Source organism: Vibrio sp. 10N.239.312.C11, assembly GCF_041466065.1.
GTDB lineage: Bacteria > Pseudomonadota > Gammaproteobacteria > Enterobacterales > Vibrionaceae > Vibrio > Vibrio tasmaniensis_A.
In genome coordinates this window covers 1-57,671 of record NZ_JBFSRZ010000023.1, presented here as the reverse complement: position 1 = coordinate 57,671, position 57,671 = coordinate 1, and the positions used below count along the sequence as shown (strand labels likewise).

The window sequence follows — 57,671 nt, the reverse complement described above, 5'->3', positions numbered from 1 at the left end:
ACATTTTTCGATATATTTTCACTCTGACAATATAAAAACACACAAACTTGTTCATAAAAAAAGCAGTCAGTTAATAAGGGTATTTACAAGCGAATCACACCACTATATTATTCGCGGCACTGGAGGGATGGCTGAGTGGTCGAAAGCACCGGTCTTGAAAACCGGCAACCGTTAATAGCGGTTCTAGGGTTCAAATCCCTATCCCTCCACCACATTAAAGAAAGCCGCTGAGAAATCAGCGGCTTTTTTGTATCTGATGATCACGGAGCTCAACGGTTCAGCTATTCACAACCAATGCAGCGTTTAGTAACTGCATGTGAATCGGCACCAGATCTTTGTGTTCCGACCGATAACCGCCACCTACAACACACGCCATTGGAATCGCTTTACTCTTTGCTAAGTTGAGCATCAAACAATCGCGTTCAAATATCCCTTTTGTCGAAACATTCAAATACCCCAATTCGTCATCTTGATGAATATCGACACCCGCATCATAGATAATCAGATCCGGTTGATGGTGAGCAATAGCCATGTTAGTGACTTGTTCAAAGCAACGCAGAAACTCTTCATCTTCTGTTTCACGGCTTAACGGCACATCCAAGTCAGACACAGGTTTACGCGCAGGGAAGTTCTTATCGCAGTGGAACGACAAAGTGATAATCTCATCGCTCTCTTGGCAAAGTGTCGCTGTACCATCGCCATGGTGAACATCACTGTCGACGATAAGCACTTTATCTATATGCTCAAACGTTAGCGCATGCTTAGCCGCCAAAACCAGATCATTCAACAAACAGAAGCCACTGCCAAAATCTCGGTGCGCATGATGATAGCCACCGCTAAGATGAATCGCTAAACCACTCTCGATGGCCATTTCAGCGGCCAAGCAGGTGCCACCACTTGAATAGAGTGTCCTTTCTATAAGCTGTTCACTCCACGGAAAGCCGATACGTCTCATTTTTGCTGCTGGCAAATTTCCAGAAACCAGCAAATCGACATATTCACCATCATGTACCTGCTTTACTTGTTCTACCGAAACAGGCATTGGCTGGAACATTTCGAATGCATTACCCCATTTTGGATCACTATCCATGTGGTGCTTCACAGCACTGTGCAACAGTTGGTATTTATGGATTGGATAACGATGCCCTTCTGGTAAAGGCAACTGAGAATAAATTGGATGGTAAATTAAAGGAGTCATAGATCGGGCGTATTACGTATCAATCTCAAAATCATAACAGTCTCAGACTTGGCGACAACCTTAATTAATGATAATAGTTATCATTACCTTTAATTAATTCCAGAGACAACAATGAAAAATGTAATACTCATCTGTGGTGTGATCTGCGGCTCTATCGCAGCAGTAATGATTTTCGTGAGCATGCTGATGGTCAGTTGGTGGAGCGTTGATTTTCTCGCGTTAACCCATCACACTTAACTGATTGAACTAACAAGGAATCATTATGAGCGTTATTTTTATCACTGGTGCGAACCGAGGTATTGGTCTGAGCCTAGCTCGGCACTACGTCAATGATAGCCACACCGTGTATGCCACCTATCGCGATGCTTCCACAGCACAAGAGTTACTTGCTCTCGCAAACGAAAACAACAACCTTTCGTGCATACAGCTCGACATCACGGACTATCAATCCGTCAATGAACTTCCTTCAAAACTTGAATCCATCGATATTCTCATCAACAACGCTGGCTACTATGGCCCTAAAGGTTACGGGTTAGGTAATACCGATGTAGAAGAGTGGCGTCGTGTTTTTGAAATCAACACCATCGCTCCTCTCAAGCTCGTTGAATCCTTACTGCCTCTGCTAGCAAAGAGCCCAATAAAAAAGATCGCGTGCCTTTCATCAAGAGTGGGCAGTATGTCTGAAAACACATCTGGCGGAGGCTACATCTATCGTTCCTCTAAAGCGGCTCTAAACTCGGTTGTGAAGAGTTTAAGCAACGACTTAACCGATAATGGCTTTACAGTGCTGGCGTTACATCCTGGTTGGGTACAGACGGAAATGGGCGGACCTAATGCTCTTATTGATACAGAGACTTCGGCTCAAGGCCTTGTGACTGTAATAGAGTCATCGAATACTGAAGTGAGTGGTCACTTCTTTAATTTCGATGGTAGCGAAATAGACTGGTAGCGGTCACATGGATCGTCGCGTTATCTCAAGCTTAATCGTACGTTCACCACTGTTGTGTCTAACAATGGTGCTCACTGGATGTTTCGATGACAGCCCACAGAACTATTTCGACGACTATCAGACCAAAATCGCCAACGTGCAAGATGCTGACGAGATACAACAAGACTGGGAGCTCGAAAGCTTACCGAGAAAGCGAGAACTGTTTATTGAAGTTCCTTCGCTCTCTATCGGGCTCATAGACAGTTATCAACTTCGGCAATGTGGATTATTCAACCTGATTGCAGAAAGAAACTCTGTACTTGGGAAAGTCGCCGACGAGTTCAGAAATTACGATTATCAAGTCGCTTTACTGGAAGGTGTTGGTCATTGTTTATCTAATAACGAATTAGAACCAGAGATCGTAGAATTACTCAGAGAAATCGAGCAACAGAAACTCGCACAATTTCCACTGCACCAATGGAATCTCATCTATGCCAGTGAAGCTATGCAGTCGCAAATGCGTGGTAGCCAGTGGTTACGTGCTGATATTGGCGATCAAGTTCGACAGACAAGTGACGCGCTAGAGCACATAAATCAAGCGTTAAACACACCGCTCGTTTCCGGCAAGACTACTGAGGTTCAAGAAGGATTAGAGAAGAGTTCGACGCTTGGGGATTTGTACTACTCACTATCTAGTGCTTCGGCAGAGCTTGATACCATCACCCAGCAGCTGACTACTTTTGACGCCAACATTATCTGTGGGAAGCAACGAGACACGACTAAGTTTCGCTATCTCAACAATGTGTTCGAACAACAGTATATTGACAAGGTTCAGCCTTACATGGCCCAATTGGATGGCTACTATCAGCACCTAGCCCCCCAACTTGCTATGTTTGACGCACAGCCTGAGCTACACAGTTATCACTTTCCCATCAAAGATGCGCATCAAGCCTTTCGATCATCCACTCGGCGCCATGTCGACTATTGGCAACAGCTGTTTAAGCGCTGCGGACGCAAGGTTGGGCGTTAAGTCTAATATCGCCAATAAGCAGCGGTTTGCTCTCAGTTCCTAGCTTTTAGTGCCTTTCTTAGCATACGTCCCTTTTTTGGCATACGTACCTTTGTTGGCATAAGACTTCGCACCACCACCTTTGCGGCGTTTAAAGGCAGGTCTTTCGACTTTAGGAAGATGACGCAGAGATTCAGGGACTTCACCTGTTTTTACCTTACCCATTAAGCCATCGATCTTACTTTCTAGCGCTTGCATGAAGGGTTGATACGCTTGGTTTCGTTCAGCCATGCCTTGCAACTGATGTTCCCAGTGAGCAGTCATGTCGGGAAAGGTCGAGTCCTCAGGTAAAGCATTAATCAAACCTCTGCCGGCAGGGCTACTATGGATGCTTTTACCTTGTCGCGTTAACAGTTGTCTCTTGAACAAAGTATCTAGAATACCCGCTCGGGTTGCTTCCGTTCCAAGGCCATCGGTCTCTTTCAAAATGGCTTTAAGGTCTTTGTTCGCGACAAAGCGCGCGATACCTGTCATCGCTTGTAGCAAGGTCGCTTCCGTGAAGTGCTTTGGTGGTTCGGTTTTCTTATCACCAATAATACCTTCACGACACGTCAACACCGTTCCTTTATCCAATGGAGGAACCGTATCTGTACCATCGCCTTTCTCTTCGGTGTCCGTTTTCCCCATCAACACCTTCCAACCTGGGCTAATAAGTTGTCGCCCTTTTGCTATGAACACACCACCAGCGATATCAAAAACCAACTTAGCATCCGCAAAAACAGCCGGTGGGTAGAACTGCATCAGATATTGGCGGGCGATTTGCTGATAGATTTTCATCTCATTAGCAGATAGGCCATTCACCGCTGATTTCTTCGGCGTTGGGATTATCGCGTGGTGAGCATCGACCTTACTGTCGTTCCATGCTTTGGATTTAAGAGAAAGATCCGCGCCTTGCGCACCACTTTGCAGCTCTTTCGCATTATTGGCGATAGCATCGACTACCGACTCTCGTTGCGAATAATGATCTTTAGGTAGATAGCGGCTATCAGAACGTGGGTAAGTGATGAGTTTGTGTTTCTCATACAATGACTGACAAGTGTCGAGTACCTGTTGAGCGCTCATACCAAAACGCTTAGACGCATCAATCTGCAGAGCTGACAGCGAATAAGGGAGTGGTGCCGCTTGTTTGCTTTGCTTTTGCTCTGATTCCGTCACCGTTGCAGGCTGATTAGCAATTCGGTTAGCGACATTCTCAACCAGCTTTCGATTGAGTACGCGGCCTTCTTCATCTTGCCAAGGTTTACATGCTTCGCTTGGTTTCCAACGTGCTCGAATATCAAAGCTCTGGCCGTTGTTTTGATAAGGGATCAGCGCATGCAGAGTAAAATAATCTTTCGGAATGAAGTTTTCGATCTCTTCATCACGCCTTACGACCAAACCAAGTACAGGCGTTTGCACTCGCCCTACCGACAACACGCCTTGGTAACCCGCCTTTTGACCTAACAAGGTATACGCGCGAGTCATGTTCATGCCATACAGCCAATCGGCTCTAGAGCGCGCCAATGCAGAAATAGAAAGTGGAATAAAATCTCGGTTACTGCGCATTTGAGAGAGCGCACGCTTTACCGCTGGCAAGTTCAAGTCACTAATAAGTAACCTGTCCATCGACTCTTTCTTAGTCTTAGACACCTTGCAATAATCAATCACTTCATCCACCAGCAGCTGCCCTTCTCTATCCGGGTCACCCGCATGGACAATTTGGGTCGCGTCCTTCAATAGCTTTCGGATCACCGTCAGCTGTTTGCTTGACGTCTTGCGTGGTCTCAACTGCCATTGCTCCGGTACGATGGGAAGATCGGCTAAGTTCCACTTCTTATAACGGTCGTCATAAGCATCCGGCTCAACCTGCTCCAATAAGTGTCCAATACACCAAGTCACCACATCCCCATTGCCACATTTGATAAACCCTTGGTCTTTCTTTTGTGGATTCGGTAGTGCGGCGGCAATCGCGCGGCCTAGGCTTGGTTTTTCAGCAATAATAAGGCGAGACATGTTTTTCCAGATGCTACAAACAATTAGAGCCACATTATCTAATGTGGCTCCTAGAAATCAAGAAAAACTGGTTGTTTATACAGTTAACATTCAACAATTCGTTGTGTGGCTATTTTCCTGACGAGATCTACAAGAACTCAACGAACTTTGAGAAGTCACGCTCTGGCGCTTTCATTGGCGTACAGCCCGGAGTACCTAGGTATAGGAAGCCAACAATTTCATCGTCGCCTTCTAGGCCGAAAGCTTGGTGCACTTCAGGGTGGAACATCCATTTACCTGAACGCCAAAAACCTTGGAAGCCTTGTGCAACTGCGGCCATTTGCATTGCTTGCGCAGCACAACCCGCAGACAGGTGTTGTTCGAACGCAGGCACTTTCTCGTGCTCAGTTACCTTTGCGATGATAGTGATCACCATTGGAGCTCGGAACGGCGCTTTCTTTACTTTCTCGATAACCGCTTCTTCGCTTTCATCCGCTTCAGCGGCACGCACCAAGATGTCTGAAAGTTTCTGTAACCCTGAACCTTGTGCGATAACAAAGCGCCATGGTGTCAGTGCGCCGTGGTCTGGAGCTCGTAAACCTGCTTTGATGATATTTTCTAACGCGACACCTTCAGGTGCTGGATCAGAGAGTTTTGCGATAGAGCGTCTGTTGAGCAATAGATCCAAAGCATCCATTTGAAGTCCTTAATAATTTTTATTGTTTGTATAGCTGAACTGTAGCACAGAATACAAACGATAATAAATCTCAACGGCTGTCCAATTGACACAATAGTTCAAACAATACTGGAAACAATAAAGGCTCCTAAATCTATGACTTAGGAGCCTTATTTACAGGTTTCGTTCAGGTTTATGAACGAGTGCATTCTGTTTGTTGTTAGAGCTTAATGGCTAACTCAACACCTTGGCGAATTGCGCGCACGGCATCCAGTTCACCTGCGTAATCGGCACCGCCTATCACGTGTAGTTTGCCACCAAACTCTTGCCACATGTCTTCGAATGGACGAACTGAAACTTGGCCCGCACACACGATAACGGAATCGGCATCGAGTACCTGATCTTTCTTACCAACGCTGATATGCAGACCTTGGTCGTCAATCTTGTTGTAGCTCACGCCACCAAGTAAGTTCACACCACGTTTTTCTAGAGTACGTTTATGAATCCAGCCAGTAGTTTTACCTGGGCCTTTACCCACTCGACCGGCTTTACGCTGCATCACCCAAACCGTTTTATCACTGAACGAATCAGGGTAAGGATAAAGTCCACCTGGGTGCTCCATATTCTTATCAATGCCCCACTCATGCAGCCAGTCGTCCAAGCTATGAGAAGTCGGCTCTGTCAGCATAGTTGCCACATCAATACCAATACCACCGGCACCAACAATCGCGACTTTTTCGCCTACTGGTGTCTTTTCACGAATCAAGGTTTGATAATCGATTACGTTTTCTTGGTCAATTCCTTCAATATCAAGCTTTCTTGGTTCAACACCAGCAGCCATCACGACTTCATCGTACTTCAACAACATCTCAAACGTCGCTTCAGTATCTAGTTTTAAGTTCACGCCTGATGCATCTATTTGGTTAGCAAAGTAACGAATCGTTTCTCTAAACTCTTCTTTACCCGGGATTTGCATTGCCAATCTAAATTGTCCACCGATGCGGTCATTTTTCTCAATCAGATCAACCTTATGCCCACGCTGTGCCAACGTTGTTGCACAAGCTAAACCTGCTGGCCCAGCACCGACGACGGCAATGGTTTTGGTTGCTTGAGCGGGTTGCACAACAATTTCAGTTTCATAACAAGCGCGAGGGTTCACCAAGCAGCTCGCTCGTTTGCCTTTGAATACGTTATCAAGACACGCTTGGTTACAACCGATACAGGTGTTAATGAACTGCGCTTGGTCTTGAGCGGCTTTATTAACAAAGTCAGGGTCTGCCAAGAATGGACGAGCCATTGATACCATGTCGGCCTGTCCTGAACTGAGGATACGTTCGGCCTCTTCTGGCGTGTTGATTCGGTTACACGTCACCACTGGGATCGACACGTATGGTTTTACTTTTTCTGTCACCCAAGAGAATGCCCCTCTTGGAACTTGTGTCGCAATAGTTGGGACACGAGCTTCATGCCAACCAATACCAGTATTAATAATGGTCACGCCCGCTTCTTCTAGCTTCTGAGCCAGAAGGACAACATCTTCAAACGTGCTGCCTTGCTCAACCAGATCCAACATCGATAAGCGGAAAATAATGATGAAATCTTTACCCACCGCTTCGCGAATCGATTTAACGATCTCTAATGGGAAACGCATGCGCTTCTCATAAGAACCGCCCCATTCGTCATAACGCATGTTGGTACGTTTACAGATAAATTGGTTAATCAAGTAGCCTTCCGAGCCCATGATCTCGATGCCGTCATAGCCAGCAACCTGAGCTAATTCTGCACTGTTGGCAAAGGCACCTATGGTCTTTTTAATTTGACGAGGGCTCATCTCACTCGGTGCAAACTTAGCGATTGGCGCTTTGATGCCCGAAGCACTTTGCGCGAATGGGTGCATGGCATAGCGGCCAGCATGTAGCAACTGAAGGGCAATTTTACCGCCATGCTTATGCACGGCCTCGGTAACAACTTGGTGAGCTTTAGCGTGCTTAACTTTACTGAACTCAGCACTAAATGGGGTCAATCTGCCACGTAAATTAGGAGAGAAACCACCGGTAACAATAAGGCCAACGCCTCCTTTTGCTCGCTCTTCATAAAACGCGGCAAGCTTGTGGAGGCCTTCTTTATTTTCTTCTAAACCCGTGTGCATTGATCCCATCAATACACGGTTACGTAATTGAGTAAATCCAAGATCGAGTGGTTCGAGTAAATGTGGGTACATGGCAGACATCACTTCTATTATTATATCCTTGTGGTCAGACCACAATATAACTCAATCACCAAAAGTTCAAACAACCGTTTACATTTTTGTAACACCGATCATAATGCAGGACGTATTAATCGTTCAGAAACCCCTAATATGACTACACTTAATGAGAATATATATCGATTAGCAATTCTTGGTGTAGTTTGAGCTAGGGAATTATCGTAGGATATCAAGCAGTTCATATTATTGAGATTAATGGTACTACAGCTTGTTAAAGCGACGTGATCTCACTGCGGAGACAGAATGAAAAAAATATTCAAATTTATAGGCATGATCTTTAAAGGGATTTGGAAGCTCATCACGTTTGTGCGTCTTGCGCTGGTTAACCTTTTCTTTTTACTCAGTATCGCCATCATCTACTTTGTATACTTCCACTCAGACACAACTCAACCCACTGTTCCACAGGAATCGGCTTTAGTGCTTAACCTGTCTGGTCCTATCGTGGAGCAAAGTCGCTATATCAATCCGATGGATTCAGTCACGGGCTCACTGCTTGGCAAAGACCTTCCAAAAGAGAACGTCCTGTTTGATATTGTTGAAACGATTCGCTACGCCAAAGACGATGACAAGGTAACAGGTATCGTTTTAGCACTCAAAGAACTGCCAGAAACCAATCTGACCAAGCTTCGCTACATTGCTAAAGCGCTCAACGAGTTCAAAGCAACTGGCAAACCAATTTATGCGGTGGGTGACTTTTACAACCAAAGCCAATACTACCTAGCCAGCTACGCAACTAAAGTCTTCCTATCACCAGATGGTGGGGTTCTTCTTAAAGGCTACAGTGCTTACTCGCTATTCTACAAAACTCTATTACAGAAGCTTGACGTAAATACACATGTATTCCGCGTCGGTACTTATAAGTCTGCAATCGAACCTTTCATTCGCGACGATATGTCAGACGCAGCGAAAGAGTCAGCTTCTCGTTGGTTGGGTCAACTGTGGGGAGCATACGTTGATGACGTAAGCAACAACCGCCAGATCGATGCTAAAACCTTGAACCCAAGCATGGACTCTTTCTTAAAAGACCTTGAGTCGGTTGATGGCGATATCGCAAAACTGGCAGAGAAGCTTGGTTTAGTTGACGAACTGGCAACTCGCCAACAAGTTCGTCTAGAGCTCGCAGACGTCTTCGGCAGTGACGGTCAAGACAGCTATAACGCGTTGGGGTACTACGAGTACCGTGCAACCATGCTTCCAGACATGACCAGTGAATCTCACGACGTTGCCGTGATTGTAGCGAGCGGCGCAATTATGGATGGCAAGCAACCGCGTGGCACAGTTGGCGGAGACACCACAGCAGCCCTACTGCGCCAAGCACGTAACGACGATAAAGTGAAAGCCGTTGTGCTTCGTGTCGATAGTCCAGGTGGCAGTGCCTTTGCTTCAGAAGTCATTCGCAATGAAATAGAAGCGATCAAGCAAGCGGGTAAGCCGGTTGTTGTGTCGATGTCGAGCCTTGCTGCTTCAGGCGGTTACTGGATCTCGATGGGTGCGGATAAGATCCTAGCTCAGCCAACCACACTAACGGGTTCAATTGGTATCTTCAGTGTTATCACCACCTTCGAAAAAGGGTTGAACGATATTGGTGTTTACACTGATGGCGTTGGTACGTCGCCTTTCTCTGGCCTTGGTATTACAACAGGGCTTAGCGACGGCGCGAAAGATGCGTTCCAAATGGGCATTGAAAACGGTTACCGCCGATTCATCAGCCTAGTTGGAGAAAACCGTGGCATGGAAGTCGATGCTGTCGACAAGATTGCTCAAGGCCGAGTATGGACAGGCCAAGATGCAATCGAGAAAGGTCTAGTCGATGAAATTGGTGATTTTGATGATGCGATTACAGCTGCGGCTTCACTTGCAGAGCTTGAAACCTACAACATTTACTGGGTAGAAGAGCCTCTTTCAGCCACTGAACTATTTATTCAAGAATTTATGAACCAAGTTCAGATGTCGATAGGCCTTGATATTCAGTCAATGATTCCAAGCAGTTTACAGCCTGTTACTCAACAGTTAGCTCAAGATAGCCAACTGTTAGGTAACTTTAACGACCCACAAGGTCGATATGCTTTTTGCTTAAACTGCCAAGTTCAATAAGATAAGCTCAACGCTTTGTTATCAAGAGGCGCCTCTGTGTGAGGCGCCTCTTTTTATTGCATGATAATTCGCTATAATCGCCCCCCTGTTCCCTATATCACACTAAGTATTAATCGCCATGGAAAGAAAACACATCTATATCGCGTATACCGGCGGCACAATTGGCATGCAGAAGTCTTTGGACCACGGCTATGTCCCAGTCGCAGGTTTTATGGATAAGCAGCTAGCTGGCATGCCTGAATTCCATCGCCCAGAAATGCCTGAGTACACCATTCATGAATACTCTCCATTAATGGACTCTTCAGATATGACGCCACTTGATTGGCAGACTATCGCTGATGATATTCGCGCGAACTACGATAAGTACGATGGTTTCGTTATCCTGCACGGTACAGACACTATGGCTTACACCGCCTCAGCTCTGTCATTCATGTTAGAAAACCTCGGCAAACCTGTGATTGTTACGGGCTCTCAGATCCCATTAGCAGAATTACGTTCAGACGGACAAGCAAACCTGCTTAATGCTCTGCACATTGCAGCGAACTATCCGATCAACGAAGTGACACTGTTCTTCAACAACAAGTTGATGCGCGGTAACCGCAGTACAAAATCACACGCTGATGGCTTCAATGCGTTTACCTCTCCAAACCTAACTCCATTGCTAGAAGCGGGTATCAATATCCAGATCAGCAATAACGTTAAGGTAAACGAACAACCTGAAGGTGCTTTCAAGGTTCATAACATTACTCCGCAACCCATCGGTGTAATTACAATGTACCCAGGAATCTCGCATGAGGTGATTCGCAACACGCTACTACAGCCTGTAAATGCAATGATTCTGCTTACTTTTGGTGTTGGTAACGCACCGCAAAATCAAGAACTACTTCAACACTTAAAAGATGCCTCAGAGCGAGGTGTGATTGTGGTGAACCTAACTCAGTGTTTGGCAGGTAAAGTTAACATGGGTGGTTACGCGACGGGTTGTGCACTAGCAGAATCGGGCGTTATCAGTGGTTACGATATGACACCAGAAGCAGCACTGGCGAAATTACATTATCTATTGAGCCAAGATTTAAGCTACGAAGAAGTGAAGGCTCAAATGCAACAAGTGTTACGCGGTGAGATGAGCTTATAAGCCTATCCTGCGATTCATTTAGCCGAGGGCTTACCTTTAATCAAGCCCCTCACGTAAACCTGAACTAAATCGTATTATTGTTTATAAATAAACAGCTTAACAGTCAAAAAGGGGTGGCACAGTGCCACCCCTTTGTTGTAATTTAAGCCCAATGATTAGGATTAACTCTAACAATATCTTCTTGGTCGGACTTAAACTGCTTCTTTAGTTCAGACTTTGATTTAAAGCTAATTTCTCCGCCGGCTGCAATTGTCATATGTTGAGCTTCAGAGTTATGTTTCGATTGATACAACATAACCGCCTGCATACACGAGTCGCGCTGCTCTTTAGAGAGCGCCGTTCCTTCTGGCCATTTCCCCGTTTCAACTGCATAGTTTAAACGTTCGTAGACCTCGGGGGTCATTGCGCTAAGAAGTTGTTCTGCATCCATGGTAAGGCCTTAGTTTTAACAATTTTCACCAGAAAATAACCCGTATCAGAATTGAGTCAAGAACCTGACTGAAAATAAGTGTATTTGATCACAAGTGAAGGAATATGAAAATTATGAAATGGTTGGTACTAAGCCTATTGCCTTTCACTCTGGTTGGGTGTTTTGACGGGAACAAAAATACCGCTCAATTGTGCGAAAGCAACCCGTGGCTTCAGTGTGAAAAGTTAAATATGAACGACGGACAGTGCCGTGTCGCACGTACCGACCTCGTCTGGCATCGATTTGAAGCAAAAGAAAACCCCAGCGATACCAATAAGATTAAAGAATTCGAATTAGCCTCTGCTTACAAAAAGTGTCTAGAGCTTGCTGCACAGATCGAAACGATTGATCAATCCAAACTTCAAGAACGTCGCTTCATCTCCTTAATGAATAGTATCGAAGAGTCTGAACGTATTGTTAACGAACTCTCGCGATCAAATACCCCGGAAACGCTTTATTTTATGTGGTCACAAACTGGGGATACCAACGCAAGACGCAGTTTCCTGCAATTAGAAGGGACAGAAGCATTAAACACAGCAGAGATGCAATATGCGCTAGCCACTTTTTATACTACCCGTGACCATGAAAAGACGCTTAAGCTACTCAACAATGCGTTAACGCTTTCTAATGGTTCGAAGGTCAACACCGAGATCTTCAAATCGATGGCGAGTATCAACCACAGCCTTGGGCATATGGAAAAGGCGTACGTGTGGGCCATGGTAGCGAAAGAGTTTGATGTACCTATTGCTTCGGAAGCAGAACTTAACGTGTTGTACCGTTTCGATGAGTCAACATACGAACAACTGAATCAAGACGCGGACAATATAGTAGAAGCTATTGAAGATGAGGTTTACAGCTCTTCAATCGTCCCTCGTTACTGATCGCACTGTTCTCGTTTTCTAGTCCAAACGTTCTATTCACGAGCTTTCAAAAAAACAGCTACCATGATGGTAGCTGTTTTCGTTTGTGCTAGAAATAACTCTGAAATACTGAGCTACTGGGCAGTTCAGTACCACTCAATCAACAAATACGCCTGTAAGGATTAGACAATTATGACAAGTTATTTGGTAGTTTCGTCATTTTTGTTGAAAATTAACGACACAGAATTAACACAGAACCGTTCACCGGTTGTCTTCGGACCATCAGGAAAAACGTGACCTAAATGGCTATCACAAGCGGTACAACGGATCTCTACACGCTTCATTCCGTGACTTAGATCTTCTATATAGCGTACTGCTTCATCATTCACTGGGGCATCAAAGCTTGGCCAACCGCACCCTGAATCATATTTGTTATCCGACAGAAACAAAGGGCTTTCACAGCATGTGCAGCTATAGACACCCGTCTTATGGTTGTGCAGTAACTTACCGCTATATGGGGCTTCGGTACCACGTTGACGACACACAGAAAATTCATCGTCCGTTAGGCGTTCACGCCAGTATTCATCAGGCTTTATCATATTTCCTCCCTTTTGAATCACGTTAATATCTCTCCACATTATCAGTTATTATATTTACTTTTTTCTATAAAGGCTTGCATATGAGTCGTTTTGTAGCACATACTTTCTCACCAAGAAACATTGTACATATACACTCATAAGTGAATCATCATTTAGAGGTATTTTACCCAACTGGAAGGGTACAGAGCCACTCGCAATGGTCAATTTTCAACCACTTACACCCAATTGTTAAGAAAAGCGTCGCTTTTTTTTGACATTAAACAAGTTAAGTCGGATTATCTATTGCAGATGTATACTGGATTCTGTAATTTTACTACCAGTTATCTTTAATCAGAAATTAAGTTGTGGAGCAACTACAATGACTATCAAAGTAGGTATTAACGGTTTTGGCCGTATCGGCCGTTTCGTATTCCGCGCAGCTCAAGAGCGTGCAGACATCGAAGTAGTAGGTATTAACGATCTAATCGACGTAGAGTACATGGCATACATGCTTAAGTACGACTCAACTCACGGCCGTTTCAACGGTACTGTTGAAGTTGAAGGCGGTAACCTAATCGTTAACGGTAAAACTGTACGTGTTACAGCTGAGCGTAACCCAGAAGACCTTAAGTGGGATGCTATCGAAGTAGACGTAGTTGCTGAAGCAACTGGTCTTTTCCTAACTGACGAGACTGCACGTAAGCACATCACTGCTGGCGCTAAGAAAGTAGTTCTTACTGGTCCTTCTAAAGATGCAACTCCAATGTTCGTAATGGGCGTTAACCAAGCATCTTACGCTGGTCAAGACATCGTTTCTAACGCTTCTTGTACTACTAACTGTCTTGCACCTATCGCTAAAGTACTTAACGATAAGTGGGGCATTGAGTCTGGTCTTATGACTACAGTTCACGCTACTACAGCAACTCAAAAAACTGTAGATGGCCCTTCTGCTAAAGACTGGCGCGGTGGCCGTGGTGCTTCTCAAAACATCATCCCATCTTCAACTGGTGCTGCTAAAGCTGTAGGCGTTGTTCTTCCAGAACTAAACGGCCTTCTAACTGGTATGGCTTTCCGTGTACCAACTGCTAACGTATCTGTAGTTGACCTAACTGTTAACCTAAAAGAAGCTGCATCTTACGAAGAAATTTGTGCTGCAATGAAAGAAGCTTCTGAAGGCGAAATGGCTGGCGTTCTTGGTTACACTGAAGACCAAGTAGTATCACAAGATTTCATCGGTGAAGTTCAAACTTCAGTATTCGATGCTAAAGCTGGTGTTGCTCTAACTGACAAATTCGTTAAAGTTGTATCTTGGTACGACAACGAAATCGGTTACTCAAACAAAGTTCTAGACCTAATCGCTCACATCTCTAAGTAATTTCTTTTTAGAAATAGCTTTAGATAAGCATTAGCGAAGACTGTTTTGAGCAGACTTTGAAAAAGGCGACCTTAGTGTCGCCTTTTTAATACCTGCTATCTTTTAAACCGCGCCTGTCTAAGCTCATCAAGATAGCCCACACGTAAAATTCAATTCTAATACTGACTCTGCTTGTCACTCATAAAATCACAAGCACCCTAGTTCTAGTCAGCATTTGAATTCAATTTCCTTAGAAGGATCATGTAATGGATTTATCTACTCTACCTGCACTGTCGGTACTTTCTAACAACGTCACTATCGTTGAGCACGAAGGTGTAAAACTAGTTCGTGTTATCCACGATAAAGCAAACGCAGCGATTTCGTTGTTTGGCGGTCATGTGGTGTCATTTCAACCACAAGGTCAAGAAGACCTAATTTGGATGAGCCAACAAGCTAAATTCGACGGCAAAACGGCTCTGCGTGGTGGTATTCCAGTATGTTGGCCTTGGTTTGGTCGCATTGCAGCCCCAGCGCATGGTTTTGCACGTTCAAGCGAATGGCAATTAGTTGAGCACCGTGAAAGCGAAGCTGGCGTGATTGTTAGCTTAGCTCTGAAGCCAAGCGAAGAGACGCTAGCAGTATGGCCTCATCAGTTTGATGCACGTTTGAATGTTGAGATCGGCGAGCAGCTAAAAGTAACGCTGGACGTGAAGAACACTGATTCTCAGCCATGGACTTTCTCTGGTGCACTGCACACTTACCTAAACGTTGGCGATATTCACAACACAACCACAACGGGTATGGGTGCTGAGTACATTGATAGCCTACAAGGTGGCAAGATCGGCCAAGGTGGTGCTGAACTGGTACTGACTGACACGATTGACCGCGTTTACACACAACCAGAAGCGCAAATCTTTGTTGCTGACAAAAAGCTGGATCGCACACTAACGGTTGAAAACCACGGCCATAACTCTGCGGTACTGTGGAACCCGTGGGCGGAAGGGGCTGCAGGTATGGGCGACATGCAAGACGACGGTTATCTAACCATGATGTGTGTCGAGTCAACACTGCACGCACCAAGCCTAGAAGCAGGAAAAACGTTACAGCCTGGTGAAAGCCACCAGCTGATTACAGTGATTGCTTCGAAATAAGCTTAAAGCTACGCCAATTAGATACGAAAATGCAGCCCATGAGCTGCATTTTTATTGCCCCTAACCCTCTCTATCTCTATCTCTATCTCTATCTCTATTCCCATGACCAGTTTGTAAGTTAACGCAGACAAAATTTATCTACTCAGATTCAAATACATTCCAAATTACATTTCATATCTCATACGCCATAATTTATAAATATAACTATCAATTCATTAATTCTTATCAATTACTGCCTATGAATAAGTTCTTATGATAGGAGGCTCAATAACAAACTTATCTAAAACCACTTAACAACACCTCAATGAAGACAGGATAATGAATTCATGTTCGAGAAATACAAAAATCAAAGTGTTGGCTTCCAACTTAAGTTGGTCATTTTGCTGTGCTTACTTATCGCCTTTGGCTCTATCGCAACGCTCGTGTATCGCAATGCCTCACAAGTATTATTAGACAACACGTTAAGGGAACACCAATCCAAAGTAGAAGCGATGGCCAAAACCATATCTGGCCAATTCGATGCCTACCTGCATACCGCCAAAGTTTTAGAATCCACCTTTCGTAACGGTTACCTAGCAGGTGTTTATGTTGAGAATTACGACGTTGAGTTCAACGGTCATTCCATTCCTAACCTGACTCAATATGGTGAGAGCCTAATCAACGACACTAAACTCGTTGATAGCTTTACTCGCGACACCGGCGCTGTAGCAACCCTATTTGCCCCATTTGGCGATGACTTTATTCGCGTGTCTACTTCTCTAAAAAAACCGTCAGGGGAACGTGTTGTTGCCACAACGTTAGGCAAGGATCATCCTGGCTATAACAAACTCAAAAATGGCGAAGCTTATTACGCGCAAGTGAAGCTCTTCGGCCAACGCTACATTACCTACTACGCACCTTTAACGAATGCACAAGGCAAAGTTAACGGTGTCTCTTTCATTGGTCTACCCGTAGAAGAGGCGACACAAAACCTGTTCGAGTCATTGCGTTCTGTCTCATGGGGCGATACTGGCTATACCATCATCGTTGACAATGAAGAAGAGCATCAAGGCCAGTACTTACTGCACCCTACTAATGCTGGAGGTGATAAATCTATTGTGGATGTTGCCGACTACGACGGTAACAAACCTTTCTATCAGCTCTTTGAGCAGCCATCCGGCTTGATTCTCTACCCTTTTGAGTATCAAGGAACAGTGGGCGAAAAATACCTCGTCTATACCGAAGTCCCGGGGTGGAATTGGAAACTACTTGGCGGCACATTTATTAATGAAGTCACTAAAGGCAGCGACGAACTGCTGAAACTTATCGCGATAATCGCGACCTTGATTGCCGCCGCTACCATCGTCGTGTTAACGCTCGTATTGAACCGCACGTTGACGCCGTTAACGACTTTAAACGAATACATGATGCGCTTAGGAAAAGGCGAAGTCAGCTTACATATTCCAAACAACGGCAAACAGACTAAGAATGAAATCAGCAACCTAAATACCGGCGTTGCGAATATGGCTGCTCAATTGAATACACTCGTTGGAGAAATTCGTACGACCAGTGATCAAGTACAAAACAGCTCTAGCAGTGTGTCACAGGATGCTAGCCACAATCTGAGCCAATCTGACCGCCAGCAAGCACAGGTTGAGCAAGTCGTTACCGCTATTGAAGAGATGGCTACCTCGGCAGAATCTGTAGCGCAGCAAGTGAATAGCATTGCTGAAAATGTTCGCCTTGCAAATGAAGACAGCCAGAAAGGTTTAGAAGTCGTTGAAGGTGTGTGTATTGATGTTGCCCAGCTAAATGATCAATTAGACAAATCAGCATCGGCCATCGAGCAAGTGAGTTCTGATAGCGAAAGCATTCAAACCGTCACCAAGATGATTGATGACATCGCAGAACAAACCAACTTACTTGCGTTGAACGCTGCAATAGAAGCCGCGCGAGCGGGGGATCAGGGTCGTGGTTTTGCCGTGGTCGCTGACGAAGTAAGAACATTGGCTCATCGTACACAAACGTCAGTACAAGACGTAGTGAGCATCATCGAGAAGTTGAAATCTTCAACTAACAATGCCGTGAACCTGATGACACAAAGCCAATCAAATGCCAACCAAGTACTTGATAAAGCGCAAGAAGCAGGCACAGCCCTAGAGTCGATTGCCTCTCAAGTTGAATCTATTGCCTCTCAAGCTGAAACCATTGCTGCGACATCAGAAGAGCAAGCTCAGGTTTCTCAAGAAATAGCAGCGAACGCGCATGCGATCAGCGATTTGAACCAGCAAAGCCGTGAAACCAGCGCTAAGACTTCTCACAGTGCTGATGAACTTCAAAAACAAGCTGAGTCGTTAAAGAACCAAGTTAACTTCTTTAGCTAAAAACCGAGTTCACTGTTTCTATCAGTGACTTGCTCATAACCAATAGAGCCAACCATACGTTGGCTCTATCTCTTCACTGACAGCCTCTGTATCTTCACTAATTGCCGTAAACCAGACAGCTGCGTTTATTCTAGCGCCCCACTATGCTTCCTGTTAAAATTTTGGACTTGAAATTTCTACCTCGAGTTCGCAATGACTTACCAATGCCCTTTGTGTCACCAACCTTTATCTCAAAACGATCGTACGTTTAAGTGTGAAAAGAACCATCAGTTCGACCTAGCGAAAGAAGGCTATGTTAATTTGATGCCAGCACACCACAAACGATCAAAAGATCCAGGTGACAACAAAGAGATGATGCAGGCTCGTCGCCGCTTCCTTGAAGGCAACCACTACGATCCAATGCGTCAAGCTGTTGTTGGTTTATGCGCTAGCTATCTGCCAGCAACCGCCCCTAGCCTATTAGATATCGGTTGTGGTGAAGGTTATTACACCAATGAAATTGCGGTAAACCTTCAAGAAAAGAATGGTGCGACTTTTGGCCTAGACATTTCTAAGATTGCTATCAAATACGCAGCTAAACGCTACCCTGCTGTCGACTTCTCAGTCGCTTCGAGCCATCGTCTGCCCTTTGCGGAAAACAGCTTAGACGGCATTCTACGCATTTATGCGCCTTGCAAGGCTGAAGAACTGCAGCGCACCATCAAAGACAATGGCGTGGTGATCACCGTGACCCCTGCTAGCCGACACCTGTATCAGCTGCGTGATGCAATTTATGATGGTGTTCGCTTGCACGACGAAGATCCAGAAATGATTGAAGGTTTTACTCTTGAGCATCAAGAGCAACTAAACTATATGATGGAACTATCGGGGTCAGACGCATTCGACCTGCTACAGATGACGCCATTTGCTTGGAAAGCGAGTGAAGAGTTTAAACAACAACTCATTGATGCTGAGCAATTCAACTGTGAAGCGGACTTTATGCTGCGAGTGTACCGCAAACAGGTTTAATTGATATTGATTATCGCTTGCATTGAAATGTCATCTTGCCTCCTTTAGTATGCGTGTTCTTCAAGGAGGCATTTCATGCAACGTATTATTCTTATCGGATTAGCGACCCTGCTTACAGCTTGTGCTAATCAACCTTCAAACAGCACTTCTCAACAAGTGGCTAACACGCAAACGGATACCGTTTCCACATTCTATGACTACCAGTTCGCTTCTCCACAAGGCGAAACACTTTCTCTCGATGCATTACCCGAGCAGCTGATTGACGCTGATGTGGTTCTTATTGGCGAATGGCACACGCATTCTGCTATTCACCGCTTCCAAACCGACTTCTTAAAAGCGCGCCGCAGCGCAACATCCAACATTGCGCTTTCAATGGAACAGTTCACTCGAGAGCACCAAGCCACGCTCGACCAATACTTAAACGGCGAAATTGGCGAACAGATTCTCATGTCTCAAGCGGCAGCTTGGCCAAATTACGAAAGTGATTACCGCGCGATAGTTGAGTTCGCAAAAGCCAACGACGTCGATGTTATTGCGGCAAATGCACCAAAGCCATTCGTGCAGTGTATTGGCCGTAAAGGATTGCCTTACCTAGACCAATTATCGACCGAGCAACGCCAATGGATTGCTGCCGAAGTGAATACTGGCGATAGCCCTTACAAAGAAAAGTTCATGGCTTCTATGCACCACGGTACGCCAGAGCAAACAGAAAAACAGTTTGCCGCTCAGGTAACCTGGGATGAAACCATGGCTGAGTCGATTATGGATTACCTAGCATCAAACCCTGATAAACAAGTAATTCATGTGGCTGGCAAGTTCCACACCGAGGGTGGTTTAGGGACGGCGGCATCAATTCTACATCGTAACCCTGATTTGAGAATTGCCATCATCAGTCCAGTTGAAGAAATCTCATCGGATAGCAGTGACTACCAACTAAAAGTGCTTTCTCCACCGGCTCGCTTTGTTAAGAAAGAGAACCGAATGACGGCATACAAGCACCTGTCAAAACGCAGCGCTAGCCTAGAGTGTGAGTAAGGTCTGTTGATCCACTCTTCTAAGCTAAAGAGTCGATGGGCTAATCCTAGATAATTAGCCCATCGTCAAAACTTGATCACGTTCCCATCATTCATCCTAACTCTATCTAAATCAAACATTCTTATCGGCACAAGACTTGCTTAGTAAATAGACGATTTAACCAAGCAGACGAAAATGTAATGTGCGAATAAAAAACATCACTATCGATGATTAATTGCACAAGTTTTTCACACCTCTGCCGATACTATATTTAAGGATAGGTAAGGAGAGCGATATGACGCCAGTAGGAACGAGTAATACTCAGCTGTATTCACCTTCGCAAATGAATGCACAAGCTAAAAGCACTGAAGCTGAAAAGCCTGCGCCGCTTAAGGTTGAGCAAAATACCGTGAAGCTTTCTGATGAAGGCAAAGCCCTATTATCTGCCCTTAAACAAATCGATAAAGAAGCTAAGAAAGTCGAAGCTGAAAACGCGACCGTTACCGATAAGGTTGAGTCATTTGCTCATGGCGCTCTAGGTATGGATCACCCAGATAAGATTGAAGAAGAAGACGATGGTTCTTATTCAGCAGGGCAATACTTATCCGCAGCGGCAACCGTTGGTGGCATTCTACTTGCCTTAATCTAACTTTCCCCTCTGTTACTGCACTTTCCTCTCTGCATTAAAGCGATTTGTCGTCACGACAACAGACCCGATTTGGTCTAAAAAACGAGTTCATTCCATAATTCCGCTCTCATTTTAATGGAATAATACTCGTGAAAAACACTTTTGAGCTTATTGATAAGCCTACTTTCTTTGGTGCGATTGCACTCCTACTCACGATAGTTTTCCCGCTCATTTTGTTCCCTGCACAGGGCGCAGACTGGATTGCGGTTGCGAAAACATTCATGACGGACCAACTTGGATTTTTATATCTTGCGCTAGGCCTCGCTGCCTGTGCATTTATGGTTTACGTTGTGTTCAGTGATATGGGACAAATTAAACTGGGTGAAGCTGATGAAGAACCTGAGTTCAAAACTGCATCATGGGCAGCAATGCTGTTCTGTGGTGGTATCGGCGCAAGTATCTTGTACTGGGGCTGTATTGAGTGGGCTTACTACTACCAATCACCGCCTTTCCAACTAGAACCCGGAAGTGAAGAAGCGGTTCGTTGGGCGGCAACTTATGGTTTGTTTCACTGGGGACCAATCGCTTGGTCTATCTACCTGATCCCAGCGATTCCTATCGCTTACTTCTTTTATGTGCGTAAACAGCCTGTTCTAAAGATCTCTAGTGCGTTAATGCCTGTTCTTGGTGAACACCGCAGTAAAGGCGTACCTGGAAAAATCGTCGATATCCTATTCATTTTCGGTCTACTGGGTGGCGCCGCGACAACACTAGGTTTAGCAGCACCTCTCATCACTGAAGGCCTGAACCACCTATTCGGCTTACCTAAAAATAACCTTACGCAAGCAATGGTACTTTTAGTTTGTACGGCAATTTTTGCTTACTCTTCTTATGCTGGCTTGGAAAAAGGCATCAAGATCCTGAGTAACATCAATTTCTGGGGTGCAATGGGTTTACTGACTTTCGTTCTGATCGCCGGTCCAACAATCTTCATGCTAGAAACAGGCTTAGACTCTATTGGTCGTCTACTGTCTAACTTCTTCGTGATGGCAACGTGGGCTGAACCATTTGGTGGTTACGGTACCTTTGAGAACACGCACTTCCCACAAGACTGGACCATTTTCTACTGGGCATGGTGGCTAGTATTTGCACCAAGTATGGGCCTGTTTGTTGCGCGTATCTCTCGCGGAAGAACCATCAAACAAATGGTGTCAGGTTCAATTTTCTTTGGCTCTCTAGGTTGTTTCTTGTTTTTCATGATCTTAGGTAACTATGGCCTATCACTGCAACTTTCTGGTGAACTGGATGTAGTAGCGATTTTGAATGCAGAAGGCGCTACCAAAGCTATCTTCTCGATGCTTGCGCAACTGCCAATGAGTACACTAGTTATCGCGGTATTTACGCTGCTGTGCATTATTTTCACTGCAACGACATTTGACTCAATCTCATACATCCTAGCGTCTGTTGTGCAAAACAACGTGACCGAAGAGCCAATGCGTTGGAACCGTATGTTCTGGGCATTCACACTGTCGTTCTTGCCAACGATTCTGATGTTCTTGGGTGGTCTAAGTACGCTACAAACGGCAGCAATAGTTGGTGGCTTACCGCTACTGGTGATCTCTGTGATGCTGATGATTTCAGCGGTTCGTGCAACTAGCCTCGACCTACGCCATCAAGACGCGTACATCGAGCCAACGATCAATATCGAAGAACTACCAGATATGGACCCTTGGTCTGCAGAAGGTATGGCACTGGCTCAATTTGAGAAAGAAAGAGATGCAGCACAAGAAGCTGCAGAACTTGAGCGTGTTGCTTACACAGAACTTGCCGCAGTGAAGAAAGAAATTCGCGCTTATGTGCTAGAACAAGGTGCACAAATGGAAACTCACGAGTTACCAGAGAACCTACAACAAGCACTTGAGCAGGCCGAGAGTAATCTTAGTGCCGCACAAGCGAAAAAAATCGAGTTATCTGAGCAAGCTCAGAATGCTCGTATCACGTTCAACCAGGTGGTTGCAGACTTACCGCTTGCTTGACATTAGCCATGACGCAGTCCATTGATTTGGACCCTCCTAAATACGACAAAGGCTCACAGAAATGTGAGCCTTTTTTTATGCTTTTCAAAAAATTGGAGTTATTGCTCAATTTCACATTGATGAAATAAATATGAAACGACTTTGACACAAATCGATGTTCTAATCATCCCGCTTATATAAAAAGGGATAACCAATGAAGCACATTATAAAACCAATCATTGCCGCAGTGGCAACCTCAACACTTTCATTCAACGTACTTTCAGCAGAAATCAAAAACGTCATTCTGATGATTGGCGATGGAATGGGACCTCAACAAGTTGGCCTGTTAGAAACCTACGCAAACCAAGCACCAAACTCGATCTATAAAGGGAACAAAACCGCCCTTTATCAACTTGCTCAAGAAGGGGTTATTGGTTCATCCCTGACTCACCCAGAAGATGCAATTGTGGTCGATTCTGCTTGTTCAGCCACCATGCTTGCAACCGGTATCTACAGTGGTTCAGAAGTGATTGGCATTGATTCTCAGGGCAATCATGTTGAGACGGTTCTTGAGAAAGCTAAAAAGGCAGGTAAAGCAACGGGACTCGTGTCCGATACACGCTTAACTCACGCCACGCCTGCTGCATTTGCTGCTCACCAACCTCACCGTTCGCTAGAAAACCAAATTGCTAACGACATGCTAGAAACTGGTGTTGATGTAATGCTTTCGGGAGGGCTACGTCATTGGATCCCTAAATCGACCAACGACAAAGGTGAAACCTATAAGCAACTTGAAAAACTGACTCAAGGTGATGTTTACCTAAAATCAAAACGTAAAGACGACCGTAACCTTCTTGCAGAGGCAGAGAAAGACGGCTACCAACTGGCATTTAACCGCAGCATGTTAGAAGATGCTAAAAGCGATAAGCTACTTGGCCTGTTCGCCTACTCAGGCATGGATGACGGCATCGCTTACAGCAACAAGGAAAAAAGTGACGAACGAACTCAGCCAAGCCTGAAAGAGATGACACAAAAAGCACTCAACATCTTATCCAAAGATGAAGACGGCTTTTTCCTAATGGTCGAGGGTGGCCAAATCGACTGGGCGGGACACAGTAACGATGCCGGCACTATGCTGCATGAACTGCTCAAGTTTGATGAAGCGATCCAAACTGTGTATGAATGGGCAAAAAATCGTGAAGACACGATCGTGATTGTGACCGCAGACCACGAAACAGGATCTTTTGGATTCAGCTACTCTTCTAACGACCTACCAAAACCACAAAAACGTTCTGGTGAAGCCTTCGCCGACCGCGACTATGCACCTAACTTCAACTTTGGCGCATTCGATATTCTTGATGGTTTATATAATCAAAAGCAAAGCTACTACGGCATGATCAGCGAATTTCAGAAGCTGGATAAAGCGCAGCAAACACCTGAAAAACTGGCTGAGATCGTCAACAAGAATAGTGAGTTCCCTATTACAGCTGAACAAGCGAAAAACGTATTAGCGAGTAAGCCGAACCCATACCGATTGGCTCAACACAAATACTTATCGGCAGAAGAAGTGCCTGCTATCAACGATTTCGATGCATTCTTCCCTTATAACGACCGCGGTAACTTGCTTGCTCGTGAACAGGCAACAAGTCAAAACATCGTTTGGGGTACAGGTACACATACTCACACACCAGTGAACGTGTTTGCTTGGGGCCCAGCAGAGAAAATACTGCCCGTTTCAAAAATCATGCACCACTCAGAGCTAGGTGAGTACATTAAACAACAAGTAAACTAGCCTGAATCTTTTTTACTCGTTTTACTTAGCGCCCTTCGGGGCGTTTTTTGTTTTAATTTTTTAAGCCTTTAAACCTTTAAACTAATTAAGTTTAAATTTAGGCGACGCCAAATAGTAAAACAGCCGCTCAAGAGCGGCTGTTTTTAGAATAACTAGCGATTCGGGTGATTCAGGGCGATCAACAATTAACTTTTAAAGTTGAGAATGCAGAGAGCCCCCTTTAAACTCAACTGACTCAGTAGGCGTTCAGTAACTATGTAATTTTGAGAAAAAAAGTGAGAATCAGACAAGAATATTCTCAATTTTCAATCTAATTCCCCCTCATCGACTCGTTCCGTAAAGAAAACAAATAATTGACTAGTTTTCACCAAATCAAGAATAAGCCTCTTTGAGTCTGCAATATAGGTTTAACGTACCTTAGCTGCCCCTCACTCACCGACTTAAAACAGGTGCTATTTTTTACCAAGCATTTTGAAGATATCGAGGGCTCTTGAACAGGTGTAATATAAATAGGGCTCTAGGACACAAAGCCTTTCGAGCATCACCTCTATTTTCACAGTAGCTTCTTCGCTTATTCGCATATAAGCTAAATCCGTACACCATTGCCCTATATATTCTGACCAACCATCCTTATCTTCAAACGCTGCTCCCGCCACAATCCCTATTGCCAAGTAGTTTTCAGGCTCAGAATTTACATCAATATAGTCCCGATATAGTCGGCTTAAAGCCAGCACCGATGCAGCCAGCCTTTTACTTCGGGTCATACAGGAAACCTGTGCTAATCCATTTAACACCTGATATACAGAATCCTTATCGCTAACCGCCGCCAATTTATGCTGTGCATTTTCGAGTAAGGACACTGCACGTTCCAAATACTCATCATCAATTTTCCAGAATGGTGCTGAGTTCATCAAAATTCTATATGAATCAACTGAAGGCTCACTTTTAATATGTTGACCAAGCAAGCCTAAAATTTCGTCAGGTAAAACCGCTGGCGTAGAGTTACCTTCAAGTGGTCCTGGTAAAAAACAGTACATGTTGATCCGAGAAGCAGCCTGTAACTCCTTCCGGAGATATTCAGTAACTTCCGACTTATCAACATCTTGACATACGTTATTTACCCGTCCGTAGAGTTCATTAATAAGTTGCTCTGTTGTTAAATAGGTCGGTAACCATCTAGGCTCTTCTACCAAATCGACAAAACTTTGGCAGAAAAAGTAAAGGCCTCTTTGTTGAACGGCCCATTGCTCGACCTTGTCAAAAGCAACGCCTTCTTCTAACGCTATTTGAACAATTAAAGCTGATTGAGCGAACGAAGCAAGGCGTCTGTAGAACGGCGGCTTCCCTTTAAATATCTGTAGTCGAGCTAGTTCTCCATCAACAAAAACCGCCATTGAGGAAAATAAACGTAGGTTTTCTAAAGTTTTTTCAGAAGATATGCATTCAAAGATCTTCTTAATAACTCCGCCTGATGACTCCGCGAATTTCAACACACCAACTTCAAGGCAGGATATTAAAAGTACAGGATGACTTGTTTCAATAGCCCTATTTGCTATTTCTTGATAGGCTTCCTCGTCGTTAATATTATTGGAAACGACTTCTGATATTGACTTGTGAGTGCAAATCAAAAAGTCTTTCTCACTGACTCCATTTTCTATTTTATTGTCGAAATACTGCTTCAGCTCACTATTACAATACTCATCGATGTTTTTACTCCCACAATATTTCCCCACTAGTCTTTCGTAATATCGAGTATCAATTGGAACTAAAGTAGTAATTTTATTTGATTGATTTTGAAGTTCATGCTTTAACAATTCCTCTGTGTGAACTGGTGAACAATCCAAATCAAGAAACAAGTCTGATACAGATTCATCGTTGAGAGTTGGCATCGAAAGAATTGTACTCCAACTCTTCCAAAACGTTTTTGAAAGACCTCTCTTCTTCACTTCTGTCTCGAAAATTCTTAACCGCCTATCCACATCACAACAAAGCGGCCAAAAACTATCGTTAGATATTTGAACATTGCCCTTGGTTAAAGAAAAGGTTGGACGCTCACTAGGTACGTTGCAAAGAGACCAAAAATTGCCATTAACATCCTCTAAACAAAACTCTTGCTCGATATTTTTAAAAGCACTGCGGATAGCTTTAAAGAGAGCACTTCTGGAGAAAGCAGCTCCATTTCTTCCGAAACTAACAGTGGCATCCACTTCAACACCGAGTTCTTCCAATAACTTGGAGTCAGATAAAAGCTCTTCCCTAACTAAGCTCGGAAATGAATTTATAAAGTGGGAGGCCGTATACGCACGTGCCGAGTCAGGTTTAGCCATTCAACTCATCCTCTAATATTGATTGGTGAGAGATGCTTTTCACTTGCTGCTTCATCGAGTCAATCACATTCTTAAAGCTCAATGGATCAGTATCCCTCAAAGGATCCAAAACAAACTCATCCAGCCATGCTTTGTAATCTTCTTTCCGTTCTTCAGATAAAGACTCCGGCGGAATAAGCAGGGAATTGACTTTTAAAACTGCACCTAGATAAGCCATCCCTCCATCGTCCCTTACTTGATGGGTCTGAGCCCATTCCCTCGTGCCTATAAGCCCATAAAGCCAGCTGGCTCTGGCGCGGGCCTGTTCGAGCGAAATATCAATCGACCACTGGTTCCCAATTGCCTTTGAAATCGTCCTCAAATTTTCGAGTAGCCACTCTGCATCTCTTGGAAGCTGAACCAATCCACTGATTCTTATCAAAAGCAGATTTTCTCTAATCAACTTCAACTGCTTTGTGGGCTTAAACTCACCATCTACGATAGCGGAACAATCAAGGTGATGTTCTAGTTCTTCAGAGGAAATACTAACAAATTCATATCCGAGATCCCGAAGCAATGTTCTAGAGTCTAATTTTTGTTCTTTGGAAATAAATTCTTTATGGTATAGGGTTTCTACAAAATCTAATGTTGTAAAAATTGGTACAGCACTCGAGTCAAATGCAATACGGTCATGTCGGTTCATAAATCGATCATCTATCAGAGCAGCATCACATACTTTAACCATTTCAAAAAGCTCTTCAGTTGGCGTCGCATGTTTATTCTTCGAATCAACCACTTCTTCTTTGTGTAGCGGCATTTCCGCAAGGAATACTTTCCCAGATGCAAGACCATTAAAAAATAGCTTCCTAATATTTTCTATTTTCGAATCAACTTGATTAATGGTTGAATCATAGTTCATCAGTAATCTATATTTGTCTCGCTCTCCTGTGTATACATAGACTTCGAACCCTGCTTCATTGAGCTTATCGAGCATACCAATTGTCATCAAATAGGTAATAGACAATGAATCAAGAAATAGTTTTGCTCCGTATTCTACCTCTAGTTCAGTAGGCCACTCTTTCTCATGTTGGCGTAAATAGCTTAAAGCTTTTCTACACTGGGCTTCAGTTATTACTGCAATACTTTTGAGCTTTTTGATCAATTGTGAACATGAGATCATACACTGATGATATAGAGAAAGATCAACTTCTACCTCTCTAAAAGAACCACCGACTTTATAAACAGGGCAAGAACACACAACCAAGGCTTGTGATTCATTTGTAGGGTTCGCATACACTTCCTCAAGCATACAAGCAAGCTCATCACCTACATCTAGAGCCAACTCTGGGTTGTTAATTTTCTTAGGGTGAAAAACAGAAATTCTTCCGTCAGAAACCAATCGCTCAAAATATTTTGCTTTTTCAATCTGACTCGGCTGATGAAAAGACACTTTCTGCTTTTCTTCAAACAGCCATCGCAAAAAGGAATGAGGGACAACTACTCTCTCAAAGCAATCAAATAGTTGGTCTAGTAAACCAATATTCTCCATAACCAAAGCACTGGATACATCGATAGCAATAGTCTCGCCTTCAATAACCTTCTCATGCCTTGCACCATGGAATATAGGGACTAAATTTTTCCGCCTTAGATCAATTGCTTTTTTGTTTTCTAGAGGCTGAACGAGGAAGAAATCAGACATTGTTCTGTTAAGAAGATCCGCCACTGTATAGATTGGAGCATCACCGTCAACATAAGCCCTATTAACCCTTTCATTCTTTTCCCTAGCCTCAGACATAATTCCTTTTAGGTCTTCTAATGAAGTTCTACGCAACGGACCATCTTCATCAGAAAGAGTAATTGCTTTGTTAAGCCATTCAGATGTTTCCTGACTATCTTCCCAACCCATCGTGGTCGCGGCAAAGTACGACGACGCTAACACTTGAGGATCTTCAGGAAATTTACCTGTACAGAACTCTAGAATTTGCTTTGCTCGACTAGGGGAAAACGCCTTAGCTAATTGAGCGGCCTGTATAAGCTCATCAGCCTTAAGGTTCTCCCGACTAATCCAGCTATCCTCCACAAAAACACTAAGAGACTCCCAGTCACCAGAGAATATAGACAAATTAACTTCAAGAGTTTTGATATCTAGTTGTTGTGATTTAGATAGCTTCAGCAATTCAATCTGTTCCCGAGAGCCAATTAAGTCACCCTTTCTAAATAAAGACCAAGCCCAATGAAGCCGCAATCTATCGCTTTTATTGACGAGGTCCATCCTATCAGACAAGAATTGATGTAGTTCAGGAAACTGACCTAGCGAAGATGCTGCATTACAAAACCTAATAGCATCAGACTCCTGGCCAGTACATTCAAAAAGCTCCCGAGAATATAAATAGTGTTTATCTCTGTACGTTCCTTTTTCTAGTAAACTTACTAAATGATATAAATCACTTGTGGCTTTGCTTTCTTGATATTGGCTGATAGCTAACGCTACTGGGTCTTCCCCCTTCGCTGTATCAATTATATTTTGTAGGTTTCTTACTTCAGTATCAGGCACACCAGAGCTCGCAATCTTCTGCAGAAGATCTTCCGCATCATCCACTAAACCTGATTTAGCAAGCGCTTCAATTTCAATCATATCAATAGTAATAGAACTAACGGCTCTTTCAATTTGAGCCCTGTGGTTAGCGATATACTCAACTACTGCTGTAAATGGCTTTTTCGTCTGAGCGACTATAAACCTAGAAAAGCCAATAATTGGATCATTTTCATGGCTTAAAGCCGTTTGTTTATCGACCTCATTTTCAATCGATTCAAAATCTATATCAATTCCAAAAACAAACGCCAACGGTAAATACTCAAGCGTGTTCTGAGTATAATTAACGAAGTAGCTCTGAAGTCGCACCATTGCTTGTTCATGCATTTCACTGCTTCTGAGCTCTAACCACAACACGTATTTATCAGACACATTAGCTATATCTAAAGCGCCAAGTTCCTTTGCCAATTTTGAGCAAATACTAAACAATTCTATCGAGCGATTCCTAAGCGCTATAGATTCAGAATCATCTGCTAGTGGAAACTTATCTGCAGCAAAAGGAACGGTATTCATTATACTCTCACGAAGCTCAACTGCTTTAATTGCGTTTCCCAAAAAAGTAATTGCCGAGACCTGAGCTAATGCTGGCGACTTTGAAATCGATTCCAATTCCAAAGCTTCAACAACATTTAGTGCTTTTTTCCATTGGTGCTCTGAAAGCAATGCTGAAACTAAAGCAATCTTCCCATCGCTGTCTAATTCATTAGCACTCAACCCTGAGCTATCAAACCACCCCAAAGCAATTTCACTTCCCTCTGCTATGCTTTTAATTATAAAAAACGCTGAATAGCTTGAAGCTCCTCCTACCTCAAGGAGGTTAGAAACTGCATTTGTGTTGTTTGATCTGGTCCCCCCTATAAATACCTGAGCTATTTGGGCCTCTTCAACTTGGCATAATCTTTTCGAAGCTGACAACCATTCTTTTGCCTGTTTTACTTTTTCTCCCACACTTACATACCTAGCAAGTAGTGCCAGTGCCCTAGCTTTCACTTTAGGGGTACCACCTGATAGCTCCCCATCAATAATGCTTTCAGCTAAATTAATTGCCTTTTCTTCTGTAGGGTATGAGTTAAAAAATCGTAACAAGGTAATTTCATCAATGAGTTTGTCAATTTTTTCATCTTGAAGGTGTTGCGCTGTGAACCCAGTACTCCGAAGCGTTTCAACAACCAACCCCGCTGTTTGTGCTGGATGCTCCTCAACGGTATCCAATAGTTTCTTTTCACTATCCTGACGAAGTGATTTGAATTGAAACCAAATCTCAATCAAGTAGATTAAAAGGCTTAAAGAAATCAATATCCACCCATATAGATCCTTTGGCGGGGAAATTGGCCCCCTAAACTCAGGAAGGACTTCCTGGCTAGTCAAGAACCAATTTGCGATGTCCAACCATAAAGGAGCATTGAGGATTCCTATGCCTGCCATTAATAGTGGTACGCTAAGTGCCTTCGCTAATGAAGGCTTAATTAGCGCAATCAAAAACTTTAAATTTTTCCTAAATACAGCCCAATCTATATTCATGACAGCTTAAACTCTCCTTGAAGGTGGAATACCCTTATCAAATGGCTTCAGTATCCGAGCTGTTTCGGTATTTGAAGGTCATTACTTCGGCCTTTGACTTCTTAAAGTGCTAAGCCCTTCCTGTGTGACAAAAATTAGGTTTACTGTCTATATCATGCAGTTTTTCGTATCCATACACAAATGAAAATCAATAACTTATGATTAGAACTAAGATATTGGAAAGGCTACATAAATAGGAAATATATGAGTATTGTAACCAACATATTTAGGGATTCTTCTGGGTTACGAAGTACCACTTACAAGGAGGCAGGCATAAGTATTTTGGAGAGTTCATGATCTCTTCGGGCTTTACCTTTACATAGTCTGTAAAATTGCAATACCGCCTCTCAGAGCAAAAATTTCACCCACCGATAGCAATAAAGCAGGAATTTACGATCTATTACTCGCTTACAGGAGAGTGACCGACTCGTTCCTATACTAAGCACAAAACAGGCAATTAATCACATATACATTCTATTGATTAGTGTTACATTAAAGTCAGAAAGACAATTTGAGTGGTTAAAGATGACTGAGTATAACAAACGCCTAATCTACGAGGCATTAACAAGGCACAACTATTTCCCTAACCAGAAATCTAACATCGGAGAACTCCCTCCTTGTTTATCAACAAGGCAGTTTACACCTGAGGTTGTTGAAGTTCTCGCAGCAATGCGAGAGTCTGACAGGCGACAGTCATTTGGTTACGACTTAGTGGTTTACAATGCTACTCGCTATAACAATGCGTTTCGTGAATTATCTTTAATTCACCCAAAAGCATACGCACTCCTATCAAAACATATGCGTAATCACTGGGACGACCTTAAGTATTTAGAGAACAACGACAACAGCATTATTAAGCCTGAATATCGCCAAGACGGTAGAATCATAGTGATGAACTATGAGGACCCAATTGAAAAAACTACTCGAACATTAACAGAGAGTTTTGGTAAGAGATTCCAAGTTCGTTCTGACGTTTCAAACTGTTTTAACAGTATTTATAGTCATGCAATAGCGTGGGGGTTAGTCGGATTTGAGCATGCTAAAGAAAATCGCCAAAGGAACCTGTGGTTTAATCAGCTAGATGAATATCAGCGAAAATGCAAGCGAAATGAAACTCAAGGTATTCCCATTGGACCGGCAACTTCCAGCATTTGTGTTGAGATTGTTCTAGGTAAAGTAGACGAAGAGCTTAGACAAGAGGGCTTTCACTTTCACCGTTACGTTGATGATTACAGCTGCTATTGTGAAACCAATGAAGATGCACATAGATTTGTACGCACCTTAAGTAAAGCTCTCTCCAAATATAAGTTGTCTTTAAACATTCAGAAGACGGAAATAGTAGAGCACCCTGTTCCGGATCAAGATGCATGGATTTTAAACTTACTAGGTAACCTGCCTAGTCGCTTGAACAAGGCGCATGACGATGAGCCAAAGCTAACCGATTCTGAAGCGATTACCTTCATCAACCATGCTCTAACAATAAACAAACAAACGCCAGATGGAAGTGTACTAAAGTACGGCATTCAACTAATCATTAACTTTTTAGACGAGGATGCATACGCCACTGTGTATCGTTCGGTTCTTAACCTATCATGGCACTATCCAATACTTATTCCTTATTTAGAGTTGCTACTTGAACATGCAACTATTAGTAATATCGAACTACAAGAGCACTTGAACAAACTTATTGTTGAAAACTGTCACTACAGACGTTCTGACGGCATTTGCTGGCCTTTACACATCATGAAAAAACGAGGCATAACAGTCGAGCAAGGTACAATTAGCGCAATTATCGAAAGCGAAGATTGCGTAGGCTTAACTATCTTGAGTTCTATGCTTCTAATCAAAAGACCTATCGTAGAGTTCGCTCAGAGACTTATTGACTCTAACGATGACTATACTAAAGACTCATACTGGCTTTTACTATACCAGCTCTATAGAGAAGGGGACATCGGCAACGCTTACCCCAACAGAATGTTTGATGTTCTACTGGAACATGGGGTCAACTTCTTACCTGAGGAAGGAGTTGAAACTGAAGCAGAACGAGAGTGTGGAAGCATTCAAGGTCGATTGATTTTTGGTTTAATCCCACAGCAAGTCGGAGAAGAAGAGCCAAACTTTTAATAGCTCGATTAACGGTACTCACAGTACTATTTTTCCAAACTAATTTTACCGACGGTCAATACAACAATAGACATAGGATCTACATTTTGTTGATTCTATGTCGCTCTATTTACCTTGATTTGATAGACATAAGATCGACAATATGTCGATTCTACGTCGCAATTCCTGACAGCAATGAAGCGAATAATGATAACAGGTTAGGAGGAGTCCCGATGAATCAAAGGTTAGCCACTGGGCTTAAATCCGCCGAAACATTGTTGTTAAAATGGGGAGCAACTAATGAGCAGGTGCAAGCTATCCTACCAAACGAAGATGATAGTCTTGAAGTTAGAGTCAGCCATCTTTTAAATATCCATGCTACTTTAAGGATAATATTTAGCAATCAAAACAATATATATGGCTTCATGAGTCATACAAACAATAACTCTTTCTTCTATGGCCGAAGTCCACTGAGTACCATCGCATCAGGTCGCTTATCTGATTTACAAGATGTCAGAGAAAGGATTGATAACTTAATATTGCGATATGACTAACAGTATTGAGCTATAACAACAGGTCTTCGACACTTACATTAGACAGATTCGCCAGTTCATAGCTTGGCTCATCCCATCGATTCCCTTTCCAAAGTACAGAAGACACACATTCCAAATTTAGCATCGATTTACCCAACTCTTCTACTATGCTTTCGTGCAATTCTCTAGACGTATCACAGTCAACATTGACACTTAAATATGTATGACGAGCCAACTCTGCAGCTTTCATTACATCCTCATAGCTCACCCCAGAGCTTCCACCTTGAGTTAAAATAACGCTAGTGAATGATGATTTAGATAATGCCTCCGCTAATTGACGGTTACTGCTAGCCCCTCCCCAATTCCATGTAATGGATCCCGACACAGAATCTGTTGATTCTAGTAATGCTAAAGAACCAAAGTGTTGTCCGTATTCATTCTGACGAGTCCCAAAAACCCGCACAATGATAGGGCGTTCATCAAGCATTATCAGTTGCTGCTGTATAACTCGAACTGTATGGCGCTCGCCACTCCCACCTTTTGTCCTCAATACGGCATAAACCTTTAAATGAGAAGTACATTGCCGCCAAAAAGCAGTATCGACTGGCTGAGATTTAGAGCAAAGTGCATGACCTAACCCCAAACCTAAGTTCCGCGGCCGAGATATCTTTCCCATATAATCTCCTGTTTAATTCAAATCTGAATAAAAACTGTCGCAACACTAAAGTGTTAGCTCACACTTTGCGTCATATGACAAAAAGCAATAACCTTAAGGATGGACATAGGAGAGCACCATGACAACCGATTACCCAAATTCACACCCTGAACTCATGCCTTTTAATTTGCCTAATGTACCATTCAAAGTTATTGATCCTAGTTCACTACCCGACACATACCGAAGGGCATTTGAAGAATTTTTAGCGGGATCATCAGCACCGCACCCAATCTATGCCTATCAGCATGATTATGAGCGCTTCATTTTATTGATTGAGCAGGGACATATTAAAATAAGAGAATGCTAAGTTGCATGACATGCAAAATCGGTCAAATCGTACCAACCTGATATGTTGCAATTCTTCCAGCCATCACGCTTACAACATGATATTTAATTACAACCTTCTATCTGGAGCACCAAACTCAAGACTTGATTGACGTCACAACTGAGTTTTCATCTAATAATTCTTGCTGTAGGTCAAACACCCTAAATCGGAGCCTGGCATTTTCAGCCTCTAATTGTTTTCGGGCCTCAATTGCATTGTTTCGTTGCACCCTGTATTTGTCCTTAAGCTCATTAGCTTTTTTTAATTCGTGTTTTAGCCTATCAAGTTCAGACAAAGGGACATCTAGCTCAATATCTAAGCCTGTTGTCATCGCCTTATCGCGGTTGAAATTGTATTCATCGATAACAGGTTGGGCATAGTCCACGAACTTTTTGAACTTATGGACATAGCTATTGCCAAATCGAGCTTCATTATTGATTCGGTTTAACGTGAGTCTGCCCTTAGCCTTAACATGGAGCGGCTTGCCATCTAATAAGCGCTGAAATGCATTGACCAGTACCCCCTCAGCCTTACAGGTTGCCTTATACTCTACTTTCATGACCATACTGCCTTAATATCATCATTGAAACTATCAAAAGGGATGCTGTGTTTGACCAATGTTGGCTCAATAGACACAATCTTCTTCTTTCTGGCATCCAGAATAAGTTCATTGGCATAATCACCCATGTCATTTATTGCCCTGAATGAAACAATTAAGTTATCCCGCTCCCTCGATAGCCTTTTAGCCGCTTTATCAGTGATTACCTTATGCTCACAGGGGGCTTCAACAATATCCATCAGGGAGCAAAGGCGTTCACAATTACGGTTAGTGCAATACCCCCCTGTAGGAAGCAATACAATGGATTTGTCCCCAGACCTTACCAAAGCGAGCAATTCACTTCGAGACATAACTATTTCTTCACCCCGTGCTAGCCGCTCTACTTTATTCTGGGCTATGCGTTCGCCTTCCGCACCACTTAAGGTATCGGATACATTGTAAATCTCATCCCAAGCGTCTACCGCTGAGTTTTCAATGGCTTCATCAAATTCACTCATTAACTGAGTATCCAACAGCAGTTGGTTGGTACGCGCCAGTTCGGAATAATTCGCATACCAGTTGGACATATTAATATTGCGGTGTTTAAGCTGGTATTTGACTGTCAGTGCGTTGCCCAGACGGTTCTTCACCATAAAGACCACAAAACTTCGCCGTAAATCATGTGGACTAAGCTTTGGCAAACCACCTCCGACTTTTAATCTTCCTACTCGTTCTGGATTTAAAAGGTCAAATTCGGCAACGTCTTCTGCGGTTGCAATAATGTTGAACTCTTCCATATTCAAGGCATCATCTGCCCCCTCAACCTTGTATTTTAGCGACGCCTTACTCATTATTACTTCACTTTCATAAGGAATATCAGGGGAAATAAAGGCACTCTCAAGGTCTTGTTGCTTGGCACTATATTGGTCTTTGGTTATTTGACCATTTTGATAACTGTCATCCAATAGTTCTAACCAATACTTTCTCGAGGCATTCGTGGAATCAAAAGCTAACTCCAGCGCTAGTTTTGCGATAGGAGCAGTATTCCACGTCGTATAAATCTTTTCGCCCTTATTTCCTTTTGTAGAAAACCCTGAAACTTTGGGCACAGCAGCAAGTGAATCGTCATAGCTTTCTTTATTCATTGAGAGCAGCTCTTCCTTTCGGGCTGCGGAGAATAAACCCAAACAGATAAAGCACATCCTGAGTAATGTACCTAACCAATTTCCTCTCCTGTAAAATGAGAAATTAGGAATGGCTTGTCGCTCAGGCCATTGCTTTGTTCTTCTGCTTACCCTGGTAACCATTGTTCTCTTTTGCTTCTCGGTTAGGGCTCTTACACCGAACGCTTTAAGCTCGACATTAAACATTTCATCCTGATATGTATAAAGCTTTTCCATAGCCTCTGAAATCTGATGGCGATATGGGTGATAGGCTTCCACAAACTCAACTACCGTTTTTAAAATCCTGACGTGAATAGTTTCAGGAAATGCGATTGCTTGACCGTCACCAACATCAGGTTGAACCCATTTGATATAATCTCGTCTATGGACATAACGCGTTACAAGGCCAGCTTTATGCATTCCATTAATAACAGAGGCAGTTCTTTGACACACAGTTTTAGTGCCAAACCCGTGTAATTTTAGGGCGCATTTCTTCCATTCTCGTTCGCTCGAAAGCAAGCTGAAATCACTCTTACCCCAACATGTTGCGAATTTTTTTAATACATTCCTAGTTTGTATCAACGAGCCAACAGATCTATGTGAACTAGATCTTGAGTTTTTCTTTTGCCATTGCATCACCGCATAAAGATAAAACTGAATATCTTGGCGGTATTTTTCATCAATATGCCCAAAAGAGACTATTTTCTTATTCTGGTTCAGGTCGTGAAAATCCCAGTCGATATCAAAAACACGGGATAACCCTTCGCCGTCAGAGTTAAACGTCACATACGGATTTTCTGCAACCTCTTGGTGAAACTTTATAAGCTTTTCATGCATGAAATTATCCCTTAAAAAATTGGCTTGCGCTGGCTCTGCCTTGGTAAAGCGGGTGGTAATCTCCGTTATCCACTTTTTGTTTTGCTGACACGTAGTTTTTAGGTGCTTTTTGTTTCAGCCTAATAAGGACTTTTTTCAACATGCCTTCCACTATAAAATACTCATCCTGAGGCGTGGAGTTTCTGGCCACCATTTCTTTAAGATCTTCCATTTGCTCTAAAAATGACAACATCAGCCAAATATCATTTTCTGACGCCACCAGTTTATGACTATCACAGTCAAAGCAACCAAGAAAATCAGTGCAGCGCCCAGTATCTTCCGAGAAATCAATACCTAACTTCTTCATACGCCTCGCCTCAGCAACCAACTTCTCCGCTGTTGCCCCCGCACATTTGATGCCACTGGGTGTTGTCATTAATGGCTTTTCTTTACTTTTCCGATGACGTAAATTCTTGTAATCGTAATCTGATAAAATATCGCTGTGCATTGCCTTTGCATTCTCAACGGCTTTGCCTATCTCTTCGCCTTTGGCAACAGAACTCAACGCGCTAAATGTGGCATTTAGGTTATTATCATGGTCTGCCTGAACACCACTAGAGTAATTTTTGGAGACAACATTCACGGTATTATTCAGCCCCTGTGACACAAGAAAAATATCTTCAGTCACTCGAATCAAAACATCGGATTTTGTCGCCCTGAATCGGCTTACAGTAACCTTTAACCCTGTTATTTTCTCAAGCTGAGTATTAATGTAGCTAATATTTGCGCTACGGGTATTGAAAGTACAAACCTCGCCGCTAGTATTAAAGAAAGGGCAAAGCGGTAGCTCATTTGAAAATGGCATACTCAGTGATTGGTATATCACCTTAGATGTTTTAAGCCATCGAGTAATCAGCTCTTTGGTTCGCTGGCTAAAACCACAGCCATTATCCAAATCTTTATAGCCTGCTCTGAACTTATCACCGTCAAAAACAAACCGCCCACTACCAATACTTTTAAATGAAATGTCCTCATGTCGTATATTAGCGAGCACCGATGTATTCATGCCTGTCAGCATTGAGAACACGAAAAACCAATTGCGTGATGCATGATTATAAAAAACCTGCCGATTAAGTTGCTCAAGTGAAAGCGTGCTGCCCTTTCTTCCTACAAACGCGAGTTTCATGCACTGCTTAAAACTGTATCTATTAAGGCCGATTTTGTTTGCTGTCCATCCATGCTTCTTTGCTTGCTCAGAAAACAGATCTTCATCAAAGAACGGATGGATATCTAGCAACTCATTTTTCTCAATCGCTTCCTGAAAGGCTAGTGCGCCTTTAACCAATACCTTTGATAATGGTTTCAGCTCTGTTTCCACATGAAACGCTTTATTCGCAGAAGCCGGAATCCTTACAACTTCTGGCAGAACCTTAAGGTCAAACTCTCTGTTCCACAGCCTTAATAAAAAAGATAAGCCAGATTTAATTTGTCCGGCTTTCCGTACCAGTTCACCTTTATCGCATAATTTATTGAAGTGCTTAATGCAATCCCCCATGACTGCATTACTAAAAAGGTCACCTTGATAATGAACGCCATCAAGATATTGGAAGTAACTAACGAGTCCTTGAAAATAGTATTGCTTTGATGGGTTTTCAGGTAAGGGGGTTAATCTTTGATGAATCTCCCTAACGATATCATCCCGATTCGCCAACACCACATTACCTGATTTAATCTGTTTCAATGTTGGGACGTTACGGTAGCGCAAACGGTAAGTGTAAGATTGAATTCCGTTGCCGCAAAATAAAACCATATCCTCCAAACGTAATGGAATAACAGGTGCGCTGCTCTTCTCTATCGTAATTCTAGTTCGCTTTCGTCCTGGAGTCATAATGAGCCCTCTAAATCATCAAAAGCACCAATATAAACAAGGACGTCTTCGTAGATTTCATCGGCAGAGGGCATGTCCTGAGCTATTTTCAGGTATTCCATGGTCGTCGCCCTATCTTCATGACCTAGCAAAGCGGATACCTTATCCAATGCATCATCGGGGGTGATTGACGGGTTGCCATACTCATCCTTTTTATTTAAAAGGTGGCGGAAGATATTCACGGCAAACGTTGAGCGTAAATTATGTATGGAGCCGACAATCGGTTTGTCGAGACCTTGGGTTAGGTTTGCAGTGTTACGAATTTCCACCCAGCGCCCAGTAAAGTCTTGTAGCCGGGTAAACATGGGTTTCCCGGACTGGGTAATAAACAGATATTCCAGTTCGGGGTTAATGGCATCGTCACCCTCAAAGAAATGCGTATTACCTGCCTCAGCCTGCTCTTTGCACCATGCTTTAAATTTCTCAAGGCGCTTTTGATACCTGTCAGACTGCGAGTAATCGTAAAGCATCTTCATTAATGTGGCAGGGATAATGGTAACGCGGCTTTTATTCTTCTCTGCGAAGCCCTCAGCAGTCTTTGTGAGTGATTGGTATTTATCACCGACACCCAAATCCATCACAGACTTTTTAAAGACCTCTTTGTCATCCTTAATCATTGTTTCCGGGTTAACTATCTGCGCCAAATGAAGACTAGCGGCTTCCTCTCGCCGCAATCCTGTATTGCGGCAAATCATGGGGTGCAGGCAAAACTCAATCGGCAGTGAGTGCAGTTTATTGTTGTCACCGTGACGAACCACCCTACGGGACTTCATTAATATGTTTTGCAGTATGATCCATTCACTATTGGTAAACGGTTTTAGGTCACGGCGGAGGTTGCTGAGGTTTGTGCCGCCACTGCGAGATGACTTAGAAAACTTAATCCGCATATCCGTCGTGTGTACCTGCTTACGTTGGTAAGCTTTCATACTGGATGCAGACGCCTCGAAATGTATATTAACTGTCTCAAACTGGAAGGGAGGGTTATTAAAGCGGATGCCTTGACGAAGACAGTGTTTATAGAAACCAACGACACTACTCATATATTGTTTAGCCGTTGTTTTAGCCAATACACCATCAATAGCGAGCCGCTTTATGCCATCCCGATATTGGTAGGTTAGCCGTTCCTGTTTATTGCGGGGAAAGGCATTCCATTCTGGACGGGGGTCATCATAGAGTGGATCAAAGTCCTCTTCATCGTATTCAGCATCCCACTCTGCCTGCTTGTCCAAAACAAAACTGAAGTAATGAGCAAGCCCCTGCGCATCTGTGCGAAGCTCAAGCACACCATCATCGATTGTTTTCGACAATAAGAACTCATTGACCATATCTAATGGTTGGTAGCTGATTAGGTTGTCTTTGTCGTTATACCCAGCAATATGGAGTAAGGGGAGTTTCTTGATGGGGATCTTATTGCCGTTGGCACGGTATGTAATCTGAGGTTCACCATTCTCATCAATGGACACCAATGGTTTCTTGTAGACGAAGTTAGGGATAGTCGAAATTTCTATCTCTTTTCGTATGACCTTTTTCTGATTTGTATCGTTATCTGACATATTAAACCTCATGCTGTACATACAGTCAGCATATACAGCATTCTCAACTTTTAAAGTTAATTATGAGGTTTTAGTCTATCAGGTAAGTTTTGAATGTGATCTTCCCAATCGACAACATCAATTTCATATACCACTTTGTTACGAACGCTTTCACCTGCTGCATGCATCTCTGTTTTTGATCCAGTAATCAATGGGTGCCATTCTGGGATCGGCTTAGATTCTGATAGAAGACGGTAAGCACAAGTGTCTGGTAACCAGTGAAATTCATCGATCTTGTCACGAGTCAGCTTCAGACACTCTTCACCTGAAGTGAAACGGTTCGGGTAATCTTTACACGAACATGTTTTGTCGTTTAACCAGCTACACGCCACATTAGTGTAGTAAACTTCATCGCTATCTTCATCCATTAGTTTATGTAGGCAACACTTACCACAACCGTCACACAGTGATTCCCACTCGTTCTCGGTCATTTGCTCTAGTGTCTTTTCTTGCCAAAATGGAATCGTCATAGGATTACTTCTTACTCTTTTACTGGGGTGCGTGTTATACCGCTAGCCCATAAAAAGTTCAAGGATAATAATTGTTCATTCTTTGATTCAATCAACAGCTGCCACTCTCCTCATTTTTTGCTACTATCGCGCACCCTGTTATTTAGTGAGTTTAATTTGATGGAATGTCGCCTAGGTTGTGGAGCTTGTTGTATCGCTCCAAGTATTACATCTGCTATTCCTGGAATGCCTAATGGCAAGCCTGCTGGCGTACGCTGCATTCAATTAAATGAGCAAGATCTATGCAAATTATTTGGTCAACCTTCACGCCCGAAGGTATGTCACCAATTCAAAGCCTGCCCTGTCATCTGTGGCAAAACAGATCAAGAAGCCCTTGATAACCTGATCGAGTTAGAAGCCATTACCTAAAAGATTATCTGACCTTTTCTTCCTCCTATATGCCCAAGATTTCACAAACTTGCGAAATCTAAACTATCTTGTTGATACTGGTACAGATTAATAAGGATCGTTATGAATAGGTATATTGCAGAAATGTTTGGTACGTTTTGGTTGGTGTTAGGCGGTTGTGGTAGTGCCGTCTTAGCCGCGGCTTTCCCTGATGTGGGAATTGGTCTACTCGGAGTTTCCCTCGCTTTTGGTTTAACCGTTCTCACCATGGCTTTTGCTATTGGCCATATATCCGGCTGTCATCTCAACCCTGCTGTTACTATTGGACTGTGGAGCGGTGGTCGCTTTGATGCCAAAGATGTCGCACCTTATATTATTGCCCAAGTGATTGGCGGTATTATCGCAGGTGGCGTGTTATTTGTGATTGCTTCAGGCCAAGCTGGCTTTGATGCAGCTGCCTCTGGCTTTGCTTCCAATGGTTATGGTGAACACTCACCGGGCGGTTACTCACTTACCGCTGCACTCGTTTGTGAAGTGGTCATGACCATGGTGTTCCTATTCGTGATCATGGGCGCGACAGATTCGAAAGCACCTGCTGGATTTGCTCCTATCGCAATTGGTCTCTGTTTAACCTTAATCCACCTTATCAGTATACCTGTAACGAACACCTCTGTTAACCCCGCTCGAAGTACCGGCGTGGCTGTATTTGTTGGTGATTGGGCTGTTTCTCAGTTATGGCTATTCTGGATTGCACCGATTATTGGTGCCGTGATTGGCGCAATGATATACAAAGCGGTGAAAGGTTCAGATTAAGCTCAGAGAAGTGTTTTGGAATAGAAACCTTTGAGAACCATAAAAGAAAAAGCCGCTTGGTGATGGTTCACCAAGCGGCTTTTTTAGATTTTATGACGACCGAGTAACGAGTGTGAAAGCGTGGTGCCATCCACTAGCTCGAGCTCACCACCAACAGGAACACCATGGGCGATACGGCTAGCGTTCACTTCATGGGCATTACATAGCTCAGCAATGTAATGTGCTGTAGCCTCCCCTTCTACTGTCGGGTTAGTCGCTAAAATAACTTCAGTGATATCACCACGACGTAAGCGGTAATCCAAGACATCGAGACCGATGTCACTTGGACCAATACCATCAAGTGGTGAAAGATGCCCCATAAGCACAAAGTAACGACCTGAATATTGGCCAGTTGCTTCAATGGCTGCGATGTCTGCAGGGCTCTCTACTACACAAATTTGACCGTTATCCTGACGTTTAGGATTGGTACAAATGTGGCAGGTCTCTTCTTCGGTAAAAGTACGGCACTCATTACAATGACCAATTTCTGTCATTGCTTGGCTAAGAGCTTCAGCCAACTGCAGGCCGCCTTTTCTATCGCGCTGTAACAAATGAAAGGCCATACGCTGCGCCGACTTGGGGCCAACCCCAGGTAGACAACGTAAGGCCTCCATCAAATGCTCCAGCATATGACTGGTACGCATATATAACCGTTCTGATTTTCAAGTAATGGCCAGTTCAACACAAGCTACTACGAGAATTAACCTCTAAGAATGAGTTACTTAGAAAGGCATCTTCATACCTGGTGGAAGTTGCATTCCGCCAGTTACGCCAGCCATTTTCTCTTTTTGAGTTTCTTCAACGCGACGAGCCGCATCGTTGAAAGCAGCAGCGATAAGATCTTCAAGCATCTCTTTATCGTCTTCCATTAGGCTTTCATCGATATCAACACGGCGAACGCTGTGGCTACCAGTGATCGTTACTTTTACAAGGCCAGCACCTGACTCACCTGTAACTTCCATATTTGCGATTTCTTCTTGAAGCTTTTGCATGCGCTCTTGCATTTGCTGGGCTTGCTTCATCATGTTGCCCATACCGCCTTTACCAAACATGTTAATACTCTCTGGTCTAATTGGTTTATTAAAATTAATTAAGCTATACGTGCTTAAGTGGGGGTTAAAACAGTGTGATTCAACCCCTCGGTGTTCAGTTCTCAGATTTGCTTATCTGGGATGATACGCCGGTCACTAAACGTGAAAAAGTTCTAGATAGGACGAACGCTGTCTCTGTCGAGTTCTGCAGCAAAACGTCTTTCAATAAACTGTACGTTGGCATCGTTTTCCAAAGCGGTAAACGCGTCTTTCAACTTACCTTGATACAATCTTTCTCGTAGTTCTAGTGGCGTTTCTCCACCATCGCCGATTTCAACACTCAAATGACACTCTTCTCCCAACACGGTATTGAGCGACTGTAATAGTTCGCTCTGTGCGCGATCCGTATTCAAGTGAGCTTGGCTCGCTCTTAACGTTAAAGTGATTGATGTGTCGTTTTTAGCAAACACTGAGTTCAATGCTAACTGTTCAACAAGCTTGGCTGTCTCTAGCTTTTGAATCGTGGCAGACCATTCATCTTGAGCAATCGACTCTTGAAGCAATTTATCGACCATTTCTGGTGTCTTAATATGCTCTAACGCACGCTTGATCTGAGTAGGTGTAAGCTCTTTGCTCACCTCTTTCACTACAGGTTTAGACGGTTTCCAGCGATAAGGTTCATTATCATTGGTTACCTTTTCAGTAGAAGAGGCTGATAAAGAAGCTGGCGACACCCGCTCAGAACCACCGTGTTGCTGAGCAACTCGGTCAAGAACTGAAGTTTTAGCTGGTGTCGCTTTAGCCTTTTTTGGCGTTGAGCCTTTGTTATCTGTTGCCGCGCTGCCTCTGCGTTGAGAGCGCAATTGGTGGCGTAAACCACTCACCGGTGAAGTTGCACGCGCGGGTTGCTCTTGTGAAACAGGAGGAGCAGAAGGCGCAGCGCTTGGCTGTTGAACCGGACTCTGGCTCTGATAATTCGTTTGTTGCTGCTGAGGCTGATCTGCACCGTAACTTGAACGCTCATCATAAGCAGGTGGTACATCATACTGGCTGTGCGGGTAATCCTGTTCTGGATAACCTTGGTTGCCTGAGTGATCAACGTAACCTTGCGAATCTGAATATTGTGCCGGGTTCTGTTGTTGCTGTTGCACAGGCTGCTGAACAGAAGCTTGTTGCTGTACTTGAGGCTGTGAACCCACAGGAGCCTGAACTGGCTGTCTCGGCTCTGGCACCGGTTGACTCATTGGCTGAGCAACACTCTGAACCTGGTTCTGAACCGGATTCTGAGTTGCAGGAGCTGGCGCTGGGCTTGTCGACTGAGTCGAGATTGCCGTAGCAACAGTTTGCTCAGCAGGCCTAAATGCCAACATACGCAGAACCACCATCTCAATACCAACACGAGCGGTTGGCGATAATGGCAAGTCTTGACGACCTTTTAACACTATCTGGTAGTAGAGTTGGATGTCTTGAGGGCTTAACGTTTTGCTCAGCAGTTCCAGCCTTTCAGCATCAGGCTGGGCCTTGTCTAAAGTAGACGGCAGAGCTTGATACATCGCCAAACGGTGTAATTGAGTCGCAAGTTGACTCAGCAATCCATCCCACTCAACGCCATTTTCAGCAAGAGCTTGAATACAAGCCATCGCCTGCTGAGGCTGTTTACTGCTAGTCGCTTCAAGTAGGTGAATCGCTTGGTCTGTATCCAGCGTTCCAAGCATATGAGCAACAGTGTCTGTTACGACATTACCGTTACCTAATGCGATAGCTTGGTCACTCAGGCTTAGCGCATCACGCATACTGCCATCAGCAGCATGAGCAATCATCCCAAGCGCACGAGGTTCAGATGTCACATTTTCTTGTTCAAGAATATGATCGAGCTGCTCGTGGATATTATCGACACTGATCGGCTTAAGATGGAACTGCAAACAACGTGAAAGAATCGTAACCGGAAGCTTTTGTGGATCGGTCGTTGCGAGCAAGAACTTCACATACTCAGGCGGCTCTTCTAAGGTCTTTAGAAGCGCGTTAAAACTGTGCCTAGACAGCATGTGTACTTCATCGATTAGGTAAACCTTGAAGCGACCACGTGCAGGCTTGTACTGAACATTGTCCAGAAGCTCGCGGGTATCTTCTACCTTTGTACGTGAGGCAGCATCGATCTCGAGCAGGTCAACAAAACGACCTTCATCGATCTCTTTACAGGTTGCACACTCACTACAAGGGGTTGAAGTAATGCCTGTTTCACAGTTGAGTCCCTTCGCAAACAAACGGCCGATGGTCGTTTTACCGACACCTCGTGTACCGCTGAATAGGTAAGCGTGATGCAACCTATTTTGGCTAAGGGCATTCTCTAATGCTGTTAAAACATGGGCTTGACCAACCACTTCTTTGAATTTGGTTGGTCGCCATTTTCGCGCTAACGCAAGATAGCTCATGAATAATTCCGAAAAGGATTAGTGACCGTCGAATTCGCAGATGCTAAACACTTCTAGACCTAAGCCTTGTAAGCGCTTATCACCACCGATTTCTGGAAGGTTAATAACAAATGCAGCGTGTTCAACCACACCACCAAGCTGACGAATCAGCTTCGTTGTCGCTTCAATCGTACCGCCTGTTGCTAACAAGTCATCAACCATCAGCACTTTATCGCCTTCAACGATAGCATCGGTATGAATTTCTAGCGTATCAGTGCCGTACTCAAGCTCATAAGATTGTGCCACAGTTTGACGAGGCAACTTGCCCGGTTTACGAACAGGAATGAAGCCAACACCTAGCTCTAGTGCCAAAGGCGCACCAAATAAGAAACCACGAGCTTCAGTACCAACGATCTTAGTAAAGCCCATGCCCTTGTATGTGTCCACCAACAGATCGATTGTCGCTTTGTAAGCGGCAGGATCTTCCATCAAGCTTGTTACGTCACGGAACAAAATACCCGCTTTAGGGTAATCAGGAATGCTTTTGATGCTTGCTTTGATCAGAGAGATTTTTTCTGTGTTCATAATCTTATGCACTTCATTAGGCCGCTTTCCAAACTCTCGTTAACGAATCAAACATCAACGCTCGGAATTAAGGAAAGCTACGATTGGTATTCATTGCAACGAGAGTCATAACTCAAATTGCTGAAATAATAAACGCCCGCTATACAAGCAGGCACACTGGCTTAATGGTAGTGATTTTCTTTGCTGTCAGCAACCAACTCATGGGTTGGAAGTCGCATAAACCATGTGAGAAGAATAACAAGTACACAAATTAGGAAAGCCTTGACCCAAATGATCGGGGCAAAGTAGATCGATAACGCAAAACTTAACAAGATAAAGAACACGCCACGCGTTTTTACTTGCTTGGTAACGGCACCATGTTGATACCAATTGTTCAACAAGGGACCCAGCGTTTTATGCTCATGCATCCATTTGTGAACTTTGGGGTTGCTTCGCATGAAACATGCACTGGCAAGAAGGAGGAAAGGCGTGGTTGGCAGTACGGGTAAAGCTATCCCTAAAACTGCGAGAAATATGCAAAGGCCACCAGCAATATTGAGACTTAAAACTCGAACGCTAATTGTGGCCTCCTTGAGTTAGCTATCACCAATCGGCGACGATAACTTAACTAGAATGTTGCGTAACCATTGAATACACGGATCAACGTAAGTGTTGCTGGTAATAATGGAATCACTAAAAATGCGGCTAAAAATCCTAAAAAGTAGAATACATTAAACGGGTCTTGAAAGTCTTTGTTATCTGCCATGATTGCTTCTTGTTTTTGTTAGTAAAGGTAAGTATCTGGCGAACCAAACCCGCTTTGCTAAATCGACATTTAACAAAAAAGGCATAGCCACACCATTTGCGCAACTATACCTTAATCAATTATTCACAAAAACCGAGGAAATATAGGGTTAATCGGTGGACCCTTGGTGTATGTCTAAACTAAAACTGGCCGATCCAAGCAGGCTCAATGATAACTGGCAGCCTTGTTCAATCGGAAGATCCCGTGTAATGAAGTTCTTCTTACAGTTCTCACCCAAGCGCTCGCCCGCCGCAATATGTTGATTCAATTCGCCATTCGACCATTGTCCATCTAAACCCGCAGGTAAAATAGAGATAGTTCCCACAGCAAGGTCAGCAACACCAAACAAAGCATTAACCGGGGTTGAACATTTAGAGCAACGAATCCCCTTCTCCAAAATTTCCGCAATATCTTTGAGATCAACGTTAAAATCTTTTCTATTTCTGATGTAATCGTGGAATAACGCTCTCACCAACAATGTGGCCGCTGAGCCACCGTTATCAGAAGATGACGAATCGACAAGGTAGAAAGCAAACTGCCCGTTCATCATCCACGCATAATCAAACACAAGCGGCATCATTTCAGTTGATTGCAGTAAGCGATAACTGCAACGCCATGAGCCTTGTCGTGTGTCTTTCTCTGGAAGTAGCGCGTGCAATAAGTCTCTTGCCGCACTAGGGTTATCTTGCAAGTGATTTAGGTGCCAATGCAGCTCTTGGTCTTCAGGGATCTCTCCGCCGTCATCAACGCAAAACCATTGGCTTGAAAAATCTCGTTGGTCTGAAATGTTATCGAACGAATCTGTTAATGTATTCGCAATCGCACTGCCTAAATGACCGTGATCCTCCAGAGGTTTGACTAAAAAGTCTTTGATACCAAATCGTAATGCTTTCGCCACATCAGACATATCATCGGTGCCAGACACAACGATCATAGGCAGTGACGGATACTCTAAACTGAGCTCTTCTACAAGCTCAATGCCATCCAGAATAGGCATTGATAAGTCACACACAATTAAATCTGGCGCCGAGTCTCTAAGCTTTTGCAGAGCGTCCAGCCCATTTTCAGCCTCAACCACTTTATAACCAATCTTGTCTAAATACGCGCTGGTTATCCGGCGAAAAATAGGATCATCATCAACCAACATAACGCATTTTTGATTGAGAACTTCCTGAGCCGAGGTCATAACTGGCTGACTGTGAGTTTTGTACATAATCTCTAACCTCACAAAACTAAGTCGAATTATTATTGTTATCTGTTCCAAGAACTAATATAAAACTTAGTAACAAATTGCTAAATACACAAATACGTACTCTTTACTGGAAATTCGTGACAAGGGTTGGAATACTGGTAAATAGTGCAACGAATTGACGTAACGCAAACATTGATCTCACTATTACGTATAAATTAGATGAGATTGTAAACAAATGTGTCTGGATTTATGAAATTAGATGATTTAAACCTCTTTCGACTTGTCGTTGAAAATGGGAGCTACACCGCAACATCACGCAAAACTATGATTCCGGTTGCGACCATTACACGACGCATCCAAGCCTTAGAAGATTCACTAAACCTAAGACTTCTCAATAGACACGCGCGTAAACTCTCTTTAACAGAGGCAGGCGAACGTTTCTTCAACGAATGCTCTCCGTTACTGCAACGTCTATCTTCTACTGCAGAAGAACTGACTGACGTTTGTAAAGGAGCTTCCGGTAAGATTCGCATTACGGCACCCTCCAACCTGACCAAGCGCATGATGATGCCGATGTTCAGTGAATTCATGACTCAATATCCTGATATTAATATTGAGCTGATGATGAACAACCAAGCCGATCAGCTTGATCCAACCGAGTGGGACGTGATTTTCAGAGTAGGTCCACAACGTGATTCAAGTCTAATCGCTCGAAAAATCAGTGAAGTGAAAGATATTCTTATCGCAAGTCCTGACTACCTAGCGAAGAACCCGGCACCAAGTCATGCAGAAGAGCTCGCGAATCATTCGCTACTTAAAGGCTATCCGCTGATTAAGTGGCAGCTGAGTAATTCGAATGAAGAGACGGTGGTGAATAGCGAGAAAGGCCGTTTCAACGCGAATGCGCTCAATGTCGTGAGACAAGCATGTTCAGAAGGCCTCGGTATCACCCTAATGCCCGACGTTATGATCCGCGAATACATTGAAGATGGCAGCTTAGTGCAAGTCTTAGAGGACTGGAGCGCTAACCCTCGTGATATCTACATGCTTTACAACCACAAAGACCACCTGCCAGAGAAGGTTAGATTGTTTATCGATTTTGTGATCGCATACCACATTCACTAAGATTCAATCCCCTTCCCCGCAAACAAAAAAACCAGAGTCGATGCTCTGGTTTTTTATTACTCATGTTTATGAGTACGCTAAGCGCCTTCGTTATGTAACTCTAGGTTCGCGAGATCTTGTTGGATCTCACGCTCAACCTTTGAATCGTCATTACGTAAAGAATCTAGGAAATCTAGGTACGCTTGGTCGATATCGCCCGTTACATACTCACCGTTGAATACGGATGTATCAAAACGAGAGATGTCTTGATTACCCATACCTACTGCAGAGATTAAGTCTGGTAAGGTTTGGAAAATCAAAGCATCTGCACCAATCTGCTTACAAATCGTTTCGTTATCACGACCATGAGCAATTAACTCAGTCGCGCTCGGCATATCAATGCCGTAAACGTTCGGGAAGCGAACCTCCGGAGCGGCAGAAACCATGAAGACTTTGTTTGCACCAGAATCACGAGCCATCTCAATGATCTGCTCTGATGTTGTACCACGAACAATCGAGTCATCAACCAGTAGAACGTTCTTACCTTTAAACTCAGAACGAATCGCGTTGAGTTTACGGCGAACCGACTTCTTACGTTGTTGCTGACCAGGCATGATAAACGTGCGGCCAACGTAACGGTTTTTCACGAAACCTTGACGATATGGCTTATCAATCGCTTGAGCAATTCGTAGAGCAATATCATTTGATGTTTCAGGAATTGGAATAACCACGTCAATGTCTAGGTCTGCGTACTCTTCTTTAATACGCTTACCTAACATCTCACCCATCTCAACGCGTGCGCTGTAAACCGAAATTTTATCGATGAATGAATCAGGACGAGCAAAATAAACAAACTCAAAAATACATGGGTTTAGTTGTGGGTTGTCTGCGCATTGTTTAGTGAAAAGCTCACCATCGAATGTTGCATAGATAGCTTCACCAGGCGCAACATCGCGCATAAAATCAAAACCAACAGCGTCTAACGCTACTGACTCAGACGCAACCATGTACTCTGTTTTACCGTTAATTTCACGCTTACCAAGACACAGTGGACGAATACCATGTGGGTCACGGAATGCGATCATGCCGTGGCCGATGATCATCGCTGTTACTGCGTAAGCACCACGAATAGTGCGGTGCACGTTTGCAACTGCGCGGAAAACGTCATCTGAAGTCACGTTACCTTTTACGGTATCGATTTCATGAGCCAATACGTTTAGTAGAACTTCAGAGTCAGAGGTTGTGTTGACATGACGGCGGTCTTTTTCGAACAACTTCTCACGAACTTCACTTGCATTCGTTAGGTTACCGTTGTGTGCCAGCGTGATGCCAAATGGAGAGTTTACGTAGAAAGGTTGAGCTTCAGAAGCACTCGAACTTCCCGCTGTAGGATAACGAACATGACCAATACCCACGTTGCCTTGGAGGCGTTGCATGTGTTTTGCTTCAAAAACATCTTTAACTAAACCGTTCGCCTTACGCAGACGGAAACGATTGCTTTCTATGGTACAAATACCAGCGGCATCTTGGCCACGATGCTGCAATACCGTTAAAGCGTCATAAATAGACTGGTTTACAGGTGTTGAACCCACGATTCCAACAATACCACACATGTCCTAATCCTCGATTTTCGACATTAACTGGCGCTAGAGCGCGCCAGATAAGAAACTAGATGTTGCTTGTAAATGCTCGAAGAACGGCGCAATGATTCGGCTAAACTCCGGAACCAATTGCGAATTCTTCCACCACTCAGAACTTGGGAATGCAGTAAACGCATCCATGAAAAACAACACTGCAGAAACAATCAAAACACCACGTAAGCCACCAAAGACGACACCGAGGATTCTGTCTGTACCCGACAGGCCTGTTTTCTGAACTAGCTGCCCGATGACATAGTTAACTAAGGCACCAACAACTAACGTTGCAACAAACAATGCTGCTATCGCAGTTCCGTTTCGAAACATCTCATCTTCAATATTGGTGAAGTACATTGCTAATTTAGCGTAGTACTGGCTAGCAATAAAAAATGCTCCAAACCAAATAACAAGTGACAACGCTTCTTTAGCGAAACCGCGAACTAAACTGATCACGGCAGAGAAGCCGATCACGCCTAAAATGACAAAATCTAACCAATTCATGAATTCTTCATCTTAAGTTGGCGCGCATTTTAACAGAAAAAATGCTGACGCAAACGTTTTCTTATGGATTTAACGGTTTAAATTTGAGCAATTGGCCTTTTGAACCCGTAATTTTTTCTAATTCCTTAATTTGTCGCTCAAGTTTGGATTTAGAAACATCCGGGCCAATAATTACTCGCGTAAATGTTTTTTCTTGCTTGGTATGAGCCTGATAACCACGCTTCTGTAAATCCTTAACAACGTTTTTTGCGTTGTCAGCATTCTTCAAAGCCATCAATTGAATAATCCAAGCACTGTCTTGGTATTCATTTTTTTCAGGTACCGGCTTAACCACCACCGCCACTTTATCCGCTTCTTTGTTACTGGAAGCCGACGCAGTTTGCGTATTTGAATTATCAGTACGACCACTTTCAACCACTTGCTCAACCGGAGAGTCCGGCAGTGCAATCTGATCTTCAACAGGATCGAGCACTTCAAACACTTCAACATTACTATCAAGCTCAGGCTTAATCGGAATGCTTGCAAACTCTTCTTTATAGTGGAGCTTCTTACCATCCAGCACATCGGGCAATACAATCACGCCAATGGCCACTAAAATGATGGTGCCGACTAATCGGCTTTGGAATTTACTTGCCATTTAGTTTCCTTTTTTCTGCCAATGCTCCAACACTTCACCGACGGTATGGAAAGAACCGACAACCAACACAACATCGTCATCTATAACAGAAGCTAAAGCCGCTTCAAACGCTACAACAGGGTTTGAATACTGCTCTACACCTTCAGGTAAGCTTTGACACAATTCAGCGGCTGTTGCGGCTCGTGGGCCTTTCAGCGAAGCTGGGTACCAATGTGTTGTTATTGGAGCTAATACTTCCAATGTCGCGGGGATATCTTTGTCATGAAGCATGGCGACTACAACGTGTAAATTTTTGCCTGCATACTTCTTCGCGACTTGCTGCGCAAAGTACTCAGCAGAATGCGGGTTGTGTGCTACATCAAGCACAACCACCGGTTGTTCGCTAATTTGCTGCATACGCCCAGGAAGCTGCGCATTCTTCATACCGTTAACAACGTTCACATCACTAATGCTTAGTTCTGAAGTACCTAATGCCATCAGTGCGGTGGCTGCGTTCGGCAGCGGTAAGCTTGGGATAGGTAGCGATTCTAACTGGAATGCGCCACTGCGCCAGTTCCAAGTATCACCATCTACATCATAGGTGTATTGAATCCCTACTTGGTAGAACTCAGCGTTAATATCATCAGCGTGTGCCGCAACCGTAGCCGGTGGCTTGGGTTGACCGCAAATCGCTGGTTTACCACTACGATAAATACCCGCTTTCTCAAAACCGATCACATTAATGTCATCACCTAGCCAGTCAACATGGTCGACAGCCAAACTAGTAATCACAGAAACGTCATGCTCAACGATATTGGTCGCGTCTAAACGTCCGCCTAGACCAACTTCTAACAATACAACATCAACCGCTTCGGTTTGAAAAGCACGTAACGCAGCTAAAGTGCCATATTCAAAAAAGCTAAGGCTGATTTCACCACGTTCTTTCTCAATGAAATCGAAAGACTGAACCATCTTTTGATCAGAAAGATCTTTGCCATTGATACGAACACGTTCGTTATAGCGAATTAAGTGAGGGGAGCTGTAGACACCAACAGAGTAACCAGCATCCAATAGAATAGCTTCCATGAGTGCACATGTTGAGCCCTTGCCGTTGGTTCCAGCAACAGTAATAACATGTTGAGCAGGTTTGGTGAGGTTTGCCTTAGAGGCGACAGCTTGAACTCGGTCTAAGCCAAGATCAATAGCGCTTGTGTGGATGTTTGATAAATAATCAAGCCACATCTCCAAAGAGGATGTGGCTTGAGGAATAGGTTGTTGACTCATCTAACTCATAACCATAATTAAGTAGGTTTGTTAGAAGGTACTTTACCCTTTTTCTGGCGCTTCTGGTACTTCATAAGCAGCTTCATTCGGTGAATCGTTCACAGAAACTACTAATGGTGAAGGCTGATTGGTCATTTTAGCAACAAGGCTTGCAACGCGCTGACGCATCTCACGACGGTCAACGATCATGTCGATAGCACCGTGGTCTAGTAGGAACTCACTGCGTTGGAAACCTTCAGGAAGGTCTTCACGTACAGTTTGCTCGATTACACGACGTCCAGCAAAACCGATAAGCGCTTTTGGTTCACCGATATTGATATCGCCAAGCATTGCTAAACTTGCAGAAACGCCACCCATTGTTGGATCAGTCATTACTGAAACAAACGGTAGGCCTTTCGCAGATAGACGCTCTAGAGCAGCACTGGTTTTTGCCATTTGCATAAGAGACATCAATGCCTCTTGCATACGAGCACCACCACTTGCAGAGAAACAAACTAAACCACAGTTGTTCTCAATAGCTGCATCTACCGCTTTCACAAAACGAGCACCAACAACAGAACCCATTGAGCCGCCCATAAATGAGAACTCAAACGCACACGCAACGATAGGTAAACCAAGCAGTTCGCCTTTCATTGCAACTAATGCGTCTGTTTCACCACTGTTCTTTTGAGCAACAGAGATACGTTCTTTGTAACGCTTAGAGTCTTTAAACTTCAGCTTGTCTTGTGGCTCAAGATCAGTACCTAGTTCAACACGCTCACCTTTGTCTAGGAATGTATCCAGACGGCGACGTGCTTTCATACGCATGTGATGGTCACATTTTGGACATACTTCTAGGTTACGCTCTAGTTCAGCATGGTAAAGAACCTGCTCACAAGAAGTACATTTAGTCCAAACACCCTCAGGGATTGACGCTTTACGAGATGTTACGATGTTGCTTTTTTCTAAAATCTTTTCAAGCCAACTCATGGAAGACCTTTTTGTTTCGATTCCTCCGCTTGATTGCGAAAGAAATAAATTTGGGAATTATGCCGGGAATTAAAGCACATAAAACAGCGACTGTAGATAAAAAACTGGTTGTACCTATTTTCCGTGACTATTTTACGCACGAAACCGTAATATTTTTTGAACCTAAGTCTCACATTTAGTTCAAATTATCCGGCAAAAATAGAGGGCCAATAGGCTCTCTTGGTAGTCCAAAATGTTCAGGATAATCAACATCTACTAAGTATAAGCCTTCCGCTTTCGCTGTCGCGCCGGCCACTTTTCGATCTTTAGCCTCTAAAAGCCACTGAATCCACTCTGGTTTTTGATCACCTTTACCTACCGCAATTAGGCTACCAGTAATATTCCTCACCATATGGTGAACAAACGCATTCGCTTTAATATCGATCACTATGTAATGCCCATGACGAGTCACGTTTAAGTGAATCATGTTTCTCCATGGGCTACGAGATTGACAATGTGTTGCCCTAAACGAAGTAAAGTCGTTCTCACCAAGTAAGTACTGACCCGCTTCATGCATCTTTTTCTCATCAAGGTGACCATGATAATGGCTCACACCTGAATTCAAAATGCCAGGACGTAGAGCATGGTTAAAGATAATGTAGCGATAACGGCGTGCTGTTGCAGAAAAACGAGCATGGAAATCCTCATTCACTTCTGTTGCCCAACGAACGGCAATATCTTTTGGCATGTTGGCATTTGCGCCCATTGTCCATGCAACCATTTTACGATCGACATTAGTTTCAAAGTGAACGACTTGTCCCGTACCGTGAACACCGGCATCTGTGCGACCAGCACACATAACTTCTACAGGGTGATTCGCGACAACTGAAAGAGCCTTTTCCAATTCTTCTTGGACACTTTTCACGTCTCGTTGGCGCTGCCAACCAAAGTAGTGGGTACCGTTATATTCAATACCTAAAGCAATTTTCATGTTCTTGTTCTCTTTGAAAATGGGCGAGAAGTATATACGGAAATGAGTGCTAGCCCAAATAGGATGGGGCTAAAACTTCAATAAGCAATCACTACCGCCTAGACGGTGGTTTTAGCAAGCTAAATAAAATAGACGCTAACTGTATCGCCCTAAAATAAAGGGTAGCCAACGCTACCCTTTATAATTTTTTGAATTTATCGACCGTTTAACGTATCGATAAGATTCTTTGCCTCTCGACGAATATCATCACTGCCGTCAACGATAGCCTCTTCTAGAAGCTTAATTGCACCTTGTGAGTCACTCATCTCGATATAGATTTTAGCCAAATCGAGCTTACCAGCGGCTTCTGCGTTGGTGTCGACATCGTAATTACCAATGTCACCGATAACGTCTGGGAATTCATTTAGGCCAACATCTAGCTTCAACTCTTCGTCATCTGGATTAATCGCGTCTTCGCCTTCTTGCTCAACTTGAGCCATCAGCTCATCAATCGTCATGTATTGCTTATCACGACCTTTGTCTGACTCGGTTAGGTTGTCTTGTTGAGCCCAATTCTCTTGTTTGATTTTTGGTTCAGCTTGTTGATCTGCCGACGCCCAAATCTCCTGTTGATCATCAGGCACATCATTATGCATGCTCGATTGCTGCTCAGGAGCTAGGTTGAAGCCTTTCCAGTCTTCGCCGCCAACTTCAAGCATGGCGTCAATATCGAGCCCTGCACTATCAATCGATGTAGCATCCAGTGGCTTGTCGAACATGCTGTCGACAGAGTCTTGAACATCTTCAGAAAGTAATTCAGCTAATGCTGTCTCATCAAAATCCTCAAAACCTTCTAACAGATCGTCTTGAACTGTTGTAGGCACTGAGCTTAACTCAGAAGGTACTGGGCTTAATTCTGACGGAGAATCGAGTGATTCATCAGGTTGTGTGAAACTAGCCAAATCAGACTCTTCTGCACCTGGGAAGCCTTCTGCGTCTGAGAAATCTTCTGTATCCGAGAAGTCATCACCATGACTAAAACTCTGCGGGTTTGAAAATAAATCATGCAGCGCATCTTGTTCTTCACCCTGTGGGCTGAAAGAAGTCAGTGGCGTTGGTTTCTCAGCAAACGCATCGGAGATAGCTTCGTCTTCACCGTATTCCGGCAAATCAAACTCATCGAGCTCTACGCCTTGCTCTTCCGCTACAGGCTCAGCACTGCTTTGTTCGATGTCATCTAAGACTGAATCCGCTTTTGCGCTCTCTTCATCGTATTCAGGCAGGTCAAGGTCATCGAACTCAAACTTTTCGGACTCTGGAGCAAGATCTTGCTCTAACTGCGCTTCATCCGGTTCGCTAACCACTTCCGCCAACGCATCTTCTTCGCCAAACTCTGGAAGCTCTAAATCATCAAACGAGAACTCATCCTCGCCTTCTTGCCCTAGAATTTCTGCTTGTTTCGTTTCTTCAACTTGAGGAGCCGTTTCAGCTTGAGGCTCTACTTCGGCTTGCGGCTCAGGTGTTGATTCTGATTCTGTGTCTAGTTGAGCATCAACAGCAGGGACGCCTGACTCCGTTGCTACTTCAGCATCCGCTTCTGCCAAGGCATCTTCTTCACCAAACTCTGGAAGCTCTAAATCATCAAACGAGAACTCATCTTCGCCTTCTTGTCCTAGAACTTCAGCTTGTCCCGTAGCTTCAACTTGCGGTGCCGATTCTGCTTGCGGTTCATGGTCTAACTGAGGTTCAGCGTCTAGTTGAGAATCAACAGTAGGAGCAACTGGTTCTGGTATTACTTCAACATCAGCTTCTGCCAATGCGTCTTCTTCATTAAACTCAGGAAGATCAAAATCATCAATCGAGAACTCATCTTCAGCTTGTTCCGTTGCTTCTACTTGAGGTTCGGTTTCAACTTGTTGTGCAACTTCAACTTGCGGTTCATGGTCTAACTGAGGTTCAACAGCAGGAACCACAGGCTCTTCCGCTACTTCATCAACTTGTGCCAATGTTTCTTGTTGAGCCGTATCATCTTCAATCAGCCAATCATCGTCTTCTGGCACACCGAATTCATTTGGAACGATCTCTGGCATATGTGCAGCACGAACTGGCTCTGGCTCTGGCTCTGGCTCTGGCTCTGGCTCTGGCTCTGGCTCTGGCTC

At 43.7% G+C, this 57,671-nt stretch carries 48 protein-coding genes and 1 tRNA gene; 21 read left to right on the top strand and 28 right to left on the bottom strand.

The genetic code is table 11. The features are described 5' to 3' along the window. The first annotated feature begins 121 nt into the window (after positions 1-121). Positions 122-212 (top strand) — tRNA-Ser (locus AB6D07_RS11965). Between the two features lie 65 nt (positions 213-277). Here the strand turns inward: AB6D07_RS11965 and AB6D07_RS11960 are convergent. Next, entirely contained in the window at positions 278-1,198 is a 921-nt protein-coding gene (locus AB6D07_RS11960; RefSeq protein ID WP_017104050.1) for a histone deacetylase, read from the bottom strand. 111 nt (positions 1,199-1,309) lie between these two features. Between AB6D07_RS11960 and AB6D07_RS11955 the strand changes: the two genes are divergently transcribed. The 3 genes from AB6D07_RS11955 to AB6D07_RS11945 are packed head-to-tail and all read left to right on the top strand — an operon-like array spanning position 1,310 to position 3,156. Beyond that, entirely contained in the window at positions 1,310-1,435 is a 126-nt protein-coding gene (locus AB6D07_RS11955; protein WP_277814459.1) for a hypothetical protein, read from the top strand. A gap of 25 nt (positions 1,436-1,460) precedes the next feature. Continuing rightward, positions 1,461-2,147 (top strand): SDR family oxidoreductase, encoded by a 687-nt coding sequence (locus tag AB6D07_RS11950; RefSeq protein WP_017104049.1) that lies wholly within the window; start codon positions 1,461-1,463, stop codon positions 2,145-2,147. 7 nt (positions 2,148-2,154) lie between these two features. Next, complete coding sequence (locus AB6D07_RS11945) at positions 2,155-3,156, top strand: DUF3080 domain-containing protein (RefSeq protein WP_017104048.1); 1,002 nt, start codon at positions 2,155-2,157, stop codon at positions 3,154-3,156. Positions 3,157-3,195: 39 nt separating this feature from the next. Here AB6D07_RS11945 and AB6D07_RS11940 read toward each other — a convergent pair whose 3' ends face one another. The 3 genes from AB6D07_RS11940 to AB6D07_RS11930 all read right to left on the bottom strand — a co-directional run bounded on the left by AB6D07_RS11940 (position 3,196) and on the right by AB6D07_RS11930 (position 8,072). Beyond that, entirely contained in the window at positions 3,196-5,187 is a 1,992-nt protein-coding gene (locus AB6D07_RS11940; protein WP_017104047.1) for a DNA topoisomerase III, read from the bottom strand. 127 nt (positions 5,188-5,314) lie between these two features. Next, positions 5,315-5,863 (bottom strand): NAD(P)H nitroreductase, encoded by a 549-nt coding sequence (locus AB6D07_RS11935; RefSeq protein WP_017104045.1) that lies wholly within the window; start codon positions 5,861-5,863, stop codon positions 5,315-5,317. Positions 5,864-6,062: 199 nt separating this feature from the next. Continuing rightward, complete coding sequence (locus AB6D07_RS11930) at positions 6,063-8,072, bottom strand: NADPH-dependent 2,4-dienoyl-CoA reductase (RefSeq protein ID WP_029223123.1); 2,010 nt, start codon at positions 8,070-8,072, stop codon at positions 6,063-6,065. A gap of 279 nt (positions 8,073-8,351) precedes the next feature. Here AB6D07_RS11930 and sppA point away from each other — a divergent pair, with 279 nt between their 5' ends. Together sppA and ansA are read left to right on the top strand one after the other, a co-directional pair. After that, complete coding sequence (gene sppA, locus AB6D07_RS11925; protein WP_017104043.1) at positions 8,352-10,202, top strand: signal peptide peptidase SppA; 1,851 nt, start codon at positions 8,352-8,354, stop codon at positions 10,200-10,202. Positions 10,203-10,320: 118 nt separating this feature from the next. Continuing rightward, entirely contained in the window at positions 10,321-11,337 is a 1,017-nt protein-coding gene (gene ansA / locus AB6D07_RS11920) for an asparaginase (RefSeq protein WP_012603507.1), read from the top strand. Positions 11,338-11,479: 142 nt separating this feature from the next. Here ansA and AB6D07_RS11915 read toward each other — a convergent pair whose 3' ends face one another. Continuing rightward, complete coding sequence (locus AB6D07_RS11915) at positions 11,480-11,767, bottom strand: YeaC family protein (protein WP_017104042.1); 288 nt, start codon at positions 11,765-11,767, stop codon at positions 11,480-11,482. A gap of 113 nt (positions 11,768-11,880) precedes the next feature. Between AB6D07_RS11915 and AB6D07_RS11910 the strand changes: the two genes are divergently transcribed. Further along, positions 11,881-12,687 carry a DUF2989 domain-containing protein gene (locus AB6D07_RS11910; RefSeq protein ID WP_029223122.1) on the top strand — a complete coding sequence of 269 codons (807 nt, stop codon included), beginning with the start codon at positions 11,881-11,883 and terminating at the stop codon, positions 12,685-12,687. Positions 12,688-12,866: 179 nt separating this feature from the next. Here the strand turns inward: AB6D07_RS11910 and msrB are convergent, their stop codons facing one another. Continuing rightward, a complete protein-coding gene (gene msrB / locus AB6D07_RS11905; RefSeq protein ID WP_009848657.1) occupies positions 12,867-13,265 on the bottom strand; it encodes a peptide-methionine (R)-S-oxide reductase MsrB in 399 nt (132 codons plus the stop codon). Positions 13,266-13,623: 358 nt separating this feature from the next. Between msrB and gap the strand changes: the two genes are divergently transcribed. The 8 genes from gap (at position 13,624) to AB6D07_RS11865 (ending at position 24,569) form a co-directional block, all read left to right on the top strand. Beyond that, positions 13,624-14,619, top strand: a complete 996-nt coding sequence (gap, locus tag AB6D07_RS11900) for a type I glyceraldehyde-3-phosphate dehydrogenase (protein ID WP_009848658.1) — start codon at positions 13,624-13,626, stop codon at positions 14,617-14,619. A gap of 245 nt (positions 14,620-14,864) precedes the next feature. After that, positions 14,865-15,749, top strand: a complete 885-nt coding sequence (locus AB6D07_RS11895; protein ID WP_017104040.1) for a D-hexose-6-phosphate mutarotase — start codon at positions 14,865-14,867, stop codon at positions 15,747-15,749. Between the two features lie 326 nt (positions 15,750-16,075). After that, positions 16,076-18,112 (top strand): methyl-accepting chemotaxis protein, encoded by a 2,037-nt coding sequence (locus AB6D07_RS11890; RefSeq protein WP_009848661.1) that lies wholly within the window; start codon positions 16,076-16,078, stop codon positions 18,110-18,112. A gap of 192 nt (positions 18,113-18,304) precedes the next feature. Continuing rightward, complete coding sequence (rlmA, locus tag AB6D07_RS11885; RefSeq protein ID WP_017104039.1) at positions 18,305-19,120, top strand: 23S rRNA (guanine(745)-N(1))-methyltransferase; 816 nt, start codon at positions 18,305-18,307, stop codon at positions 19,118-19,120. A gap of 75 nt (positions 19,121-19,195) precedes the next feature. Further along, positions 19,196-20,155 carry a ChaN family lipoprotein gene (locus AB6D07_RS11880; protein ID WP_371707214.1) on the top strand — a complete coding sequence of 320 codons (960 nt, stop codon included), beginning with the start codon at positions 19,196-19,198 and terminating at the stop codon, positions 20,153-20,155. A 274-nt stretch (positions 20,156-20,429) separates the two neighbouring features. After that, positions 20,430-20,783 (top strand): hypothetical protein, encoded by a 354-nt coding sequence (locus AB6D07_RS11875; protein WP_029223121.1) that lies wholly within the window; start codon positions 20,430-20,432, stop codon positions 20,781-20,783. A 128-nt stretch (positions 20,784-20,911) separates the two neighbouring features. Next, positions 20,912-22,798 (top strand): BCCT family transporter, encoded by a 1,887-nt coding sequence (locus AB6D07_RS11870; RefSeq protein WP_012603497.1) that lies wholly within the window; start codon positions 20,912-20,914, stop codon positions 22,796-22,798. Between the two features lie 193 nt (positions 22,799-22,991). After that, the gene (locus AB6D07_RS11865; protein ID WP_017104037.1) at positions 22,992-24,569 is read left to right on the top strand and encodes an alkaline phosphatase; all 1,578 of its coding nucleotides are present in this window, start codon (positions 22,992-22,994) and stop codon (positions 24,567-24,569) included. Positions 24,570-25,021: 452 nt separating this feature from the next. Here the strand turns inward: AB6D07_RS11865 and AB6D07_RS11860 are convergent, their stop codons facing one another. Together AB6D07_RS11860 and AB6D07_RS11855 are read right to left on the bottom strand one after the other, a co-directional pair. Next, positions 25,022-26,896, bottom strand: a complete 1,875-nt coding sequence (locus AB6D07_RS11860) for a hypothetical protein (RefSeq protein WP_102568617.1) — start codon at positions 26,894-26,896, stop codon at positions 25,022-25,024. Continuing rightward, positions 26,889-30,989 carry a PIN domain-containing protein gene (locus tag AB6D07_RS11855; RefSeq protein ID WP_102483083.1) on the bottom strand — a complete coding sequence of 1,367 codons (4,101 nt, stop codon included), beginning with the start codon at positions 30,987-30,989 and terminating at the stop codon, positions 26,889-26,891. The genes AB6D07_RS11860 and AB6D07_RS11855 overlap by 8 nt, the downstream gene beginning before the upstream one ends. Positions 30,990-31,553: 564 nt before the next feature. Between AB6D07_RS11855 and drt4 the strand changes: the two genes are divergently transcribed. Together drt4 and AB6D07_RS11845 are read left to right on the top strand one after the other, a co-directional pair. Beyond that, positions 31,554-33,152 (top strand): antiviral reverse transcriptase Drt4, encoded by a 1,599-nt coding sequence (drt4, locus tag AB6D07_RS11850; protein ID WP_102568616.1) that lies wholly within the window; start codon positions 31,554-31,556, stop codon positions 33,150-33,152. A 212-nt stretch (positions 33,153-33,364) separates the two neighbouring features. Then, positions 33,365-33,685 carry a hypothetical protein gene (locus AB6D07_RS11845; RefSeq protein ID WP_102568615.1) on the top strand — a complete coding sequence of 107 codons (321 nt, stop codon included), beginning with the start codon at positions 33,365-33,367 and terminating at the stop codon, positions 33,683-33,685. A 10-nt stretch (positions 33,686-33,695) separates the two neighbouring features. Here the strand turns inward: AB6D07_RS11845 and AB6D07_RS11840 are convergent, their stop codons facing one another. Continuing rightward, a complete protein-coding gene (locus AB6D07_RS11840) occupies positions 33,696-34,214 on the bottom strand; it encodes a hypothetical protein (RefSeq protein WP_372091853.1) in 519 nt (172 codons plus the stop codon). A 244-nt stretch (positions 34,215-34,458) separates the two neighbouring features. Between AB6D07_RS11840 and AB6D07_RS11835 the strand changes: the two genes are divergently transcribed. Continuing rightward, positions 34,459-34,686: a hypothetical protein gene (locus AB6D07_RS11835; RefSeq protein ID WP_102568613.1), complete on the top strand. Its 228-nt coding sequence runs from the start codon at positions 34,459-34,461 to the stop codon at positions 34,684-34,686. Between the two features lie 115 nt (positions 34,687-34,801). Here AB6D07_RS11835 and AB6D07_RS11830 read toward each other — a convergent pair whose 3' ends face one another. The 5 genes from AB6D07_RS11830 to AB6D07_RS11810 are packed head-to-tail and all read right to left on the bottom strand — an operon-like array spanning position 34,802 to position 41,210. Then, positions 34,802-35,263: a hypothetical protein gene (locus AB6D07_RS11830; protein WP_102568612.1), complete on the bottom strand. Its 462-nt coding sequence runs from the start codon at positions 35,261-35,263 to the stop codon at positions 34,802-34,804. Beyond that, entirely contained in the window at positions 35,260-37,242 is a 1,983-nt protein-coding gene (locus tag AB6D07_RS11825) for a hypothetical protein (protein ID WP_102568611.1), read from the bottom strand. Before AB6D07_RS11825 ends, AB6D07_RS11830 begins: the two co-directional genes overlap by 4 nt. Positions 37,243-37,246: 4 nt before the next feature. Continuing rightward, positions 37,247-39,109 (bottom strand): hypothetical protein, encoded by a 1,863-nt coding sequence (locus tag AB6D07_RS11820; RefSeq protein WP_102568610.1) that lies wholly within the window; start codon positions 39,107-39,109, stop codon positions 37,247-37,249. Further along, positions 39,106-40,701 carry a tyrosine-type recombinase/integrase gene (locus AB6D07_RS11815; protein WP_102568609.1) on the bottom strand — a complete coding sequence of 532 codons (1,596 nt, stop codon included), beginning with the start codon at positions 40,699-40,701 and terminating at the stop codon, positions 39,106-39,108. Before AB6D07_RS11815 ends, AB6D07_RS11820 begins: the two co-directional genes overlap by 4 nt. A gap of 56 nt (positions 40,702-40,757) precedes the next feature. Then, positions 40,758-41,210, bottom strand: a complete 453-nt coding sequence (locus AB6D07_RS11810) for a YcgN family cysteine cluster protein (RefSeq protein ID WP_372091858.1) — start codon at positions 41,208-41,210, stop codon at positions 40,758-40,760. A gap of 159 nt (positions 41,211-41,369) precedes the next feature. Between AB6D07_RS11810 and AB6D07_RS11805 the strand changes: the two genes are divergently transcribed. Together AB6D07_RS11805 and aqpZ are read left to right on the top strand one after the other, a co-directional pair. After that, positions 41,370-41,618 carry a YkgJ family cysteine cluster protein gene (locus AB6D07_RS11805; protein ID WP_017059389.1) on the top strand — a complete coding sequence of 83 codons (249 nt, stop codon included), beginning with the start codon at positions 41,370-41,372 and terminating at the stop codon, positions 41,616-41,618. A 102-nt stretch (positions 41,619-41,720) separates the two neighbouring features. Continuing rightward, positions 41,721-42,410 carry an aquaporin Z gene (aqpZ, locus tag AB6D07_RS11800; RefSeq protein ID WP_017104035.1) on the top strand — a complete coding sequence of 230 codons (690 nt, stop codon included), beginning with the start codon at positions 41,721-41,723 and terminating at the stop codon, positions 42,408-42,410. Positions 42,411-42,493: 83 nt separating this feature from the next. Here aqpZ and recR read toward each other — a convergent pair whose 3' ends face one another. The 7 genes from recR to AB6D07_RS11765 form a co-directional block, all read right to left on the bottom strand. Further along, positions 42,494-43,093 carry a recombination mediator RecR gene (recR, locus tag AB6D07_RS11795; protein WP_004734155.1) on the bottom strand — a complete coding sequence of 200 codons (600 nt, stop codon included), beginning with the start codon at positions 43,091-43,093 and terminating at the stop codon, positions 42,494-42,496. Between the two features lie 78 nt (positions 43,094-43,171). Continuing rightward, a complete protein-coding gene (locus AB6D07_RS11790) occupies positions 43,172-43,501 on the bottom strand; it encodes a YbaB/EbfC family nucleoid-associated protein (protein WP_009848672.1) in 330 nt (109 codons plus the stop codon). A 152-nt stretch (positions 43,502-43,653) separates the two neighbouring features. Further along, entirely contained in the window at positions 43,654-45,912 is a 2,259-nt protein-coding gene (gene dnaX / locus AB6D07_RS11785; RefSeq protein ID WP_017104034.1) for a DNA polymerase III subunit gamma/tau, read from the bottom strand. Between the two features lie 18 nt (positions 45,913-45,930). Beyond that, positions 45,931-46,476: an adenine phosphoribosyltransferase gene (gene apt / locus AB6D07_RS11780; RefSeq protein ID WP_004734171.1), complete on the bottom strand. Its 546-nt coding sequence runs from the start codon at positions 46,474-46,476 to the stop codon at positions 45,931-45,933. Between the two features lie 161 nt (positions 46,477-46,637). Next, positions 46,638-47,009 (bottom strand): YbaN family protein, encoded by a 372-nt coding sequence (locus AB6D07_RS11775; RefSeq protein WP_029223120.1) that lies wholly within the window; start codon positions 47,007-47,009, stop codon positions 46,638-46,640. A 74-nt stretch (positions 47,010-47,083) separates the two neighbouring features. Next, a complete protein-coding gene (locus AB6D07_RS11770) occupies positions 47,084-47,221 on the bottom strand; it encodes a hypothetical protein (RefSeq protein WP_017099204.1) in 138 nt (45 codons plus the stop codon). A gap of 148 nt (positions 47,222-47,369) precedes the next feature. Beyond that, positions 47,370-48,473, bottom strand: coding sequence for a response regulator (locus AB6D07_RS11765; protein WP_017104033.1), 1,104 nt, complete (start codon positions 48,471-48,473; stop codon positions 47,370-47,372). A 228-nt stretch (positions 48,474-48,701) separates the two neighbouring features. On the opposite strand from AB6D07_RS11765, the gene AB6D07_RS11760 reads away from it, so the two are divergent. Then, positions 48,702-49,577, top strand: a complete 876-nt coding sequence (locus AB6D07_RS11760) for a LysR family transcriptional regulator (protein ID WP_004734167.1) — start codon at positions 48,702-48,704, stop codon at positions 49,575-49,577. A 77-nt stretch (positions 49,578-49,654) separates the two neighbouring features. Here AB6D07_RS11760 and purF read toward each other — a convergent pair whose 3' ends face one another. The 7 genes from purF to AB6D07_RS11725 form a co-directional block, all read right to left on the bottom strand. Beyond that, positions 49,655-51,169 (bottom strand): amidophosphoribosyltransferase, encoded by a 1,515-nt coding sequence (purF, locus tag AB6D07_RS11755; RefSeq protein ID WP_012603488.1) that lies wholly within the window; start codon positions 51,167-51,169, stop codon positions 49,655-49,657. A gap of 33 nt (positions 51,170-51,202) precedes the next feature. Further along, the gene (locus tag AB6D07_RS11750) at positions 51,203-51,694 is read right to left on the bottom strand and encodes a CvpA family protein (protein WP_009848678.1); all 492 of its coding nucleotides are present in this window, start codon (positions 51,692-51,694) and stop codon (positions 51,203-51,205) included. Between the two features lie 61 nt (positions 51,695-51,755). Beyond that, positions 51,756-52,331, bottom strand: a complete 576-nt coding sequence (locus AB6D07_RS11745; RefSeq protein ID WP_012603487.1) for an SPOR domain-containing protein — start codon at positions 52,329-52,331, stop codon at positions 51,756-51,758. After that, entirely contained in the window at positions 52,332-53,594 is a 1,263-nt protein-coding gene (folC, locus tag AB6D07_RS11740) for a bifunctional tetrahydrofolate synthase/dihydrofolate synthase (RefSeq protein ID WP_017104032.1), read from the bottom strand. Positions 53,595-53,636: 42 nt separating this feature from the next. Beyond that, a complete protein-coding gene (gene accD, locus AB6D07_RS11735) occupies positions 53,637-54,563 on the bottom strand; it encodes an acetyl-CoA carboxylase, carboxyltransferase subunit beta (protein ID WP_009848681.1) in 927 nt (308 codons plus the stop codon). Between the two features lie 175 nt (positions 54,564-54,738). Then, positions 54,739-55,533: a tRNA pseudouridine(38-40) synthase TruA gene (truA, locus tag AB6D07_RS11730; RefSeq protein WP_009848683.1), complete on the bottom strand. Its 795-nt coding sequence runs from the start codon at positions 55,531-55,533 to the stop codon at positions 54,739-54,741. Between the two features lie 194 nt (positions 55,534-55,727). Continuing rightward, positions 55,728-57,671 (bottom strand): FimV/HubP family polar landmark protein (locus AB6D07_RS11725; RefSeq protein WP_372140718.1); only part of this gene is annotated, 1,944 nt, incomplete at its 5' end.

Bases quoted from the DNA above. Each gene is read 5' to 3' on its own strand.
- AB6D07_RS11930 (WP_029223123.1), bottom strand. From the start codon at position 8,072: ATGTCTGCCATGTACCCACATTTACTCGAACCACTCGATCTTGGATTT.
- AB6D07_RS11910 (WP_029223122.1), top strand. From the start codon at position 11,881: ATGAAATGGTTGGTACTAAGCCTATTGCCTTTCACTCTGGTTGGGTGT.
- AB6D07_RS11855 (WP_102483083.1), bottom strand. From the start codon at position 30,989: ATGAATATAGATTGGGCTGTATTTAGGAAAAATTTAAAGTTTTTGATT.
- recR (WP_004734155.1), bottom strand. From the start codon at position 43,093: ATGCGTACCAGTCATATGCTGGAGCATTTGATGGAGGCCTTACGTTGT.
- sppA (WP_017104043.1), top strand. From the start codon at position 8,352: ATGAAAAAAATATTCAAATTTATAGGCATGATCTTTAAAGGGATTTGG.
- AB6D07_RS11750 (WP_009848678.1), bottom strand. From the start codon at position 51,694: ATGAATTGGTTAGATTTTGTCATTTTAGGCGTGATCGGCTTCTCTGCC.
- AB6D07_RS11880 (WP_371707214.1), top strand. From the start codon at position 19,196: ATGCAACGTATTATTCTTATCGGATTAGCGACCCTGCTTACAGCTTGT.
- AB6D07_RS11745 (WP_012603487.1), bottom strand. From the start codon at position 52,331: ATGGCAAGTAAATTCCAAAGCCGATTAGTCGGCACCATCATTTTAGTG.
- ansA (WP_012603507.1), top strand. From the start codon at position 10,321: ATGGAAAGAAAACACATCTATATCGCGTATACCGGCGGCACAATTGGC.
- AB6D07_RS11955 (WP_277814459.1), top strand. From the start codon at position 1,310: ATGAAAAATGTAATACTCATCTGTGGTGTGATCTGCGGCTCTATCGCA.
- accD (WP_009848681.1), bottom strand. From the start codon at position 54,563: ATGAGTTGGCTTGAAAAGATTTTAGAAAAAAGCAACATCGTAACATCT.
- AB6D07_RS11860 (WP_102568617.1), bottom strand. From the start codon at position 26,896: ATGGCTAAACCTGACTCGGCACGTGCGTATACGGCCTCCCACTTTATA.
- gap (WP_009848658.1), top strand. From the start codon at position 13,624: ATGACTATCAAAGTAGGTATTAACGGTTTTGGCCGTATCGGCCGTTTC.
- AB6D07_RS11945 (WP_017104048.1), top strand. From the start codon at position 2,155: ATGGATCGTCGCGTTATCTCAAGCTTAATCGTACGTTCACCACTGTTG.
- AB6D07_RS11865 (WP_017104037.1), top strand. From the start codon at position 22,992: ATGAAGCACATTATAAAACCAATCATTGCCGCAGTGGCAACCTCAACA.
- AB6D07_RS11845 (WP_102568615.1), top strand. From the start codon at position 33,365: ATGAATCAAAGGTTAGCCACTGGGCTTAAATCCGCCGAAACATTGTTG.
- AB6D07_RS11875 (WP_029223121.1), top strand. From the start codon at position 20,430: ATGACGCCAGTAGGAACGAGTAATACTCAGCTGTATTCACCTTCGCAA.
- aqpZ (WP_017104035.1), top strand. From the start codon at position 41,721: ATGAATAGGTATATTGCAGAAATGTTTGGTACGTTTTGGTTGGTGTTA.
- AB6D07_RS11825 (WP_102568611.1), bottom strand. From the start codon at position 37,242: ATGCATGAAAAGCTTATAAAGTTTCACCAAGAGGTTGCAGAAAATCCG.
- AB6D07_RS11805 (WP_017059389.1), top strand. From the start codon at position 41,370: ATGGAATGTCGCCTAGGTTGTGGAGCTTGTTGTATCGCTCCAAGTATT.
- AB6D07_RS11950 (WP_017104049.1), top strand. From the start codon at position 1,461: ATGAGCGTTATTTTTATCACTGGTGCGAACCGAGGTATTGGTCTGAGC.
- AB6D07_RS11890 (WP_009848661.1), top strand. From the start codon at position 16,076: ATGTTCGAGAAATACAAAAATCAAAGTGTTGGCTTCCAACTTAAGTTG.
- folC (WP_017104032.1), bottom strand. From the start codon at position 53,594: ATGAGTCAACAACCTATTCCTCAAGCCACATCCTCTTTGGAGATGTGG.
- AB6D07_RS11830 (WP_102568612.1), bottom strand. From the start codon at position 35,263: ATGAAAGTAGAGTATAAGGCAACCTGTAAGGCTGAGGGGGTACTGGTC.
- AB6D07_RS11815 (WP_102568609.1), bottom strand. From the start codon at position 40,701: ATGTCAGATAACGATACAAATCAGAAAAAGGTCATACGAAAAGAGATA.
- AB6D07_RS11810 (WP_372091858.1), bottom strand. From the start codon at position 41,210: ATGACGATTCCATTTTGGCAAGAAAAGACACTAGAGCAAATGACCGAG.
- AB6D07_RS11765 (WP_017104033.1), bottom strand. From the start codon at position 48,473: ATGTACAAAACTCACAGTCAGCCAGTTATGACCTCGGCTCAGGAAGTT.
- AB6D07_RS11940 (WP_017104047.1), bottom strand. From the start codon at position 5,187: ATGTCTCGCCTTATTATTGCTGAAAAACCAAGCCTAGGCCGCGCGATT.
- msrB (WP_009848657.1), bottom strand. From the start codon at position 13,265: ATGATAAAGCCTGATGAATACTGGCGTGAACGCCTAACGGACGATGAA.
- rlmA (WP_017104039.1), top strand. From the start codon at position 18,305: ATGACTTACCAATGCCCTTTGTGTCACCAACCTTTATCTCAAAACGAT.
- drt4 (WP_102568616.1), top strand. From the start codon at position 31,554: ATGACTGAGTATAACAAACGCCTAATCTACGAGGCATTAACAAGGCAC.
- AB6D07_RS11790 (WP_009848672.1), bottom strand. From the start codon at position 43,501: ATGTTTGGTAAAGGCGGTATGGGCAACATGATGAAGCAAGCCCAGCAA.
- truA (WP_009848683.1), bottom strand. From the start codon at position 55,533: ATGAAAATTGCTTTAGGTATTGAATATAACGGTACCCACTACTTTGGT.
- apt (WP_004734171.1), bottom strand. From the start codon at position 46,476: ATGAACACAGAAAAAATCTCTCTGATCAAAGCAAGCATCAAAAGCATT.
- purF (WP_012603488.1), bottom strand. From the start codon at position 51,169: ATGTGTGGTATTGTTGGAATCGTGGGTTCAACACCTGTAAACCAGTCT.
- AB6D07_RS11835 (WP_102568613.1), top strand. From the start codon at position 34,459: ATGACAACCGATTACCCAAATTCACACCCTGAACTCATGCCTTTTAAT.
- AB6D07_RS11760 (WP_004734167.1), top strand. From the start codon at position 48,702: ATGAAATTAGATGATTTAAACCTCTTTCGACTTGTCGTTGAAAATGGG.
- AB6D07_RS11915 (WP_017104042.1), bottom strand. From the start codon at position 11,767: ATGGATGCAGAACAACTTCTTAGCGCAATGACCCCCGAGGTCTACGAA.
- dnaX (WP_017104034.1), bottom strand. From the start codon at position 45,912: ATGAGCTATCTTGCGTTAGCGCGAAAATGGCGACCAACCAAATTCAAA.
- AB6D07_RS11820 (WP_102568610.1), bottom strand. From the start codon at position 39,109: ATGACTCCAGGACGAAAGCGAACTAGAATTACGATAGAGAAGAGCAGC.
- AB6D07_RS11895 (WP_017104040.1), top strand. From the start codon at position 14,865: ATGGATTTATCTACTCTACCTGCACTGTCGGTACTTTCTAACAACGTC.
- AB6D07_RS11770 (WP_017099204.1), bottom strand. From the start codon at position 47,221: ATGGCAGATAACAAAGACTTTCAAGACCCGTTTAATGTATTCTACTTT.
- AB6D07_RS11935 (WP_017104045.1), bottom strand. From the start codon at position 5,863: ATGGATGCTTTGGATCTATTGCTCAACAGACGCTCTATCGCAAAACTC.
- AB6D07_RS11960 (WP_017104050.1), bottom strand. From the start codon at position 1,198: ATGACTCCTTTAATTTACCATCCAATTTATTCTCAGTTGCCTTTACCA.